This is a genomic window from Oceanobacillus luteolus (genome assembly GCF_042678205.1).
Classification (GTDB): Bacteria; Bacillota; Bacilli; order Bacillales; family Amphibacillaceae; genus Oceanobacillus; species Oceanobacillus luteolus.
On the sequence record NZ_JBHUDE010000036.1, the window covers coordinates 1 to 49,073 of the forward strand.

Annotated in this window: 42 protein-coding genes; 23 read left to right on the forward strand and 19 right to left on the reverse strand. The window is 37.7% G+C overall.

Features of this window, described 5'->3' with window-relative positions; translation table 11 throughout:
• Positions 1-571: 571 nt before the first annotated feature.
• On the forward strand, positions 572-937 hold the full coding sequence (locus ACFSBH_RS07335) for a YybH family protein (protein ID WP_379596845.1): 366 nt from the start codon (positions 572-574) through the stop codon (positions 935-937).
• Positions 938-1,936: 999 nt separating this feature from the next.
• Here ACFSBH_RS07335 and ACFSBH_RS07340 read toward each other — a convergent pair.
• From ACFSBH_RS07340 to ACFSBH_RS07355, 4 genes are all read right to left on the reverse strand, one after another.
• Positions 1,937-2,131 (reverse strand): hypothetical protein, encoded by a 195-nt coding sequence (locus ACFSBH_RS07340; protein ID WP_379596847.1) that lies wholly within the window; start codon positions 2,129-2,131, stop codon positions 1,937-1,939.
• A 509-nt stretch (positions 2,132-2,640) separates the two neighbouring features.
• The gene (locus ACFSBH_RS07345; RefSeq protein ID WP_379596849.1) at positions 2,641-3,789 is read right to left on the reverse strand and encodes a DNA cytosine methyltransferase; all 1,149 of its coding nucleotides are present in this window, start codon (positions 3,787-3,789) and stop codon (positions 2,641-2,643) included.
• Between the two features lie 258 nt (positions 3,790-4,047).
• Positions 4,048-5,406: an IS1182 family transposase gene (locus ACFSBH_RS07350; RefSeq protein ID WP_379596919.1), complete on the reverse strand. Its 1,359-nt coding sequence runs from the start codon at positions 5,404-5,406 to the stop codon at positions 4,048-4,050.
• A gap of 149 nt (positions 5,407-5,555) precedes the next feature.
• Positions 5,556-6,428, reverse strand: coding sequence for a YitT family protein (locus tag ACFSBH_RS07355; protein WP_379596851.1), 873 nt, complete (start codon positions 6,426-6,428; stop codon positions 5,556-5,558).
• 171 nt (positions 6,429-6,599) lie between these two features.
• On the opposite strand from ACFSBH_RS07355, the gene ACFSBH_RS07360 reads away from it, so the two are divergent.
• The 3 genes from ACFSBH_RS07360 to ACFSBH_RS07370 all read left to right on the forward strand — a co-directional run bounded on the left by ACFSBH_RS07360 (position 6,600) and on the right by ACFSBH_RS07370 (position 9,340).
• A complete protein-coding gene (locus ACFSBH_RS07360) occupies positions 6,600-7,607 on the forward strand; it encodes an IS110 family transposase (RefSeq protein WP_379596853.1) in 1,008 nt (335 codons plus the stop codon).
• Positions 7,567-8,010, forward strand: a complete 444-nt coding sequence (locus tag ACFSBH_RS07365) for a transposase (protein WP_379596855.1) — start codon at positions 7,567-7,569, stop codon at positions 8,008-8,010. Before ACFSBH_RS07360 ends, ACFSBH_RS07365 begins: the two co-directional genes overlap by 41 nt.
• Positions 8,011-8,584: 574 nt before the next feature.
• Positions 8,585-9,340, forward strand: coding sequence for an SDR family NAD(P)-dependent oxidoreductase (locus ACFSBH_RS07370; RefSeq protein WP_379596857.1), 756 nt, complete (start codon positions 8,585-8,587; stop codon positions 9,338-9,340).
• 142 nt (positions 9,341-9,482) lie between these two features.
• Here ACFSBH_RS07370 and ACFSBH_RS07375 read toward each other — a convergent pair whose 3' ends face one another.
• A complete protein-coding gene (locus ACFSBH_RS07375; RefSeq protein ID WP_379596859.1) occupies positions 9,483-10,433 on the reverse strand; it encodes a carbon-nitrogen hydrolase family protein in 951 nt (316 codons plus the stop codon).
• Between the two features lie 371 nt (positions 10,434-10,804).
• Here ACFSBH_RS07375 and ACFSBH_RS07380 point away from each other — a divergent pair, with 371 nt between their 5' ends.
• The 17 genes from ACFSBH_RS07380 (at position 10,805) to ACFSBH_RS07460 (ending at position 30,889) form a co-directional block, all read left to right on the forward strand.
• The gene (locus ACFSBH_RS07380; RefSeq protein WP_379596861.1) at positions 10,805-12,166 is read left to right on the forward strand and encodes an FAD-binding oxidoreductase; all 1,362 of its coding nucleotides are present in this window, start codon (positions 10,805-10,807) and stop codon (positions 12,164-12,166) included.
• Positions 12,167-12,241: 75 nt separating this feature from the next.
• Positions 12,242-12,982, forward strand: coding sequence for a glucosamine-6-phosphate deaminase (gene nagB / locus ACFSBH_RS07385; RefSeq protein ID WP_379596863.1), 741 nt, complete (start codon positions 12,242-12,244; stop codon positions 12,980-12,982).
• Positions 12,983-13,293: 311 nt separating this feature from the next.
• The gene (locus ACFSBH_RS07390; protein ID WP_379596865.1) at positions 13,294-15,936 is read left to right on the forward strand and encodes a glycosyl hydrolase family 18 protein; all 2,643 of its coding nucleotides are present in this window, start codon (positions 13,294-13,296) and stop codon (positions 15,934-15,936) included.
• 252 nt (positions 15,937-16,188) lie between these two features.
• Complete coding sequence (locus ACFSBH_RS07395) at positions 16,189-16,902, forward strand: PIG-L deacetylase family protein (RefSeq protein WP_379596867.1); 714 nt, start codon at positions 16,189-16,191, stop codon at positions 16,900-16,902.
• Between the two features lie 98 nt (positions 16,903-17,000).
• Positions 17,001-18,602: a beta-N-acetylhexosaminidase gene (gene nagZ, locus ACFSBH_RS07400; protein WP_379596869.1), complete on the forward strand. Its 1,602-nt coding sequence runs from the start codon at positions 17,001-17,003 to the stop codon at positions 18,600-18,602.
• 29 nt (positions 18,603-18,631) lie between these two features.
• Positions 18,632-19,597, forward strand: a complete 966-nt coding sequence (locus tag ACFSBH_RS07405; RefSeq protein WP_379596871.1) for an ABC transporter permease — start codon at positions 18,632-18,634, stop codon at positions 19,595-19,597.
• Positions 19,598-19,610: 13 nt separating this feature from the next.
• Complete coding sequence (locus ACFSBH_RS07410; protein WP_379596873.1) at positions 19,611-20,507, forward strand: carbohydrate ABC transporter permease; 897 nt, start codon at positions 19,611-19,613, stop codon at positions 20,505-20,507.
• Positions 20,508-20,609: 102 nt separating this feature from the next.
• Positions 20,610-22,190: an extracellular solute-binding protein gene (locus ACFSBH_RS07415; RefSeq protein WP_379596921.1), complete on the forward strand. Its 1,581-nt coding sequence runs from the start codon at positions 20,610-20,612 to the stop codon at positions 22,188-22,190.
• A gap of 70 nt (positions 22,191-22,260) precedes the next feature.
• Positions 22,261-22,884: a YesL family protein gene (locus ACFSBH_RS07420; RefSeq protein WP_379596875.1), complete on the forward strand. Its 624-nt coding sequence runs from the start codon at positions 22,261-22,263 to the stop codon at positions 22,882-22,884.
• Positions 22,884-24,032, forward strand: a complete 1,149-nt coding sequence (locus tag ACFSBH_RS07425; protein WP_379596877.1) for an exo-beta-N-acetylmuramidase NamZ family protein — start codon at positions 22,884-22,886, stop codon at positions 24,030-24,032. The genes ACFSBH_RS07420 and ACFSBH_RS07425 overlap by 1 nt, the downstream gene beginning before the upstream one ends.
• Positions 24,033-24,044: 12 nt before the next feature.
• Entirely contained in the window at positions 24,045-24,962 is a 918-nt protein-coding gene (murQ, locus tag ACFSBH_RS07430; protein WP_379596879.1) for an N-acetylmuramic acid 6-phosphate etherase, read from the forward strand.
• Positions 24,962-25,909, forward strand: a complete 948-nt coding sequence (locus ACFSBH_RS07435; RefSeq protein ID WP_379596881.1) for a GNAT family N-acetyltransferase — start codon at positions 24,962-24,964, stop codon at positions 25,907-25,909. Before murQ ends, ACFSBH_RS07435 begins: the two co-directional genes overlap by 1 nt.
• Before the next feature lie 107 nt (positions 25,910-26,016).
• Positions 26,017-26,871, forward strand: a complete 855-nt coding sequence (locus tag ACFSBH_RS07440; protein ID WP_379596883.1) for a MurR/RpiR family transcriptional regulator — start codon at positions 26,017-26,019, stop codon at positions 26,869-26,871.
• Between the two features lie 65 nt (positions 26,872-26,936).
• Complete coding sequence (locus ACFSBH_RS07445) at positions 26,937-27,896, forward strand: N-acetylglucosamine kinase (protein WP_379596885.1); 960 nt, start codon at positions 26,937-26,939, stop codon at positions 27,894-27,896.
• 134 nt (positions 27,897-28,030) lie between these two features.
• Complete coding sequence (locus ACFSBH_RS07450) at positions 28,031-28,993, forward strand: GNAT family N-acetyltransferase (RefSeq protein ID WP_379596887.1); 963 nt, start codon at positions 28,031-28,033, stop codon at positions 28,991-28,993.
• A 6-nt stretch (positions 28,994-28,999) separates the two neighbouring features.
• Positions 29,000-30,046: a serine hydrolase domain-containing protein gene (locus tag ACFSBH_RS07455; RefSeq protein WP_379596889.1), complete on the forward strand. Its 1,047-nt coding sequence runs from the start codon at positions 29,000-29,002 to the stop codon at positions 30,044-30,046.
• Between the two features lie 111 nt (positions 30,047-30,157).
• Positions 30,158-30,889, forward strand: a complete 732-nt coding sequence (locus tag ACFSBH_RS07460; protein WP_379596923.1) for an SDR family NAD(P)-dependent oxidoreductase — start codon at positions 30,158-30,160, stop codon at positions 30,887-30,889.
• Between the two features lie 169 nt (positions 30,890-31,058).
• Here ACFSBH_RS07460 and ACFSBH_RS07465 read toward each other — a convergent pair whose 3' ends face one another.
• The 12 genes from ACFSBH_RS07465 to ACFSBH_RS07520 all read right to left on the reverse strand — a co-directional run bounded on the left by ACFSBH_RS07465 (position 31,059) and on the right by ACFSBH_RS07520 (position 43,862).
• The gene (locus tag ACFSBH_RS07465; protein WP_379596891.1) at positions 31,059-32,315 is read right to left on the reverse strand and encodes an Nramp family divalent metal transporter; all 1,257 of its coding nucleotides are present in this window, start codon (positions 32,313-32,315) and stop codon (positions 31,059-31,061) included.
• An 84-nt stretch (positions 32,316-32,399) separates the two neighbouring features.
• Positions 32,400-33,341 carry an agmatinase family protein gene (locus tag ACFSBH_RS07470; RefSeq protein ID WP_379596893.1) on the reverse strand — a complete coding sequence of 314 codons (942 nt, stop codon included), beginning with the start codon at positions 33,339-33,341 and terminating at the stop codon, positions 32,400-32,402.
• A gap of 378 nt (positions 33,342-33,719) precedes the next feature.
• A complete protein-coding gene (locus ACFSBH_RS07475) occupies positions 33,720-34,100 on the reverse strand; it encodes a helix-turn-helix transcriptional regulator (RefSeq protein ID WP_379596926.1) in 381 nt (126 codons plus the stop codon).
• Positions 34,088-35,716 carry a restriction endonuclease gene (locus tag ACFSBH_RS07480; protein ID WP_379596895.1) on the reverse strand — a complete coding sequence of 543 codons (1,629 nt, stop codon included), beginning with the start codon at positions 35,714-35,716 and terminating at the stop codon, positions 34,088-34,090. The genes ACFSBH_RS07475 and ACFSBH_RS07480 overlap by 13 nt, the downstream gene beginning before the upstream one ends.
• The gene (locus ACFSBH_RS07485; RefSeq protein WP_379596897.1) at positions 35,709-36,197 is read right to left on the reverse strand and encodes a hypothetical protein; all 489 of its coding nucleotides are present in this window, start codon (positions 36,195-36,197) and stop codon (positions 35,709-35,711) included. The genes ACFSBH_RS07480 and ACFSBH_RS07485 overlap by 8 nt, the downstream gene beginning before the upstream one ends.
• Positions 36,198-36,936: 739 nt before the next feature.
• On the reverse strand, positions 36,937-37,203 hold the full coding sequence (locus ACFSBH_RS07490) for a hypothetical protein (protein ID WP_379596899.1): 267 nt from the start codon (positions 37,201-37,203) through the stop codon (positions 36,937-36,939).
• 560 nt (positions 37,204-37,763) lie between these two features.
• A complete protein-coding gene (locus ACFSBH_RS07495) occupies positions 37,764-38,246 on the reverse strand; it encodes a Mov34/MPN/PAD-1 family protein (RefSeq protein WP_379596901.1) in 483 nt (160 codons plus the stop codon).
• The gene (locus tag ACFSBH_RS07500) at positions 38,236-40,128 is read right to left on the reverse strand and encodes a ThiF family adenylyltransferase (protein ID WP_379596928.1); all 1,893 of its coding nucleotides are present in this window, start codon (positions 40,126-40,128) and stop codon (positions 38,236-38,238) included. The genes ACFSBH_RS07495 and ACFSBH_RS07500 overlap by 11 nt, the downstream gene beginning before the upstream one ends.
• Complete coding sequence (locus tag ACFSBH_RS07505; RefSeq protein WP_379596903.1) at positions 40,067-41,173, reverse strand: SMODS domain-containing nucleotidyltransferase; 1,107 nt, start codon at positions 41,171-41,173, stop codon at positions 40,067-40,069. Before ACFSBH_RS07505 ends, ACFSBH_RS07500 begins: the two co-directional genes overlap by 62 nt.
• A 19-nt stretch (positions 41,174-41,192) precedes the next feature.
• A complete protein-coding gene (locus ACFSBH_RS07510; protein WP_379596905.1) occupies positions 41,193-42,011 on the reverse strand; it encodes an SAVED domain-containing protein in 819 nt (272 codons plus the stop codon).
• Between the two features lie 35 nt (positions 42,012-42,046).
• Positions 42,047-42,715 carry a hypothetical protein gene (locus ACFSBH_RS07515; protein WP_379596907.1) on the reverse strand — a complete coding sequence of 223 codons (669 nt, stop codon included), beginning with the start codon at positions 42,713-42,715 and terminating at the stop codon, positions 42,047-42,049.
• 346 nt (positions 42,716-43,061) lie between these two features.
• Positions 43,062-43,862 (reverse strand): tyrosine-type recombinase/integrase, encoded by an 801-nt coding sequence (locus ACFSBH_RS07520; RefSeq protein WP_379596909.1) that lies wholly within the window; start codon positions 43,860-43,862, stop codon positions 43,062-43,064.
• Between the two features lie 581 nt (positions 43,863-44,443).
• Between ACFSBH_RS07520 and ACFSBH_RS07525 the strand changes: the two genes are divergently transcribed.
• The gene (locus ACFSBH_RS07525) at positions 44,444-45,334 is read left to right on the forward strand and encodes a tyrosine-type recombinase/integrase (RefSeq protein WP_379596911.1); all 891 of its coding nucleotides are present in this window, start codon (positions 44,444-44,446) and stop codon (positions 45,332-45,334) included.
• A 922-nt stretch (positions 45,335-46,256) separates the two neighbouring features.
• On the opposite strand, the gene ACFSBH_RS07530 is transcribed toward ACFSBH_RS07525, so the two are convergent.
• Positions 46,257-46,409 carry a hypothetical protein gene (locus ACFSBH_RS07530; protein ID WP_379596913.1) on the reverse strand — a complete coding sequence of 51 codons (153 nt, stop codon included), beginning with the start codon at positions 46,407-46,409 and terminating at the stop codon, positions 46,257-46,259.
• A gap of 20 nt (positions 46,410-46,429) precedes the next feature.
• Positions 46,430-47,692: a helix-turn-helix domain-containing protein gene (locus ACFSBH_RS07535; protein ID WP_379596915.1), complete on the reverse strand. Its 1,263-nt coding sequence runs from the start codon at positions 47,690-47,692 to the stop codon at positions 46,430-46,432.
• A 558-nt stretch (positions 47,693-48,250) separates the two neighbouring features.
• Here ACFSBH_RS07535 and ACFSBH_RS07540 point away from each other — a divergent pair.
• Entirely contained in the window at positions 48,251-48,973 is a 723-nt protein-coding gene (locus ACFSBH_RS07540; RefSeq protein ID WP_379596917.1) for a hypothetical protein, read from the forward strand.
• Positions 48,974-49,073: the final 100 nt, after the last annotated feature.

The following is a 49,073-nucleotide window of genomic DNA, read 5'->3' on the forward strand; positions in this document are numbered from 1 at the left end:
CACACAGAGGCTCCATGTCAAGCCTTCACATATCTATTCAAATAAGCTTCAAAGCACAACCAAAAAACTAACTTAAATGTGTCCTAAATATTGACGTAGATCCATAACTTGGTTTCTGGATACGAACTGGTAAGAGATAAATTCACAACGCCTTTTGTATATGAAGTGCAAGGATACCTAGACACAAACATTACATCATTTCATCGTAAATCAATCAAATCACTTTTTAGTTATATTGAAGTGCACTTATTAAAAGGGGATTTTATAGAGATATACTCTTGTTGGGATGGACAAGAAGAAAAAGAGAAAGATAACAGTAAGGATGTAGTTATTAACCTCACTACGCTACAATTCGGAAACCATATAAGATTAAATGACATCAATCATCTTTGCGAAACATTCTTTTTAGATGATCAGCAATATGTTTTGGTAAAGAAATAAAGGACAGTGCACTCTTCAAGTAACGGGTGCGATATTCCAAGAAGGATTATCGCTCTTTGTGTTGAAGTTATTGTACTATGGGGCATATAGTTGAAGTGTATGGAGAAAGAAATTGTAAAGGAGAATTCTATTGAATTATGAAGAAGCATTAAAACAATATCTACAAGCTACTAATTCACATGATTTTAGTAATGTTAGAAAAGTTCTTCACAAAGATGCCATTTATTGGTTTAGTGATAAAACTTGTACTACCATGATTGAAATTCAAAATTACTTCGAAACAGCTTGGGACATAATTAAAGAGGAAATTTATACAGCTAAAGATGTCCGGTGGATTGCTACAGATCAAAACACAGCAACTTGTATATATACATACCATTATCAAGGATATCACAATGGAAAGTTTGTGTCTGGAAACGGAAGGGCAACAAATATCTTTATAAGGAGCAACGATAACGAATGGCAGTTAATACATGAACATCTAAGTAGTCTCTAATTTAGCTAACGGGCGCGTTTCTTCAAGAAGGAAATCGCATCCTTTTTGTTGAAGTATCGGGGCAGTTAGTGAAATAATAAATCCAGTTATTTCTTCTGGTTATAAATTACAATAAGTTATGATAAAAATCGAGAAAAGCATAATAAAAATATCCCTTGGGAATTTACAATTTTAGCTACAAAATAAGATGAATAGACGAATTAACAGAAAACCTTTTCTTATTGTGCTAAACCAGCTAATAGTTGTCAATATTTTTCTCTAAAAAAATTAATTCTCTCATGATATACTAAAATTACGTATGCCAAATAACCCTCCACTACATAGTGATTGGAAGGTTTTGTTATATTTAGTTAGATATAGATTTTATGCTATATCTTGGAAAGTGGTTCTGTTTTTTAGTAAGGCGTAAATCCAATGTAAGAGCTNATAGGGGAAAGACTTTTTGTTGGCTTGTGAGCACATAATAATTTTTCCCATCCCTGATCAATAGCTCATTCCTTCCTTGGCTGTCAGCGTAAGCGATAAACATTTTCCTTGGTTTTTTGAAAACCATTTGAATCACTCCTCTTAAAATATTTTTATATGAAAAAGCCGATTAACTCCCGGAGGAATCAATCAGCTTTTTAAACACCATAAAAAAAGTATTGTTAAAGACAATACCTGTTTTTATTACCTATAAAATTGCACACGAATAGCGTGTATCCTTATGAGCCTTACACTCGACCTAACTTTTCCATTGGGCTGGAATACAAAGGTAAAACATTTTATGCCGAGTCTCCTTCTGAAATGAAGGTATAACGACTTTCACCTAAGAGGTGACTGAAAAATAAAAATAATATATTTTTATGATAACAAAATATTGGGTAATGTCAAATAATTAAATGGAAGGGTATTTAACCTAATATCTTACAGGTTACTGTAAATACAATAAACTGTAAATACAGTAATCTGTAACAGACATCTCTAGAAGCCATATTACTAATCTTGGGTTATGTCATTTTAATCATTATTTAAATCTCGAAAAGTATTGAATTTATTTCCGAAATCATATGGTTGGGAATAATAAACTTTACCGCATTCCAAACACTGAACATCACAAACACGTTTGTATGCTAATTTTTCCTGTTCGCTTAATGACCCCGGTGGATTTTCTATTCTTATGATATCTAATATACCGCCACATTTACATTTCATTTTAAACCTCCTTAAATTCCACTTAATATCCTCCATTTTTCTTTATCTAGGGATTGGTTGAACATCTTTTAATTGGTTCATATATTTTCTCTCTCATTTAACTCAATCAAGTTAACGTTTTTTAGTTATTATTAATTTTCCCAGAACAAATGACTTCTTTCTTTTGAATAATCTTAGATTAAAATGCTGCAGATTCGAAAAACGTCTGTTATATTATCGTATAGATAGTGGAATCAAGATTTTTTAGTTTTTTTAAAAGTTCATGAAGGGTTCTACTATATTACTTACAATATGATTATAAGGGGGGAAATACATGAAAAAATTAAACCAAGATATATGGTCAATCATTGTTTTAATTGTAATCTTGTATTTTTTAGGGTAGGGAAAAGAGAATAACAAAATTTTGGTCGATGGAGTTATTCTCATTCCTTCCTATGGATCATTTAAGGTAAAGTATACCAAAAAAAGAGCTTGGCTTATATGCCTTGCTCTTTTTATTTTAAGTAACTTTAAACAAGAGCCGCAAGCTCTTTTGCTGCAATACTTTTCTGTTTAACTAGATTTTCTAGTTGTAATTTTGGTTCAGGCTCTACATAATCATATTCAATCCCAGCAAAGGTTTTGAGGATTGCTTCAAAAATTTGCTTTACTCCTTTTACGGGTACAGCCATTCCAATTTGCTTTCTAACTGATTCTCTACTACCAATGAATTCAAAGTCATCTGGGAAAGTTTGAAGACGAGCACGCTCTCTATTTGTAAGAGCTCTATTTTCTTTCCAATGATACATATGGGTACCGCCACCCCCACTACCAGTAACTGTATAAGCAGGGCGATTTGAATCTAATCTTTTATAGATTGAACTTAACCTAGCTCCTTTGACATTCAATTGAAGCTCTTTCGGTATGTCAGGATGCCATGCATTCTTTCCTTCAGGGATGTGTTCAAGCATTTTTTTAACTTTTTCACCGTGTCTTGGATACTCGTGATTTAAAGCAAATTCTAGAATTGGAGGATCCGTGAGTGCTTGTTTAGAAGTCACATATTGCTCTGGAACAGGTGTTGTAGGTGCTGGCACCCGGAAATGTATTCCTTCCTCGTGTAAATCATTTCGAATACCTACGATTATAATTCTATGTCTTGCTTGAGGAACTCCATATTCTTCAAATTTATATAAATGAGGTGTTAAATGATAACCGGCCTCCTCCAGCTCAGTTAAAATTTGAATAAATGCTTGTCCTTCATTCGCGCTTTTAAGTCCACCAACATTCTCCGCGACAAAAAACTTAGGTTGATATGCACGAATCGCTTTTACTCCATAAGAATATAAAGGGCCATAATCGCCGTCCATTCCCTTTTTCTTTCCAACTTGACTATAATCATTACACGGAAAACCAAAAGCCAGACAATCAATATCTGGAAGAACTTCTCTATCCCCTATTGGTAATTTTTCTACCGGTCCTAAATGTACAGAAGGGTCATTTTCGTCTCCACATATATTCTTTGCAAAAGTTTTGCATGAATCGGCGTCAAAATCGTTTGCCCAAATGTGTTGAATCCTAAATTCTTCCCCAGTTTGAGGATGAATAACTAAAGCATCTTGTGCACCTTTACTCATTCCTCCAGGACCACAGAATAATTCTCCTTTATTAAATATCATAGTAATGTCTCCCTCTCTATCGATGCGAAAATATGTTCTAGCATATATTCATTATAATTATATTCTATACCTTTTTAACAAAAAATGCAGCCCGGAAGATTTACCCAAGAATAGAATATGATGAAAAAATGAAAAAAAGCCTTATAAATAAGGCTCAGCTTGTAGAGAAAGTGGGTGTTTTTTCTCTACAAGCTTTTTATTTTTAATTAAATGTTATATTATAAGTGAGTTTTGTGATGAAAATAAACTCCCATCCACCTATCCTAATCGAGATAGGTGGATGGCAATCTTCTTCATGTTCTGGCACGCTGCAGTGAGTAATACTTGCTCACTTGCATTGTGCAACCCTCTCAACCGACAGTAGCGAAGCCCATGCAGTTCTTTTGAATCTGCGAAGCTTCGCTCAACTTTTTCCTTTCTATACTTATAAAGCATCTTTCCGGATGAAGATAGACGGTTTTCTCGTACGTTTTCTTTATGGTCTTCCCAAACATGGCGTGTTACTACTTTTTGATGATTTTTTGATCTGGTACATTCTTTTAATAGTGGGCAAGTGACACATTGTTTAGGATCGGATTTATATTCTCGATAGCCGTCTCTACTTGTGGTCGAATAGGCTAACCTTTGCCCATTTGGACAAAGGTAATGATCTTGTTCTCTATCATATTTAAACTTCCACTTTGGAAATAACCCTTTCGTCGGTTGATATCTACGGTGGGCGATCACTCCAAATATGTCTCTATCTGATAGTCCTTTGCATATTGGATTAGTCAAGTAACCAGAGTCTAAGGCAACAGCTTCTACTTTGAAATCAAATCTTTCCATTTGTCGATCCAATCGCTCTAAGTAAGGGACGGAATCATGAACGTTTCCTGGAGTGACATAAGCATCTGTAATTATATTAAATTTCATGTCTGTCGTACGATGATCGAGGTAACAGAACATTTCTTGTTTATTGTCCCGAGACATAAAACCACTTTCTGGATCCGTCTTACTCTTACGGATTGTTTTTGTGTCCTTCACTTCCTCCCTGACCTTTAGTGGCTTTTTTCCGTGTTGCTTCCGATCTTCTTCAATAGCTTGATTTAATTCCTCTACATAATCTCGAACTTCTACTTTTATTTCTTCTTTCGTGAATTTATGTTTATTGGCATTTGCTTTTAGATGGGTGGAGTCCGTAAACAAAACCCTCCCACCAACCATTCGGTGGTTGATGGCCTGGAGAACAATTTCATCAAAGATCTCTTGAAAAATGTTCGTGTCTTTAAACCGAGTACGACGATTCCAACTAATCGTGGAGTGGTGTGGAACAGGGTCAGAAATCTTCAATCCAAGAAACCAGCGATACGCTAAATTCATTTGGATTTCCTTCTCTAGTTGGCGTTCAGAACGAATGCCATAGAAATAACCAATAAACATCATTTTGAATAAGACGAGGGGATCTAAAGAGGGCCGACCATTATCCCTACTATAATAAGGTCTTACTTTGTCTATGATGAAAGAGAAATCAATGTATTTATCAATTTTACGTAGTAAATGGTCTTGTGGTACTAAGTCTTCCAGACAGACAAACTCAACTTCATTTTGAGTATTACTTCTAGTATGAAACAACCTAATCACCGCCTCTAATTATTACCAATATTATACCAAATTAGATGATGAGTTGTTTTATTATTTCGATAAAAAAAAGCAAATAAATAGGCTGTCGAGGGTTTCTCGACAGCCTGAGACTGACTTGTTGAAGTCAGTCTTTTTATCATTTCAGCTTATACCGCTTTTTTCTTCTTAAATAGCTGACCTTTTACTTCATTTACTGTACTTACAGAAACAAATGCACCTTCGTCAAAGTCATTAATTAAATCTCGCAGTTGAGATTCTTCCAATATAGATACAATCACATAGATGATTTTCTTCTGATTTCCCGAATATCCGCCTTCCGCATTGATATAAGTTACAGTTTTCCCCATTTCTTCTACAATTGCATTTCCCAATTCATCTGCTTTATCCGTGACGATATGGAAAGAACTGAGCTGATTGAAACCATCTACTACCGTATCCATCAATTTTGCTGCGATGATATAAGCGACAACGGAGTACATGGCAGCCTCTCCTCCAAATACAAAACCACCGCAAGTAAATACAATCACATTGAATGCCATAATGAAATCACTTACGTTAAACGGAAACTTGCTAGCAAGAACAACACCAAGTATTTCCGAACCATCCATGGCCGCTCCATAACGGATGACAATCCCAAGACCAATACCTAGCATTCCTCCACCAAAAATCGTTGCCAAAAGCATTTCGTCAGTGAAAGCCGGAATATCACGGAAAAGTGCAGTTGCAATCGAAAGTATGATGATTCCATATAAACTAAAGATGGTAAACTTTTTCCCCATCAACTTATAAGCGAAAAATAAAAACGGAATATTTAACAGAATCAAGAGGAGCGATAAGTTCACACCAGTTAAGCTCGAAATCATAATGGAAACCCCGGTGATCCCGCCATCCATAAATGAATTCGGAATAAGGAAACCTTCCAGTCCCAGGGCATAAATGCAGGCGCCGAGGGTAATCAAGAAAAGCCGCAGAATAATTCGAGTAAACACTTGTTTTTTTGTTAGTTTTGTTTGTGGCATGGTGAACCTTCCTTTATTTATTTTTTGTACAACTTTGTTATTTTAACATCCTCTGGGTGTGCCTAGTATAGTAAATAGTTCAAAAACATAAAGAGACCACCGTTTTCATTGTAGAATAGAAGTACCTACGACAGAACTTCCAACTACACCCAGTAAAAGGAGATGAAAACGATGGTCCAATCTTTATTGAACCATATTCAAGGAAGAAATGGAAGTCGATGGGCAGAGTTTATTCGGAAAACAGGCGCAGAAAATATTTTATTAGTGGCTGTCGATGCAGCGAAATATATTCATAAGGCGATGATTTGTACGTTTTATGGGGACATTTTGGTTAAGCCTTTTGAGTTTGATGCATCAGAAACTGGTTTTAATAGGTTAAGAGAAGCAGTCCGGCGTGAGAAAGAGAAGCACGATATGAAGAAAGTCGTGTTTGGAATTGAAACCACTGGACATTATTATGAAGATCTTGTCCACCGTAGCTATAAAGAGCATTATTATGTTCGTATTATCAATGCGACTACCACGAAAGAGATGCGGAAAATGCTTTTAAACTGGTCTAAAACGGACAATTTGGATTTAATGGCCATTGTCCATGCCATCATTTATGGACATGGTACATCCAGGAAATTAACGACGAATCGAATCGATGACTTACAAAAATTAACCCGTACGAGGCGTGAGCTCGTCAACGAACAATCTTCGATCAAAAACCAAATTCGTGTTCATGTGGACTTTATTTTTCGAGAGTTTCAAGGGAAAATAATCTTCCGAAATGGAAAGAAAGAAAAAGTGAAGCCTTTTACCGATCTATTTGGGAAGTCTGGGGTCTACATCATGAGGCATTGTCTGCATCCAAGTGATATTTTATTACTTGGGGAAGATGGTTTGCGTGAACTTAGTGTCCGTGAGGACTTAAAATTGAGGGACTCCACCATCAAGTGTTTATTGGATTTCGCTCAATCTTCGATCTCGAAATCAAAAGAACAAGTTAAAGTGGAACAATTCTTATTGAATCTAAGATTAGACCAGTTAGAAGCAGTGAATAAGCAAATTAAAAGGCTAGAAAAAGAGATTGAGGATTTATTTATACAAACAGAGGCTGCCGTTATTTTAAGTGTTCCTGGAATCGGGGTAGCCATTGGGGCTGAGTTTAGCTGCGGAGATGGGGGATATTTCTGATTTCAGTCATGCGGGCCAACTGATAAAAATGGCAGGAACGAACCCGATTGTAAAGCAATCAGGAGATAGAAAACCTTCCTACTACGCCATTTCTAGGCAAGGAAGAAAGCACTTTCGGAATGTTGTATATCAGGTTGGAAAGTCTTTAGCTTTTAACAATCCAGAAATGAACGAGAAATATCAGGCACTGATTGATCGTGGTAAAGTACCCCGACAAGCATATATCGCCTTGGGTAACCGGATGATTCGATTGGCTTTTTCCATGATAAAGCGTCAAACACTATACCGTTCTAATGATGAAAATTATACTTTACTTAACCAGATTGATAAGAAACTAAGAAGTAAAAATAAGAAGTCATTTTTCGAAAAGTTTGCCTTACCTTCAAAAATACATTCTGCCTAATTATACGAAGATAGAAGAACATGAATAACTAATAACAAGCAGATACCTAGTCCATAAACACAAGACAATAAGCATTGAAAGTAGAGTCTCTCTAGGACGTTAGATCACATTGTTGAATGGTGCCTGAGGCTATGAGAGACCTCGTGTGACAGCGTTATGGATCTTGTCCTACAAGTACGAATAATACGTGAAAACGAAGTTTGCATAACTAGGCTGTATCCTCTGTAGGATGAAAAAACAAGGTCCTTTTCACGTCGTAGAGAGACTCTAACATAAAGTTCTGTGGTAGATGAGTCTTTTCAAAAAAATGAAAATGAAGGGCTTTAGTTGAGCTCGGTCTTTTTTAGAGAAAATGTAGACTTGATTTATTTACCATTATACGCTGTCACCACCCGAAACTTGTCGAAGCATCTTTTTGATTCGTGTGGTTTTATATAACTTTGCCAGCCTCATTTTAATAGCGGATTAATTGTAATCATCTTACAACCAGCACATTGTTTTATTTGTCATTCAATTCCATTAAACTTATAATGAAATCAATGAATATTTCGATAATAGAAGGGGATGGCTGAACATGTTTGAACTAACAAATCGAATTGCTTTAGTTACTGGTGGAGCTAATGGGATTGGTAAAGGGATTGTACAAACTCTGGCCAAAGCTGGAGCAAAAGTAATGATTTGTGATATTGATGAAAAGGCAGGTAAAGAAACTGCTGAAGAAGTCGGTGGTGAATATTACAAGCTTGACGTAACTGATCAACGTAATGCAGAACAAGTTGTCCAAGATATCTTAGAGAAACATAAAAGAATCGATATTTTAGCTGCAAATACCGGAATTTATCCTGAAGTATTAATTGAGGATATGACAGAAGAAGATTGGGACAAAGTTCAACGTATTAACTTGAAAGGTATTTTCAACATTATAAAACCAGTGTTAAAAGCGATGAAAAAGCAAAATTATGGACGTGTTATTCTTACATCCTCCATTACTGGAGACATTACCGGGTATCCCGGCGGAGCATTATATGGAGCTACAAAAGCGGGAATTCTTGGATTTATGAGAAGTGCTTCATTAGAATACGCGAAATATGGTGTAACGATCAATTCCGTTCAGCCAGGGATGGTTGCAACAGAAGGATTAAAAAAACAACTGGAGACTCTGAGTGACAAAGGTGCGGAAGTTGTGCCGATGAAGAGATTGGGTGAACCAAAAGACATTGGTGCAGCAGTGTGTTTCTTTGCATCCGAGGAAGCTTCATATATTACTGGACAATCTCTTGTTATAGACGGCGGTCAAGTTTTACCTGAAACACCTGATGTTATTTTGTGAATTTGAGTTTCTATATTAGGTCAGATTGCAATTGTATGGCAACGTAAATGGAATGTTTAATAGGATAGAAATGAGAAAGATGGATTGTCGGGAAGTTGGACAATCCATCTTTCAATTTTATCTGACGAGATACTCTGTTTTTTTACTTCCATATCGTATTTCTCTGTTCCTGCTCATTTACAATAAGTTGAAATACATCCGGCCGGGAATAATGGCCAACAACATCAAAGTCAAATTGGGCTTCCGCAATTTTGTCTAAATTGATGTCTGCGTACAGAATTTCTTCTTTGCCAAAAACAGGCTCAACGATAAAATTTCCGAGTGGATCTACGATGCAGCTACCTCCTCGTGTAAGCTCATGGGGGAGATGTTCAAATTCCTTACGAGAAGTTATTTCTTCCGGATACATATCTTTTGTTGAATACTGATTACATGATAAGACGAAACATCTGCCTTCTACTGCAATATGCTGCATCGTCGCAAACCAAGTATCTCTTGCATCAGCGGTTGGTGCAACATAGATTTGTATCCCTTTCTCGTACATTGCAGCACGAGCAAGCGGCATATAATTTTCCCAACAAATGAGAGAGCCAATTCTTCCGTATGGTGTATCAAAAACTGGTAATGTACTTCCATCGCCCTCGCCCCAAATAAGCCGCTCCGAACCAGTCGGCTTCAGTTTTCTATGTTTACCTAATAGCTCACCATCCGGTCCGAAAAATAATGCGGTACAATAAAGTGTTCCTTGACTGGAGCGGTTGTCTTTTTCAATGACTCCAATAACGACATATGCTTTTGCTTTCTGAGCAGCTTCTCCGATTTCGGCTGTTTCTGGACCTGGTACGGTAATCGAGTTATTCCAATACTGGAAAAAATCTTTTCTGCCCTCGTTGGAGCGGGAACCGACCACTGCCCCAAACGACATTCCTCGTGGGTAGGCAGGGATAAATGCTTCCGGGAACACGATGACTTTTGCATGTTGTTTACCTGCTTCTTCGATGAGTCTTACTGCCTTCTTTACACCTTTTTCCTTATTCATTACTTCAGAACCTGCTTGAACCACTGCAGCCGTAAATGCTTTTTCTTTTTGCATCCTGCTCATCCTTTCTCCTTTATACTATGTTTCTATTTATGGCTTTGGCTTTCATGTACCTCTTTTTCTAGAAGGATATTTTCACTTCTTACCTATCAGCACTAATGTATTGATTAGAGATTAATTCTACTACTCTAATTAAAATATTATTACATAAATGATTAAAAATAACTGAACTTATATTTTAAATTCAATTCTTTTATGTTATATTATATACAAACAAACCAACACACTTTTTTAAGTTACAATACGTACTTTTCTAAACTGCAATGAAAGCGTTGTCAAAATCATTATTACATTACATCTTAGAATGGCCGTTAACAGGGTTTATTTTAATAGTAACTTAGATTTCAAGAGGAGGAAAACGTTACATGAAGCAATTACAAGAGATTATACAGGACAAAGACAGACTTTTCTTCGGTGATGAAGTTCCGGAGATTTATCAAACAGACCACTTTGTCAAACAAGTAGAAAAAGTATATGCAGTTGCACTCCCGCTCACAGCGAAAGAAGTTGTTAAGCTAGTGAACTATGCAATTGAGAAAGATTTAACGATTATTGCTCGTGGGGGAGGGACAGGTGTAGCCGGTGCACAAGTTCCGATTACAGGAAATGAATTGATAATTGATGTTCATCGTATGAACCGCATTCTTGAATTAGACGAGGAAACGATGACTTTAACGGTTGAGCCGGGCGTACAATTGCAAGATATCCAAGCATTTGTAGAAAGTAAAGGTTACTACTATCCACCAGATCCGGGTTCCAAGCATTCAACAATCGGAGGGAATGTTGCTACCAATGCAGGTGGAATGCGTGCAGTGAAATACGGAACGACAAGAGATTATGTTCGTGAACTGGAGATTGTCCTTCCTACCGGAGAGGCAGTCACCTTGGGGAGTCTAAATATAAAAAACAGTACTGGTTATGATTTGAAGAACCTCTTTATTGGTTCGGAAGGAACATTGGGAATTACGACGCGAGTAAAATTGAAGATCCTGCCATTGCCGAAGTACAAGAAATCTGTTTTACTGGCATTTGATTCCTTACGTGCAGCAACAGATGGTGTATTAGCAATTCTAAAGAATGGAATTAACCCGACAGCTTTAGAACTATTTGAACGATCTACGATTGAATTAAGTGAGAAGTATTTAAATGCTAAATTACAAAGCCAAATAGGCAATTCTTATGTATTAATGACAATTGATGACAGTGACGAAGCGACTATGTTGCGTAAAGTCGAATCAGTAGGTGACATGTTAAATCCCGTTGCTTTAGAAATAATCCCTCTAACAGCTGAGGAAGCAGAAGCAGCATGGATGTTGCGTGATCATATATTAATCGCACTCATGCAATTCACGGAATATGAAATGCTCGATGAAGTTGTCCCAATCAATAAATTTGCGGAAATGATCATGTATACGAAAGAGTTGCAGGATAAACACGGACTTTCTGTCATCAATTTTGGACATGCAGGTGATGGTAACATCCATACCGTACTTATGAAGGAAAGTTTAGATGAAGAAACATGGGAAAAGAAGCGGAAAGCCTTGCTAGATGATTTATATAACAAAGTTGCTGAACTTGGCGGACTCCCGTCTGCGGAACATGGAATTGGAATTGTAAAAAAATCATATTTTGAAAGAATGACCAACTCGGTTGAATTATATTTAATGAAGAAAATAAAACATGCAATCGACCCAGACAATCGCTTGAATCCTGGCAAGGTACTATAGTTAAGTGAACTGTGAATTTTTTGATTGGCCGTAATCGTTCATATAAAGCTATGTCTGCTCAAAGGGGGCAAGGTAATGCATATTATCAGGGTAAAAGATTATGATGCATTAAGTGAAAAAGCATGTAACTATGTTGTCAATCAGATTCGAAAGCTTGATAAACCTGTATTGGGATTAGCAACAGGGTCAACTCCAGAAGGGTTATACGAGCGCCTCATTGATGCGTACCGTAAAGAGAAAGTCACATTTAAAAATGTTAAAACCTTTAATCTCGATGAGTATGCTGGATTGGAAAAGAAGAATTCAAATAGCTACTATTTCTATATGAAGGACAAATTGTTTAACCATGTTGATATAGAAATGAATCATGTTCAATTACCGAATGGGGATGTTTCTGATATTGAAATAGAATGTTCCCGCTATGAGAAAAAGATCCGGGAAGCTGGTCATATTGATCTTCAACTCCTGGGATTGGGGTTAAATGGTCATATTGGATTTAATGAGCCTGGATCTTCTTTTTCCAGCAGAACTCATATCGTAGAACTCGATGTCTCGACTAGGGAGGCCAACGCACGTTTCTTCGATTCCATGAAAAATGTGCCGACCCAGGCAATAACGATGGGTATTGGAACGATTATGGAGAGTAAAGAAATTCTTTTATTAGTTTCTGGAAAGAAAAAGGCGGAAGCTGTTAAGCAATTGCTTGAGGGAGAAATTAGTGAAAGTTTTCCAGCAACTGTATTACGAAATCACGAAAAGGTAACGATGATTGCGGACGAAGGAGCTTTGTCATTGGTTGCGAGCTTACCCTTGTAGCCGAAGATCATTTAGAAGCTGAATACTTGCTGCTTGCAAGTATTCAGCTTCTTTTTCATAAGTGGAAAATGTTAGCAGGAAAAAGGACTGAAATAAAATTTTAATATCATTCACAAAAAGTTGTATAATTAATTCAAAAATGATACACTTGTGAAAATAATATGAATCTAGCTTCTTTCTATCTATCGCAGACAACATGATTTGGTAGATTCATCCACTGTAATGGGGGTGAATAATATAAGTTTATCAAAAAAGATCTAGTTGCCGAGGCATGCAGGTTAAAGATAAAAAATACAGGAGCTGAGATATCTATGAGTAGATTTTTCGCAAAATTCTTTTTGTTTATGACCTTAGTCGTTGGTTTGGTATATCTTATCGCAACCCAGTCAATCGGAACAGCCGCAGAATCAACCAATGAATCACCATCTTATATTGATGTTACTACCATAGAAGAAGGTGGAGATACAGTTGAGGGAAGCCCGGTAATCACTGCAGTACCTGATCCTAGTAAATCGGTAGAGCAGGTAATCTTTTACGCAAAAGCTGTAAATGAGCCGGAATCTGCTTACTATCCATATGCCCCGATTCGTGATGCCCCTTATTCTTGGAGCTGGCCAACGGGAAATCCGTGGGTGCCGGACGGTGAATATCGTTTAAGAGTAGATATCACTTATTCGACCGGTGAAGTGGAAACGGTTACAAGGGATGTTATTGTTAACAATTATTCCGAACCAAATGCTCCTGAATCACCAAAAGACTTAACTGTCGTATCACGGACTGACACAAGCGCGTTACTATCTTGGACAGCGTCAACAACAGGTAAATTATATCAATATGAAATTTATCAAGATGGAGAGAAGATAGCGGAGACGACGGAAAGTGAATACCACGTGGAGGGTTTATCAGCAGACACCCTTTATCAATTCCGTGTGAAGGAAATCGACATCTACAATAATACTTCCATCGATGATAACACGATTACGATCTTAACGGATAAACAGATCGATTCACTGCCTGAGACGAGTGAAATTCATGCTCCTGAACCAAATGGAGCGAATCCGAGAGATGGCGGATACGCTGGTACGATTGAATTATCTGTCCACGCAGAAAATGATCAGGTAAACCATGTTGAATTTTATGTTAAATCTTATCGCGATATGAATGCCGATTATTGGGAATTCCCAGAGGTGACATCAAATGAAGGCACCTATACGGTTGCGTGGGATACGACTTCTGCGCCGGAGGGGAATGCGATTATCAAAGTTGTTGCATATGATGCAAATGGACAGTCAACAACCTCTACACGTGTCCTTTTGGTCGACAACATCCTTGACGGGTATATTCCGCCTAATTGGGAGCCGGCAGAAACCCCGCCTGCAAATTATATGATTGCCTATTTAGCTGGCTGGTCTACGTTAGGGAATTTTGATATTTTAAGAGACTTGGATGCAAGTCGCTTAACACATGTGAACTATGCCTTTGGTTTAATCGGGGATGATTTGAAAATTAAAATGAGTGATCCGGTCAATGATCCAGAAAATTTCGCTGCATTGAATGAATTGAAAGAAGTCTATCCGCATTTGCAAACGACGATTGCCATCGGCGGATGGGGTGGTTCGGCAAACTTCTCTGAAGCTGCTGCAACAGAAGAATCACGGGAGATTTTTGCTGATAGTGTTGTAGAGTTTATCGTAGAGTATGGTTTTAATGGGGTGGATTTAGATTGGGAATACCCAGTGACAGGCGGCGGCCCAGGAACGTCTCCTAACCCTGCGGATCGTGAGAATTTCCCATTGCTGCTTGAAACATTACGGGAAAAACTGGACGAGCAGGGTGAAAGGGATAATGTGCATTACACCCTATCTATCGCAGGGGCTGCTAATGCTGGTTTTGTAGAAAATACTCAGCTTGGGTCCAGCCATGAATATTTGGATTATGTTCAAATGATGACTTATGACATCCATGGGACGTGGGAGAGTTTAGCTGATTTTAATGCTCCATTGTATGATGATGATGGACAAACGTGGAGTGTAGACAGAGCAGTTGATGCATATTTGGATGCCGGAGTTCCTGCTGAAAAGGTTGTGATGGGAGTGCCTTTTTACGGGTATTGGTATAATGTGACGTCTGATGAAAACAATGGACTCCGTCAGCCGTTTGAAGGCAGTGGATCCGTAACCTATAATCGGTTTATGCAGAATGATTATTTAAATAATGGCTATACAAGATATTGGGATGAAGGGACACAAGTTCCATATTTATTTAATGAAGAAACATCCACTTTCATCTCTTATGATGATCCCGAATCGCTGACACTAAAAGCAGAATATATCCGTGAAAGAGGACTTGGAGGTGCGATGATCTGGGAGATAAGCCAGGATCATGGCATCGACCTGTTGGATTCACTATATTCTGTTTTAAAAGATCCGATTCAGCCTCATGCAGAAGAAGCTGTGATCACTTTAGATCAGACGACACTTCAGCAAGGGGCAGAAACAGTTGTAGAACTTGAAGTGCTGCTTTCTAACGGGGAATCTGCTGATTTAGCGGAAGCTGAAATAACTTGGATATCCAGTAATGCGCAAGCAGCAACAGTGAATCATGGTGTGCTTACAGCCAGAAATGCGGGAAGTACAGATATCCATGCCGTTGTGACATATAATGACGAAGAAATTTCTACCAATGTAATCCACGTAACGGTTGAGGTAACTACGGCTTCCCTAATAGCTCAAGTCACGAAGCTAAAAGAGGAAGGTGAAATGGATCACCACACATATAAAAAGCTGTCAAACGCACTGAAACAAACGGAACGTCACTACGAGAAAGGCCGTATCAAGCAAGCGATTAAGCATTTGGACAACTTCCGAAAGCATCTTGATCGAAGCAACATAGATGAAACTAGCAAAACAGTGTTACAGAATAATGCAGATGCATTGGAAGAGTCCATTAACTAAAAAACAACAGAGAAAACACTTGGCCGGAGATAATCCTGACCAGGTGTTTTTCTTATTTTGAAATATAAATACAATTTTTTAATAAAATTTATAAATTTTTATTTCATTTCTAGTATTCTTATGTTATATTAACAATACATCACGTTATTTACCTCAGATTGCTAGTTTAAGTGGTACTAGCAATAATTTTTTCACGCTTTATGAAAGCGTTCGCATATAAGGATTTTAATTAATTTACAGAGGGGTGTAAGGATGGATAAAAAGAAACATTTAGTATTGGTTGGTGCCCATTGTGGAGATGTGGAACTGCAAGCAGGTGCAATTGCACATAAATATGCCAAAGCAGGTTGGGATGTAACCTTCTTACATTTAACGGCAGGAGAAAAAGGCAATCCGCCAAATGTATCTGTTGAAGATTATCGGATACAAAAAATGCAGGAAGCTGAAAAGGCTGCAGAAGTCTTAGGCGGAAAGAGTATTACGCTCGACTATAAAGATGCAGAGTTAACATTCAACGATGAAATTATCACTCGGGTTGCAACCTTTATGCGCGAACTGAAACCTACTGTTGTTATCACGCATTGGGAGAATAGTATACACCCGGATCATGCGCTCTGTCCGCGAATCGTACAGGCTGCACAATTGAAGGCTGGTTTGCCAGGATTTGATTTAGATGGCTTAGCTCCCCATTTTTATCCTTTCTACCATAGTGAAAACTGGGAGGATATGGAAGGTTATGAGCCGGATGTATTCATTGATGTATCTGAAGAATTTGATACATACTTAGAAGCAATCTCTAAATATTGGTTCGTAATGAATTCCTCTTCCTTCCGTTATTATGATTACTACCAAGCATTAGGCACAGTAAGGGGATGTGTCAGCCGTGCAACATACGCACAAACGTTAAAGTTCCCGACGGGCGGAAATGTGCGCAGAGGGAATGAAATACCAGGACATGAACTTTAATTTTAGAGTCTAACCTTTATATAAAATTTTTCAGGATGATAATCAAAGAATATGAGCTTTCCATGTTCATCTAATCTCTAAAGAAAGAAGGGGAACGTGTGGCAAGTAACGATCTAAAAAGAAAAGTTGGAAAATTACTAATCATCGGGTTTGACGGAAAAACACTTCCAGACCCTATAAAAGAAATGATTCATGATTATCACATTGGTGGAATCATCTTGTTTGGCAGAAATATCGGTACACCTCAGGAATTATTGACACTCACTTCTGAATTACAGAAAGAGGCGAAGCGAGCAGGGTATGAACATCCGTTATTGATCTGTGTAGATCAGGAAAATGGTGTCGTTCGTCGCTTAGGTGAAGGTACAACGATCTTTCCTGGGGCAATGACTTTAGGGGCGACTGATGATCCCGAGAATGCGTTCCAGGTTGGACTTTCTAGTGGAGCCGAATTAAAAGCTTTAGGCATCAATTGGAATCTGTCTCCAGTTGTAGATGTGAATAATAATCCAGAAAATCCCGTAATTGGGGTACGTTCGTTTGGGGAATCCGCCGAGAAGGTTGCTGCATTCGGAAAAGGGTTGATGAAAGGAATGCAAAAAGCTGGAGTCATAACGACTCTGAAGCATTTTCCAGGTCATGGGGATACAGATGTCGACTCCCATTTGGATTTACCAATCATTTCTCATTCGAAAGAAAGATTGGACGAGATCGAATTGTTACCGTTCAAGGAGAACATTGAAACGGGAGCAGATACGGTAATGACTGCGCATGTCTACTTTCCAGCGATTGAACCAAACTCTGGTGTTCCAGCTACTTTGTCCGAAAAGGTTATTACTGGTTTGCTTCGGAAGGAACTTGGATTTAAAGGAGTAGTTACAACCGATTGTATGGAAATGAATGCGATTGCAGATGGCATCGGCACGTCACGGGGTGCCGTAGAGGCTGTAAAAGCTGGTGTCGACCTTGTAATGGTCTCTCATACGCTGGAAAAACAATTGGGAGTCATCACAGAAATGATTGAAGCCGTTGAAAGTGGAGAATTGGCGGAAGTTAAGCTGGATGAGGCCAATGAAAGAATCGATGTTTTAAAGCGGAAATACTTAAACTGGGATGAAATTCCTCTAAAAGGACATGCAGATGTACCTGATATTGTCGGCAGTGCTCAACATAAAGAAATCGCAGACGAGGTTTATAGGCAAAGTGTCACAATCGTCAAAAACGATCATACCATTCCAGTTCAATTAAATGATAACGAACGGGTTCTAGTTGTTTGTCCAGAAAACGGGACAACGATGCAAGTAGAAGACAAAAGATATGCAACACTTTCACTGGATGAAGCGGTTAAGCATTATCACAAAGAAACCGATGCACATTATTACAATGGTGCAATTTCAGAAGAAGAGATTGACACGATAGTTGAAAAGGCAAAGAACTATGATTTTCTTGTGATTGGAACATTATCGATTCGGCCTGGGAGCAAACAGATCTCACTTGTCGATAAACTGCATCAGACCGGTCAGCCTTATGTAGTAGTTGCGATGCGAAGTCCATATGACCTTCAATATTTACCAAATGTGAAGGCATACATCAATACGTATGAATTCACATATCCCATGCTTGAAATAACAGCTGGTGCCATCTTCGGCAAGGAAGAGGTCAGTGGGAAGTTACCAGTGACTATTCCCTCGAAAGGGTAAATTCGTAAGTGTGCGCCTGAGCTTCCTCGATGAGAAAGGAGTGTTTTAAATTGGCTGACGAAACTGTTCCTGGCAATGTTCCAAAGAATAAAAATAAGGGGTACAAGTGGAGGAAAATTAAAATAAATTGGCAGCTCTATTTGCTTTTAGCGCCAGGATTAATTTACTTCCTTGTATTTAAATATTACCCGATGTATGGTTTGCAAATTGCTTTTAAGGATTTCAGAGCGGTAGATGGTATTTTTGGCAGTGCATGGGTCGGATTTGACCATTTCATTCGTTTTTTTGAGTCTTATTATTTCTGGGATCTAATTAAAAACACACTAGGAATTAATTTGTATGCGCTAGCATTATTCCCGATTTCGATTATTGTTGCCCTGTCACTAAATGAGTTAAGGGACGGGAAATTTAAAAAAATCGCGCAAACAATTACCTACGCACCGCATTTTATATCAATCGTTGTTTTTGTCGGTATGATAATTGCATTTCTGAATCCAGTAACTGGTATCGTCAATAATTTCATTCAGTTTCTAGGCTTTGAACCGATTAAGTTTATGACTGATCCGGCATGGTTTAAAACGATATTCGTCTGGTCTAATGAATGGCAGAACTTAGGATGGGGAGCCATCATTTATTTAGCTGCATTGGCAGGGGTTGATCCTCAGCTCCATGAAGCAGCAAAAATGGATGGTGCCACAAGACTGCAGCGTATCTGGCATGTAAACCTTCCAAGCATTATGCCGACAATTATTATCCTGCTAATTCTTAATATGGGTACGATGATGTCCATTGGATTCGAAAAAATCTTGCTTATGCAGAACGAATTAAACTTATCATCGTCACAAGTCATCCAAACCTATGTCTATGAAGCAGGTTTGTTGCATGGACAATATAGCTATTCAACCGCAGTAGGTATGTTTAATTCAGTTATTAACTTCATCATCCTCATCATATTCAACCGATTAGCGAGAAGAACGGGTACAAGCTTATGGTAAAGGAGTATCCAAAATGGGCATAAAACAAGGAAAGTCTGATAAGATCTTTGACATTTGCAATAAATTATTAGTTTGGTTTTTCATTGTAGTGATTTCCTACCCGCTCATTTACATTATTAGTGCTTCAATCAGTGATCCGCAATATGTAAACTCAGGTGAAATGTGGTTATTTCCAAAAGGAATCACTTTTGAAGGATATGAACGTGTGTTCCAAAATAGTGAAATTTGGTTAGGGTACCGCAATACAATATTTTACACGTTATTAGGTACGTTTATTAACCTGGCCGTAACCTTGCCGATGGCATACGCCTTATCAAGAAGTGACCTTATCGGCAGGAATGTGATTATGGCGATGCTTGTATTCACCATGTTTTTTGAGGGCGGATTAATCCCTACCTATCTATTAGTTCGTGATCTAGGGATGATCAATACCGTTTGGGCGATGGTACTGCCTAGTGCAGCTGCGATGTGGAATATTATCGTCACCATGTCCTTTTTCAAAGTAAGTATACCAAGAGGTTTGGAAGAGGCGGCAGAAATCGACGGTGCGTCGCAAATCAGGATATTTTTCCAGATTGTCATCCCGTTATCCGCACCGATCATTGCTGTTATGGCACTTTTCTATGGGGTCGGACACTGGAATCAGTACTTTGGAGCATTGATTTATCTGCAGGATAGAGAACTCTACCCGCTGCAGTTGTTCTTAAGGGAGATTTTGATTCAACAGCAGCTGACAACGGAATTGATGCAATCAAGCGGAACGGCTGAAGCATTGAGCCAGCATGCTAGAATCGCCGACATTATTAAATACGCAGTCATGATTGTATCGGCAGCACCTCTCTTGATTGTGTACCCATTCTTACAACGATTCTTTATTAAAGGGGTAATGATTGGGTCTATAAAAGAGTAACAGACAAAAATGAAAAATTGAATGAAGGAGGTGAAATTCAGCTAGCAAAACTTTTCGTTTCATCAATTTTATTAATATTAAAGGGGAGAATTAGAGTTGAAAATGAAAAAGAGTTTACTCATGGTGGTCATGTTACTTGTAACGGCTGTTATTATGGCAGCATGTTCAGATGATGGGGAAGGTGATTCAGATGCAACAAGTGAACCGGATGAAAATTTTAATGCGACAGGATATCCGATTGTAGATGAACCGATTACGTTGCAACTCATGGGGAAAAGTTCACCGATCCAGCCCGAATGGGGAGAAATGGGATTTTTCCAGGAGATGGAGGAACTAACGAACATTGCATTTGAATTTAGAACTGCTGCTGCAGATGACTTTACCCAAAGTAAACAACTGGCATTTGCTAGCCTGGATTTACCTGACTTATTTTATGGTGCAGATTTAACAGCTGGTGAAGAGGCGGATTATGGTTCACAAGGTTTATTGATTCCGCTTGAAGATTTAATAGAAGAATATGCGCCAAACTTTAAACGGTTGATGGATGAAAAACCGGACCTTGCTGCTTCAATTACAACACCTGATGGACATATCTATGCGCTGCCAGGGATTGATGAATCTGTAACGTCCAAGACACCGATCATGTGGATGAATGGACCATGGTTAGAAGCCTTAGGTGCTGATAAACCAGAAACAATGGATGATTTTTATGAGTTATTGAAGCGATTTAAAGAAGAAGATCCAGGTAATGTGGGGAATGTTATTCCATTAACCGCAAATTCACCTGCTGATCTGCGTTTAGGCTTGCTGCCAAACTTCGGGATTGTACAAAATGATGGAATCTATGAAGAAGATGGTGAAGTTAAATTTGCTTGGGTTCAAGATGAGTACAAAGAATACTTGAAATTCCTGAATCGTCTCTATGAGGAAGAACTGCTTGATAATGAAATGTTCTCCCATACTTGGGAACAGTTTGTCGCAAAAGGCAGCCAAACTGGAATATTCAGCACGTGGCCAATTGTCCAAGTTGGATTTGAAGATCCTGCGGAAGCACTGAATTATCCTGTATTGCCGCCAATGACCAGTGCGACAAATGATGAGAAATTAACAGTTTTACTAAGTGAAATTCGCAGAGGAAGAGCAGCGATCACAAGTGAAAACGAGCACCCTGAAGCAACAATGCGTTGGATTGACCATGCATATTCCGAAGAAGGAACGATTCTTTCTCGTTTAGGTAAAGAAGGCGTAACATACGAAATCAATGAAGATAACCAATGGGTTTTACTTTCTGAAGATGGTTTAAGTACGACAGAAACGAATGCAAAACACGCACCTGGTGTAGGGACGAACGTGCCGATGAACTTAACGGAAGAATTCTTTGCAAGTGAAGGTGGGAACCCTACAATTCTTGAAATCTATGACTGGGTTGCTGAAGAATTAATACCATATGCAAAATCACCATTCCCGCTTGTTTACTTTACAGATGAAGAGCAAAGAGTAATCAATACGAGAAAACCTGATATTGACAGTTACTTCCAACAGATGGAAGCACAATTCATTACTGGTGCACAAGATATTGATGCTGCTTGGGATGAATATGTAAGTACGTTAGAACAACAAGGGATTGGCGAATTAGTGGAAGCACATCAATCAGCCTATGATCGTTGGAAAGAAGCACAATAATTTAGCTTCATTATGCAGCCTGAGTCTATCAGGCTGCACCCATTCAAAAAAATATAAAGAGGCGGTAAACATGGCAGAAGCAATAGTTTGGAAAGTATATGAATATTCCAGTTGGATCATGAAGATGATTTATCTGAATTTGTTATGGATCATTTTTTCTCTTGCCGGTCTTGTTGTATTTGGTTTTTTCCCTGCGACCCAAGCGATGTTTGCAGTAACACGCAGATGGATTCTTGGTGAGAAGGAAATCCCTGTATTTAAAACATTTTGGCAAGCGTATAAAGCAGGATTTGTTCAGGTGAACATCATTGGGTATGTGTTGACGATATTAGGGGTTATCCTATATATCGACTTAAAATTCTTCCAACAATCCGAACATCTATTATTCTCAGTGTTAGCTTTCTTTATCATCTTTGCTATGTTTATCTTTTTCGCAATGATATTATACATTTTCCCAATGTATGTACATTACAAATTTAAAACATTGGAATATCTCAGAAAAGCATTCGTCATCGTATTAGGCAAACCATTGAATACCATCATGATGATCGTTGGCAGCTACTTATTGTATGTATTTATTAGTATGATGCCTGTTCTCTTATTGTTTGCCAGTGGAAGTTTGGTTAGCTTAGTGCTCATGTGGATTGCCATGCGATCATTCCCGAAATATGACGTTAAAGTGAGTGGTGTGTAATGAAATTAGGATTAGATGTCTTTCTGGAACAAGATTATAAACAATTTAAAGGAAAGCGAATTGGATTAGTAACTAATATTACAGGGGTGAATGACCGTTTAATCCCTTCCATTGATCTATTTCACGAGCATCCAGATATCAAGTTAACTGCACTGTATGCACCTGAACACGGAATCCGCGGGGATGTGAAAGAAGGGGAACAAGTCGAATCGACCATCGACCCTTATACGAGTTTGCCAGTCTTTAGCCTTTATGGTTCAACAAGAAAACCTACAAAAGAAATGCTTGCCCCAGTAGATGTTCTCGTGTTTGATTTACAAGATTTGGGATCGAGATACTATACCTTCATTTATACGATGGCATATGTCATGGAAGCTTGTAAGGAACATGGTAAACAGTTTGTCGTTTTAGACCGCCCCAATCCTATTTCAGGTGAGAAGATGGAAGGTAACCTGGTGGAAGACGATGTCCGTTCATTTGTTGGACTTCTTCCGATTCCTAATCGACATGGAATGACGGTTGGTGAACTTGCCTTATTATACAAAAATGAATTTGGTTATGATTGTGATTTAACAGTTATTCCGATGCAAGGCTGGAAACGGAAGTTGTACTTTGATGAAACAGGATTATTTTGGGTTCCGCCATCTCCGAATACAACAAATATGGACATGAGCATCTTATATCCAGGTACGTGTTTGGTGGAAGGTACTAATCTATCTGAAGGAAGAGGAACAACAAGACCCTTTGAATTAATAGGTGCACCATTCATTGATGGGCAGCAATTAGCGAAGGAATTCAACCAAAGAAAAGTTTCAGGTGTTTTGGCCCGGCCAACTTCGTTCATTCCATTTTATCAAAAGCATAAGGAACAGATTTGTGGCGGGATTCAATTACATGTCGAGAATCGGCATCAACTGAATTCTTTAGAAGCCGGTATTACGTTACTGGAAACCATTGCAGAAATGTACCCATCAGATTTTCACTTTATCAGCAATGAAAATGACAAGTATTTCTTTGACTTACTAGCAGGTACAAAACGCTTGAAATCTTTAGTTTCAGAAGGAAAGTCTCGGGATTTTCTGGAATCTTGCCATGAAAAGCTGGAATCCTTTCAACAATTAAAAGAACCATATCTCATATACAAATAGGATGGATAAAAGATGAAAAATTTATCGATGTTAACAACTGAAATGAGAAACCCAAATTCAATGACGATTGATAATATGTCAACCATTGATATTTTAAATACGATTAATAAGGAAGATATGACTGTTGCTCAAGCAGTACAAAAGGTTCTTCCAGAAATTAAAAGAACGGTGGATATTGTACATGAGAGATTAAAGCGCGGCGGCAGATTATTTTATGTAGGTGCTGGTACGAGTGGACGGATTGGCATTTTGGATGCAGTGGAATGTCCGCCGACTTTCAGTACAACTCCTCACGTGGTGCAGGCAGTGATGGCTGGTGGAATAAGAGCGGTTGAAAAAGCTGTGGAGGGCGCGGAAGACAGTGAAGAGTTGGGGGCAAATGATTTAAGGGAGCGCAATTTGACAGAGTTGGATGTTGTAATCGGTATTGCGGCGAGTGGCAGAACTCCCTTTGTTACAGGTGCCTTGAAATATGCTGAAGAAATCGGCGCAACGACGGTGAGTCTAACAAGTAATAAAGGATCTGTTATTAGTAAGTATGCGGAAATCAAAATTGAGGTAGAGACAGGGCCGGAAGTATTAACCGGGTCTACCCGTATGAAAGCGGCCACTGCCCATAAAATGATTTTAAATATGATTACAACGGTATCCATGATAAAAATTGGGAAAGTCTATGAAAATCTTATGGTTGATTTGAAAGTGAGCAATCGTAAATTAGAAGAACGTGCAAAAAATATAGTATCCACGATCACGCAAGTACCTTATAAAAAAGCAGAAGAAGTACTAGTCATGACAAATTATGAAGTCAAGCCTGCAATTGTGATGATTAAAGCTGGTGTTTCACTGGAAGAAGCTAAAAAGTATATTGATGAAGCTGATGGATTTGTTCGTCAAGCAATCGAATTAGCGATCGAAGGAGGAAATGAATGATGGTTACATATCGACATTATCAATCTGGAGACGAAGTGAATATCGTTAAGTTATGGAATGAGGCATTGTGGAAGGATCCGATTACTCCAAAGCGCTTTCGAAATTTAGTATTACTGGATGCTAACTTTGATCCGGAAGGTCTTCGTGTAGCTTACAATGATGACAAATTAATCGGAGTTGTTTATGCTGTACGTAGGCTGTTACCAATGTTTGGCACTGATTTAGAGCCTGACAACGGCTGGATACCATTCTTTTTCGTCGATGAAAAGTATAGAAAATCAGGTGTTGCTGCACAATTGATGACAGATGCAGTAAATTTCCTTAAAGGAAAAGGCAGGAAACATGTATTCTTTTCCTCTTATGCACCGAACTATATTATGCCTGGTATTGATGAAGAAGCTTACCCTGAAGCATATCAATTCCTTTTAAACCAAGGATTCATTAAATTATATTCACCAATTGCGATGGATCGTAACCTTGTTGACTTCAAACTTACTGATGAAATAAAGGAAATAGTGAAGCAACGGGAAGAAGAAGGGTATACATTCACATTGGCTGAAGATAAAGATTTATATGAAGTCATTCAATTTGCTAATCTTACATTCAATCCAGATTGGGGCAGAGCAATAAGAGAAGGTGTTCTTCAAGGATTGCCATTGGAAAGAATACTTGTTGCCCGACAAGAAGATAAAGTTGTTGGTTTCTGTATCTATGGCGGCTATGAAGGAGTACCAGACCGGTTTGGTCCATTCGGGGTTGATCCTGAGCAACAAGGGAAAAAACTAGGAAAAATTGTATTGAACTTATGTTTACAACAAATGAAAGCAGAAAGCTTACATGGTGCCTGGTTCCTATGGACAGGCGAAAAAACTTCTGCTGGATATTTATATAAGAAGACGGGATTTGAAATCACCCGCACGTTCCATGTGATGAAGAAAGATTTATAGAGTGTGTTTAAAAGAGACGAGGAAATTCTTGGTATAAGTATTCCTTTCAAGATATCCGGATCTTTTGAACCCCCTCTTATAGTACCTATATAGAAAGAGATGATGTCATGTCGACAAATGGAGGATTTGTAATACTCACAGAAATGTTACCTTTTCTTCCACCTTCCGAGAAAAAAATAGCTGCATATATCATGGAGCATCCGCAAGAAGCAATCTCGTTAACTGCAACAGAACTGGGGAAAAGAAGTTCCACTAGTGGAGCAGCAGTTATTCGGTTATGTAAATCTTTGAATCTAAAAGGGTTTCAAGATCTTAAACTGCGAATTGCCGGAGATTTGCAAAAAGAAAATATATCCGGATACCGTGATATTGAACCGAATGAAGACAGCCAAACGATTATTAAGAAAATGACGAATAATAGTATTGCTACCATTAAGGAAACAGCCGAACTATTAAGTGTGGAAGAATTAGATAAAGCTGTCGAAGCAATAAGGGGAGCCAGGAGAATTCATTTTATTGGAGTAGGGGCTTCCAGTATTATCGCACTGGATGCACAGCAAAAATTTCTGCGGATTAACAAGTCGGCTTATGCCTTTACAGATATGCACTTAGCAGCAACTCAAGTAGCGAATGCAGATGAACACGACGTGGTGGTAGGGATATCCTTTTCGGGTGAAACCATTGAAGTTGCTAAGATTCTAGAGTTAGCGAACAAGCAAAACGCAAAAACGATTAGTCTGACGAAATATGGGAATTACAAGGTTACCGAACAAGCAGATATCAATTTATATACTTCTGCAACAAGGGAACCAACCTTCCGAAGTGGTGCAACTTCATCCCGTATCGCACAACTGCAAGTGATTGACATTCTGTTTATGTGTGTGGCATCGCTTCAATATGAAGAAACATTGAAATATGTAGATGCGACAAAGGATGCAGTAGATTTTTTAACGAGTAAGTAGAATAGAATTAATGTTGAGCTAACCTTTTTTAGGTTGGCTCCTTTCATATATGTTGGAGGCGAACAATGATGTATGTTCTAGGTATTGATGGCGGTGGAACAAAAACGAAAGGCGTACTTGTAAAATCGACGGGAGAAATTATTGCTGAAGCAACAGTGGGTGCAACGAACCCGAACAGTGTCGGAAAAGATGATTTAGTCACGGAGTTCACACGACTTTTCAGTCAGCTCCGTTTAAAAAGTGGAAGCTATTTTACAAAAGTGAAACAGATTTATGCTGGGATGTCAGGAGTTGACCACCCGGAAGTAAGGGGGGAAATGGAGCGTCTGATAAGTGAGTCGGTTCATTCGCCAATCCCCATCACGGTGAATAACGATGCAATCACTGCTTTATATTCCGGGACACTGGGGAAGCCGGGAATCGTTCAGATCGGCGGAACCGGATCCATTACATTTGGATTAAATCAACAAGGTGAATTGGATAGAGTTGGCGGATGGGGATATTTACTTGGAGAAAAAGGCAGCGGATATGCTCTAGGCAGTCAAGCGCTGGAGAGTGCATTTAGAGCATATGACGGGATTGGTGAGAAGACCACTCTGCATGACCTGATTCTTAGACACTTTGAATTAGAACATCTGCCGGATGTTATACAGAAGATTTACCAAGCGAAGAATTCAAAGGAAGTCATTGCTTCTTTAAGCAGGGAAGTTGTAATGGCAAGTGAACAGGGAGATGTTATTGCGCAGCAGATCATTGATGAAAATGCAACGTATATTGCAGAAGCGATTACATGCTTAATCCATAAAAGGTTTCAAGGATACAATGAAAAGATCCCGATTGTATTTACTGGCGGCTTATTTACCCGACTGGATATGTTCCAAGATAAGATGGAAGATTATTTTAATAATGCTGGCTTAAATGTATCATTCATTAAGCCTGAAATGGAGCCGGTTGGCGGAGCGGTTGTAGCCGCTTTATTGCAAGCAGGTGTACAAATTAGTAAAGGTTTTAGTTTGAAAAGGTAATAGAGTTGAGCTTCCTCGGTTAAAGAGACTTCTGTATCGTACTTAAATGGATGGTCCTTGCAGGAGAAATTATCCTTCAATGATCGTTCCTCACTCTCTGATTCATTGACAATGATAAATAGGAGGTACATATGATGCAATTTTTCGCTTGGGATGTCAAGTGGCTGAAAGACTTAGTTAGACTTTGGAATCAGGAATTAGGAAAACAATTTCCAATGAGAGAGGAATTATTTAATCAAAATAGTTTCCAAGATATCAATATATTCGCTGATGGGTCCCGAATTGCAGTAGATGAAAATGGTAGAGTTGCAGGTTTTATTGTAACGAAGAAATGGAATGACGTGATCGATGTCGGAATAAGTGAATCTACTGGTTGGGTCCAAGTATTACTTGTTGATTATGCATACCGAAACCAGGGTATTGGGACAGAACTATTAAAGTTCGCTGAGACAAAGTTGATTGAAAGCGGTGTCAATCAACTTTGGCTAGGGAAAGATACATGGCATTACTTCCCGGGGATCCCGATTGAGTATGAGGAAACTGCTAGTTGGTTTGAGAAAAAGGGGTACGTGAAATCGGGTGAAGAATTCGATTTAGATTGTAAATATGAAGAGGAAAGTGACCTTGCTATTCTGACCAAAGAAAGCGTGGAAGCAGCAATTCTCCAACCGGATGAAAAGGATGATTTACTGGAGTTTTTGCATGCAAGTTTTCCTGGCCGCTGGGAATATGAAGCAATCCAATACTTTCAATTAGGTGGAACTGGAAGAGAGTTCGTTGTCTTGAAAAAAGAGGGGAGAATTATTGGCTTTTGCCGTATAAATGATTCCAAATCTCCTGTTATTGCACAAAATGTCTACTGGTCTCCGCTTTATGATGGAGAATTAGGCGGGATTGGTCCACTCGGTATCAGTAAGGATGAAAGAAAGCATGGATACGGATTATTCATAGTAGAAGCGGCAATCGTATACTTGAGAAAAAGAGGGATCGAGTCTATCGTTATTGATTGGACTGGGCTCGTTGATTTCTATCGGAAATTAGGATATGAAGTTTGCAAGAGTTACTATTCTTATCAGAAAAATATGCAGAAGGGGTGAATAACGATGAGGGAAAAGGTAATCGATTTTCTTCAGAAAGAAATTAATTTAGAACATATCCCTGGTGCAGTACTAAGTGTCACCTTTGAGGGCGAAACATTAGTAGAAGAAGCGATAGGATTCCGCACGGTCTTTCCGGAAAGAACACCAATGAAGATCGATACGGTGTTTGATCTTGCTTCGTTAACAAAAGTAGTAGCCACACTACCATCTATGTTGAAACTATTAGATGAAGGACATATCTATTTAGATGATCCAGTTACCCACTTTCTTCCAGACTTTAAACAAAACGGAAAAGAGTCGATCACTCTACGACATTTATTAACGCATACTTCCGGCTTACCTGCCCATAAACAGTATTATAAGGATAACTTATCAACAGAAGAGATTTTGACAAGCATCTATGAGCAGGAACTCGCCTATGAAGTTGGAACAAAAGTAGTCTATAGTGACCTTGGATTAATTACGCTGTACAAAATAATTGAAGTCGTGACAGAGCAAAAGTACACGGAATTCCTGAAAAAAGAATTCTTCGAGCCAATGGAAATGTTTGAAACAGGCTTTAATCCGACGTTTGAGAAAGCTAGATACGCTGCCACAGAATTCGATGAAAGAATGAACATGCATAAACTAGGAATTGTTCATGATGATAACACAGTAGCCATGGCCGGCATTAGTGGACATGCGGGTCTGTTTTCTACGCTTCGTGATTTACAGAACTATGCACGTATGATTGAACATAACGGTATATATAAAGGGAAAAGAATTCTGTCTGAAAGAGCATTAGAAATTTCCAGAAAAAACTATACCGTTTTTGACCAGGAATATAGAGGATTGGGTTGGATTTTAAAAAGCCCAAGCTCATCATCATGCGGAGATCTCTTCTCTGACCTGTCATATGGGCACACAGGTTATACGGGGACAAGCATTTGGTTTGATTCTGAAATCAAACTGCATGTCATTCTTTTGACGAACCGCGTTCACTTTGGCAGAAATTCATATATTTTACGGTTAAGGCCAAGATTGCATAATTTGATTCGGTCACAACTTTAAGTCGGTTCCTGGCAGCACTCGAAATAAACGATTACCTCCTGCAAAAGTAGGGAACAGGTATTTGAGATAGGCACGTGATTCCATATTTTAGGAGGTAATCAATTGGCAAACGTGAAAGAAAAGGTTGTAATTGTAACTGGAGCAGGCTCAGGAATAGGGAAAGTAGTTGCAAAGCAATTTGGAGTTAGTGGAGCGAAGGTTGTATGTACCGATATAAAGGGTGCAGAGGAAACAGCAACTGAGATTAATAATGAAGGTGGAAATGCAATTGGATTGTATCTTGATGTAAGCAGTCTTGATGATTGGAAGTCCGTTAAGGATAAGGCAATTCAAGAATTTGGAGAGATAAATGCATTAGCTAATATTGCTGGTATTTCAGAAGCTGTCGATATTGTTGATTTAGAGGAAGATGACTTTGATAAAATGATAAATATTAACCTCAAAGGTACATTTTTCGGCATGAAAGTTGTATTACCGGAATTCCTTCGCACTGGTGCTGGAAAGATTGTTAATATAGCGTCCTTAGCTGCCCATGTTGGCTTAACTGGTTTACCGAGCTATTCAGCTTCAAAAGGCGGTGTCATCGCCATGTCACGCCAAGTCGCAGTGGAGTACGCTCCAAAAAACATTCAAGTGAATGTGGTATCCCCGGGAATTATTGAGACGCCTATTCTGGCAAACAACCCCCCGGAAGTTACACAAGCCTTTACAGATGCTACTCCTGCAGGACGCTTAGGAAAACCGGAAGAAATCGCAAATATGGTTGTCTATTTAGCATCAGAAGAAGCGAACTTTGTAACCGGACAAGTCATTAAAGTTGATGGTGGCTGGGGATCGAAGTAAACAAGGGGCATCATTCCATAAACGGGATGGGATGGTGCTTTTTTATCAGCAGAAATTAAAAATCGAGCTAGAACGAAAGGATAATTGTTTTCCCTTCGTCCTAGCTCGTTTCCCTTTTTTAGAATCTCTCCATTTGAAAAGAGATAGGCACTTTTCATCAACTAGCTTCTTAACTAAGAAAAGTTTGAATTGCATCGACCAAACTATAAATTCCAAGTCCTGTACAAATTAATGCTACGACTCCGCCTAATATATTGGCCATAAGCGAATTGGTATAGTCACCGAGCCGTTTTTTGTTATTCATAAAAATCAGGAGCATAATCGCAATGACTGGAAGGAGAATTCCGTTTAACGCTTGGGCGAAAAGCAGGACACTCAGTGGATTCAGATCAAGGGCTGAACCAATGATCCCGATTGAAATGATGATGACAAATACGATTTTGAAACGTCTGTCCTTCATATTGTTTCCCCATTTTAAGACACTGCTTACGGTCATCGCAGCTCCAAGCGGGGCGGCTAGTGCAGAGGAGAATCCTGCTGCAAATAAGCCGATACTCATGAAGACGAGCGCCCATTCTCCAAGGATTGGTTCGAGTTGAAGCGACAAGTCAGCAGCACTTTGCACTTCCAATCCTCGAATGGTCGCACCTGCTGTAATTAGTACGGATGCGGTAATGAGTCCTCCGACAGTGATCGAGATAATCGTGTCCCAACGGGAGTCTCTTAAATCCGTAGGCTGGTTCCAGCGTTCCTGAACATTGGACGAATGTAAGAATAGATTATAAGGAACAACGGTTGTACCAATGACTGCAATGATCATGATAATCGAGCCAGGGGGGATGCTAGGGACGAAAGCTCCTTTAAATAATTCCCCTATCGGTGGCTGTGTTACAAACATGGTTGTAATAAAAGTAAAGGACATGATGACAATCAGAACGATCATCAACTTTTCAATCAGTTTATAACTGCCTGAAAGACCAAGGATTAAAATAATGATTCCTACAATCGGTCCAAGAACATTCGGCGAAATACCTGTTATGGTAGAAATGCCAAGCGAAGTTCCTAGCAGGTCACCGGCCATGTACGCTGCACATCCGACACTGATAGCAATAATGACAAGCCACATGGAACCATACTTTAAGATCGGATTGACGAATTGTTCACGGACTGCATCACCGAGACCTTTACGTGTAATGATGCCAAGCCGACCAGTCATTTCCTGTAGGACAATCGTTGCGATGATAGAAAATACAACCGCCCATAATAAAGCAAATCCGAATGATGCACCAGCGCGTGTTGCTGTTGTAACTGTACCTGGACCAATAAAAGAGGCGGTGACGATTGCACCGGGTCCAATGACTTTCAGTCTGTCTTTCCACGTTCTTTTCTGTGGTTCGGGATTGCTCTCCCTTTTTGTTGTTTCCATATTTTTACCCTCCACTTTTATAGCTTTATTACCATTAAATAAAAATAGCGCAAGCATTTGATTCATACTTGCGCTGACTCTGTCTTATCCTTGCTGTCCAACAATCCTGCCTGCAAGCGCATATAGAATGACTGTAGAAACAAAGTGGGCAGAATTCTGATTGTTATCCTGCTGTGGATACACCTCAACAAAGTCCATGCCGATCACACCTTGCTTACAGATTTCGTGAACGAGTGTAACGAGTTCGAATGAGGTAAGTCCATTTCCGTCGACGGGACCGCCGGGATTAAAAGCAAAGTCCAGCACATCACTGCAAATGCTTAAGTATACTGCGTCTACATCCTTACTTGCCATCTCGTGAAGTTCCTTGGCAAGCTGCGGTAAATCCTCATGATTGCGGATATCGTTGATAGTTACCGTGACAGCCCCTGCATCACGGGCATTGCGGCCTGCTTCCGGAAGATTTCTCGGTCCATGAATGCCGGTATGGATGATACTTTCATTGCGAACACCTTCCTGTTCATACAGCCGCGCGAATGGACTGCAGCGTGCGTACTGATCACCATTATGAGAAGGGAGGTTGTCGTAGTGTGCATCCAAATGAATGATTCCCACTTTCTTCCCTTGTTCGGCAAGTGCTCTTACAATCGGGAAGGTAATGCCATGGTCGCCGCCAAGCCCTATTAGGAACTTTCCACTTTGCCAAAGCTTGCTGGAGAAATTTGTAATTCGTTCCATCGTTTCTTCCACATCTGCAGGGACAACATCCACATCACCGACATCACCAAGCTTTACATGTTCGAAAACATCTATATGATCAAGCTCCGGCAGATAGCCGCTGTACCTTCCAGATGTCAGCCGCATAACTTTCGGTCCAAGCTCACATCCTGTGTAATCGCCCCATGTCACTGCACCTTCCCAGGGAACGCCGTACACTACTGCGTCTACATCGTCTAATGAATCTTGATTGGAGAGGTTTTTTGCTCCAAGAAAAGTAGGTGTGTTACCGTAGAGATAATTTGTCAATGTGTATCAATTCCTTTCTTGTATTGATTTGATGGCTGGTATGCATGACAAACTGCAGGAAGATTTTCACGTTGTTTTAATTTAACTTCTAGTAGATTACTATGTAATTGCTTACCCTACTATTCGGAGATTAAAACGGGCTTTTTGATGGGACAAGGGGTTGATGGGACAAGGGGTCAGACCCCTTGTCCCAAAACGAAACGCATTTTCAGTATGGTGATGGGTTATCAATCTATAAAAAAGCGGAGGAAAAGGAGATTTTATAATGGTTAGCAACTCGTTGGAGTACGAAGTAGCGTAAAGAAAAAAAGTCGTGAGGATAGCCCTCACAACTTTTTAAATGGGACAGAGGGTCTGACCCCATGTCCCAGCCAAAGTCTAAACTCTCAATCCTGCTGTTCCGACCTTTTGCCGGTATTCCCTTGGTGTACAGCCGTATGTCCGTTTAAATACTTTCATAAAATGTTTTGGATCTGTATAACCGACCATTTCGCTTATCTCGTATACCTTTAGAACTGGATTGACCAGAAATCTTATGGCATTTTCCATTCTCACTTGTGTTAAATACTTTAAAAAGGATTTTCCAGTGATACTTTTAAAAAGCTGTCCCAAATAATGATCACTTAAATGGACCCTGTCAGCTAACTCTTTAAGTGTTAAAGGTTCCATATAGTTGGAGTGAATATGATTAAGAGTAGCGGTTATAATTCTTTCCTGCTCGGTCTGAGCCTTATAAATAAGGCTTTTTACGGTTTTGATTTTAACATTTGGAAAACGCTAGTATATCCTTTATTTGCAAATAGAGCCATAAACCATTGCTTTCTTTCTTCTATCGGCAGTTCATTGTCAAGGCAATAATCTAGGAAACCTAATAGTGCGTTGGCTGAAATTAAAGCACCCTGAATATTAGTATTCTCAAACGTAGTCTGTTTTTTTACTTTCTCTGTAATTTTATTCAAGTTACCTTCACCGGACCATTTATCTGTAGCTGTTACATAGCCAAATGAATGTACCTTCTTGCCTTGATATCCGTAATAAATAGGAATATATTCGGAAGCCATATGTGAAGCTAAATTTGCTGATAAGGGGAACTTCGGTCGATAATTTTTGGCATCCAATATACATACATTGTCATCATCAAGGTGAACAAGGAGTTCAATTTCTGTTCTTTCTCCTATAGCTACAGGTTTTGGTCTTAAATCTACATCAAATCCAATTGCTCTCAATACTTCTGCGCACTTCTCTTCAAATAAGTAATCATCTTGTTGATTCAAAAATCCTTCAACAAAATCCTCATTTAGCGAAGAAAAGTCCTCTTCAGTCAATAATTCAGCGTATTTCTCAGATTCCCTCGCTGAGAAGTAATCCATAAGAATGGTTTTAATTTTTTCTTTTGACATACTTCCTGGGGCAGGATACTCAGCCAATAGTTTACGCACTCTCATTTCAGCCTTAGCTTGATTTGTAGCTGGTGAAATTTTACCAAATGGACTTGATTTATAACGAGATATATCTAGTCCAGCATGTTCTGAAAAACGTTCCAATGATATTAGATAGCGTTGACTAAAAGGATAACGTTGATTATACTCGTTGATTTCCTTCGTAGTATTTTCTCTCATTTCGGAAGGAACACGAATATACTTTCCGCGTATATATTCAACGAGTTCAGTATACTCACATAGCAACATAAATGTATGTGCAACATCGTTATGGGCAGATTCGAAGTCCCTAGCCCCTTTATCAGATCGTTCACGGTGATCGTATTCAGCAGCAATATCCTTTTTCATGTCTTGTTGTTCTTCAGGGGAGGCATTACGAAATTCAATTATCTCTCTTGTAACAGCATCTAAGTCCGAATTTTTCTTTGCTTTCATAGCAAAGAAGGTAATCTCTTCCTTGGTAATATAAAAATCCAAAGATGATTGATTGGCCAATCGGATCAAGAACCTTGCTGGGTGGATTTCAAATCCTTCTTCAAATTTTGGTCGAAATCCACTACTTAAAAAGTAACCATTAGGGATTTGGAGGGTTAATATTTGTTTTGAAGTGTTTTTTCTAAGGTTGTCTTCTCTAAGAAGTGCTTCACCCACTCTGGTCACTTGTAAATATCCATCTTCATCTGTATAGACATAAGAGAATGTTTTTAACATAGCTACCCATGTTCTTCCGCCAGAACCATCTCTGCTTACATTATTTCTTTTTATTCCTTCATCAATTAAAGCACGTTCATATGCAAGGTGCATTACTCGGTTCCCTTCCCACTTTTTAGTAAATCCATTTGTAGCTTTCTCCAATGCCACGAGAGCATCATAATGATACTTTGGATCTCTCTCTGGGCGTGTAATGAACCAAACTTTTCTTTCTTTTTTAGCCATCCTGTCCACTCTCCATTTCCTGTAGCAACGTTGTTAGTTCCTCATATCCCTGGTTTAATGCATGATCACCTAATCGACCTTCTCTATATAAAGGGGTAAGATTCCTCCTAATATCCTGGAAAATTTCCTCATATTGTTTGATGATTTCGGGTAAGTATGAATCCTCTTCTTTCGAAGAAATTAAATAACTTAGCAACTTACCCTTGCGAAGCGTCTTTTCAGAAAAAATATTTTCAAATGGGATTTTTTCTTCTTGATTGTTTTCTTGGGATAATTGCCCAAATATCCTTACTAGAGATGATAATTGTATATCTTCTCCTTGATTTGATGCTCCTGAATACCAACTGTGATTTCCGCTGATTTTCTGGCCGAATTGAGTGCGGTTTGAATCGGGGAGTTTTGAAACTAGCTTATCAATTTCTAGCCAAATACTGTGTAATAGTTCTTTCTTGACCAGCCTTTTCAGTATTATTAGGTCCATTTAATTCCTCCTTGAATGTGTTGCAACTTAACGATGATTTCATGATAATCTATTAACTGCACTTGTTTGGTATCTAATTAGATGAAAAAAATTGCAAAGACCAAAAGAATATACCATTTAATGAAATCTGCAAAAAGAAAAAATACATCCAGGTTAAGAATATAAATCAAAATGGATGTATTTTTTATATGAAGTTATGGACTTTTCTTTATATAATTCGAGATTTCATTATAAAACGGGTAGTATTTCTGCACTTATAGTTATTCCATGTATCCGTCATTACTTTTTCTTCTGACGTAACAATAGATGTATATACAATAATATGTATACCTGTATTTATGGGTTTCTGTTAAGTGATTATTGATGATTATATGATTGGACAATATTTTTCATAGAAAACTAGAAGGAAATTTGTTTTTGATGATGTGGTTAAATTGCTCAATTTTTTAACTGTATTTACACTTAACTGTATTTACATAAATACATATCTAAAAAACAACTAGAACGCGAATTAAAAAGGTAAATAAATAAGTTTATACCTTGGGTAACAAAGATAACTGTATAAAATCATCTCCCTTTGTCCATGCTGATACTAGCAATCTAATAAAGGGGAAATCACTATGAAAAAATGCAATTGGTGCGGGAAGAAAACAACAAATGATAGTAATAAGCGTGATGGCATGTGTGCGAGCTGCTGGAAAAGCTACAAACGTATCGGCAAAAATCTCAATAAGTACGCTTAATAGAATGTTTTGCCGTCTTGTCTGATTGGTACGACTCTATATTGTTCGTCATGATTATATCTGGCTTGTAAAAATTCTATAATATCTGTATGGTTGACTGCTATTTTAATAATTTCATAGGCTAGCATGGTTTTAGTCATGTCACAAGAGATGGCCAACTTTTTTAATTTGTTATGGGTGTCCTGATCGAGTGATGCATTGACACGTATTTTTTTATTTCCATGTGGTTCATTTTTTTTATTTCTCATATCGATTTTAATCATTACTACCCTCTCCCTTTTTGTTTTTATGGCTGTTTTTACAAGTAAATCTCACTAACAGTGTTACAGTGTGCTTTGTTGTATTTGTACATATGTATTCTGTAACACTATGAAATATTCTTTATTATTAGGGGGTTATCCTCCCTTAACTGCTATTTTTGTATCGTAACAGTGTAACGGTGTGGGTGGGGCGAAAAATCACTTTTTTTTAGTTGTTCATGCATCCATTCACGTTAACGTGTATCTAATTCTTAAATTTGCAGTTGGTTGGTGTCCTAATAATATGGAGGATTCAAAACACTTCAAGAAAAGGTGAAAACTTTAGAAGAATATATTGGCGTATACAACACGATTAAGAGGCACTAATAGAAGAAGACCCGGATGATCCAGTACCAGATTTGATGGAGATTGAACTCTATGGAGATAGTGGAAAGAGACTAGATGAACTCATTGTACGTTTGAATGAAGAGTTGAGGCAAAAATCGTTTAAATTTAAAAATAAGCATTCATATAGATAGGCCAACTACGGATTTGTAGTTGGCTTTCGTTTGTTTACAATATGATTAGAATTCTTCTAATGAAATGTAGCTTTTATCTGAAGGAAAAACATAGGCACAAAGAGTTTTGTTTGTGTCACCATTTACAATAATTAAAATGGGTTCTGGGCAATGATACTTAGGATTTTTTGAGATAAGCTCCATTTGGTTAATATCAATAGAGCTTGGGCTGGGAAAGTCTTTTGGGTGATAATGCCACTCACCCAAATAGTATACCTGTTCTTTTTCCCAAGCGTTATCTAATATGTTTTGAAGACCTTCCGTACCCCTTTCAAACCAAGCAAGACCGTGTTTCGAATCTCCCGGAGGCCCAGTAATCTTTGTGATAATCGCAGTATGTTGATCCTCTGAATAATAACCTATTAGGATTCCACCCGTTTCTTTTGGATGCAATTTTCCACATAACTCTCTCATCATTTCGCAAACCTGCCGGTGTAGCGTTACTTCAAACAGTCGATCTTTTGATGTGTATGTATAGCTATCTCTCATCATATTCCTCCTGAGAAACCAATTTCGTACCAAGAAAGACCTCTTCATTCCATTCCTGCTCATAGACTAATAATTTTGGTTTGATTATTGGTTGTTGTAAAGCCATTTCAATATTCTTTATTGCAATTGTTGCCATTTGCCATACATCATCTGACCTTGCTGGAAAAACTGGATGCCAACAGCCAATACCTTCCCTTGGAAACTCGATACCAATAAGGCTTTGTGCTTCCTTTTCCTGCCACGGTCCAATTAGTTTGAAAAAAGATTTGGCAGAGAAACTTTGTCCTTTAGACATATAAACAAAGAGACGTTTAGAACCATACCCTAAGGATATGGATATAAATGTCTTATCCGGTGAACGGGGTAAATTTTCAAGTTGGTAAATTACTTCATCTTCAGCTGTGCAATCCAGAATAACGTCGTATTGATTAATCATTTCCAGATGTTCTTCGTTATTCAAAGGAAAATGTTTGTTAATTCCTTTGATCTGGTTGTGAGGTGAACAATCGATGAGTCTATTTACAAGTGAATCTACTTTATATTTGTTAATGTCGTTTAACGTTAGGGTGTGGCGAACCAAATTACCTGCCTGTAATAAATCTCCATCCATAATTGCCAATTGTGTCTGGCCAGATCGAACTAATAATTCAGAAACAACGGAACCGACTGCTCCTGCGCCAATAATTAAAGCACTTTTAGAGGTTACATCGTTTGGAAAGCTTCCTCGACTAGTTAGTTCACTTTTATCCCAATTCTCAGTGAATAACCAGTCGATTTCTGCCGACTTCTTGAATAGCTTTTGTTGGTCATGCCACCAATAAGCTTTTTCCCGATCCCTAAACCCATGTGTCAACGACAATTGATGGGTTAGTTCGGGAAGAGCTAATCCAATCCAGTGAATCTGTACACTTTTTTCACCTATCCTATCTGGAATGGGAAATCCTAGCATAAGAATATGTCTTCCACTATAACGAAACGTAGGTGCAAATTGTTTAATTATGCTTAATAAATCAATGTTTTGCATATGACAAACAGATATCAGTTCTCCCCAATTTGATGGTATATGCCACGGACGTAAAACAGGAATTTTATTTAATAATACCCAGGCACCTTTAATATGCCCTTTTTCGTGATTGCTGACATAATCCCCCCAATGGCATTTATAAATCAGAATATCTTGTGGTGTAAAAAATTTATTTATCATCAAGGTTTGATTGCTAGTGTCCAACTTGATTAAATCGAGATATCCGTATTTAAAATGGGTGTTTTTCCAAAACTGAAAAGTTCGGTCATTCTCACTGAAAACCACTGTTATCGGCATTCTTATTGCCAATGGGGGCAATTCAAAATGATCACTTGTTTGTAACAATTCTTCTTTACTAGCATATTCCAACCAAGATATAAATCTTTCGAAATGCCAATGTAGCCTATGCTCTGCATCTTGAGGTTCTATATCCACGCCAAGTCGTTTAAATAAACTCATATTTGTATTTAAACACAAATCGCCATCTCTCCAAGGAAGGTCTTCATTACCCTCACTATTATAGTTTTGATGTGGAAAGGTTAGGGTTATTCCATTTTGTTTCGCAGGATAAAATTTTATCTTCCCTAAAGGATACGAATCATCGATAAAGACAAACCACTGTGTTTTTTTATCAATCAATTGAAGGTCGGCGCTTTCAATCTCGATTAAACAGTGAATAGTCCACTTATTAACTAAAGAATTCCATCTTAAATCATCAAGCAAGGTAATGCAATCAAACTCCTCCAACATCCTTCTAGCAGTTAACAGATCTTCTTTAGGGGTTTTCTGAAAAGGTTTAAGCAAACCTGGTTCCTCCACCGCTGATATCTGTTTTTTCTTCTCTGCTTGAAAATCCATTTTGGTTTTTTGTGCTTTTAGGAGGTGCAGGGAATTTTGAACCAAAAAGTTTTCTCCATTTTTCAACGCTAGTAGAAATATCCGTCGCATCTAGTGCTTCCCTTGCAATTCCAGCGGCTTCTTTCACCTCTTCATAAAAGGCCTCATATTCTTCGTCCGTTAAGCGCCCAAAAACATCATGTTCAGGAACACCATGGTCCGGCATGAACGGTTTGCTTAAATACTCATTAACAATCGTCTCTAATGTTAATGTGACTCCTTCACCTACTGACGTAATCCCATCTGGACATGCTTGTCCAATTAAATGTTCTAAAGGATAGCTTTTTGGATGTTTTGATTCAGGATTATTTTCTTTTCGCCACCATTTTAGTGATTTGACAACATTTACATAATGTTTGTTAGTATTTTTATTTTTATCCCATGTCCATTTAATCTGAGCCAAAGGATCCGTCGGCTTCCAATCTTTAGCTTCCCGGTCTGGAATGTAAAGTGGCTCTGTTTTCCATTCTGCTTCTTCTTTTGAGCCAAAGAACAGTTGGTTTTCTATACGATCTTCTGGCGAAACCCAAGATTTTTTTAAAACCCAATCCTCTAGTTCTTCAACGGCAAAAACAGTCTTAACACTATCGGATTTTAAGATTTCTTCCTGAACTTCAGATGGCGCAGCCGTGATAACTACATCCAAATCCACGTAACTTAATTCAATTCCAATGGAACGGCCTTGTATCCGATATTTTCCCTTATAATGTTTTTCCATAAACGGAATAAATTTGTCATGTGCTTCTTCAGGAGTGTATTCATCCTTGTCCAACCTTGTTACTACAATCACATCCACGTCCGAGCGCTTTTGGTTTTTGGGACGAGTAGCTGTCGCACGACGATAGCTTCCCTGTAGAAATGTACTGACAATAATATCTGATAAGTCTTCGTCTTCATTTAATCGTTTTCTTAAAGTGGAATGCCCAGTGATAAGATCATCTACTTGGTTCTCTGTTAATCGAATATTTCTTAAAAAATCATTGAAGTAAGTTGGTACGGATGTCATTAAAGTATCTCCCCTTTATCTATTTAAATGTTATAGAAGCTCGATAATCTCCAGGTTTCCTTTGTTCAAGATCATATTCATACAGAGTAAATTCACCAAATGCTTTGGAAAGTTGTCCTATAAAAAAGGTAAGTCCGTTTGGTCCAGACATAAAGATGTGCATGTGACCTTTCCTGTCATCAAGATTTCGATTATTTATTTGGGTTGCCAGTTTATCAGCCAGTAACCAAGCGTGCGTTCCGTTTTTAATTACATCAGCTCCCGGACTGTCGTCAGGCGTCAAAATAATCAACTTTTTAATAGGTAATCCATTTTGTTCAACGAAATATTGTACATCCTCTAATATTTTATGCCTTACAGCTATGACTACAGCAATATCATCTCCAGCGTTACTTAATTCTACCTCCTGTACAATCCAATCCGGATAACTTTCTTCTAAAACTTCACTTTTTCCCCAAACAACTCTACCATCCTGATTGCTTTGTACAGGGTAAACTTTGACCCCAGATTTAGGCTCTAAAAAACGTCCAGCTAAAAAGGCAATTGAAGCGTGTGTTTCAAGATGCAAATGATACTCCTTCTTATCTATTGTTGACTCCTTTAAAAAGGCTTCAACTTTCGGAAGAACAACACCATTCCAGTCGGCATTGTTTTTAATTGTTCTATCATCAAAATTCTCAAGCAAACAAATCATTTGATCCATTTCTTCATCAAGATATTCGGAATACCTTGAGAAGCTTCTGATTCCAATTTTTGATGCTCCTAAATTGATGATAGATTTTCCTGTTAATAGTTTTTCTTTTCTACAAATCTCGATAATCGACTCTCGATCAAACACACTAACTCCAGCTTTTAAGCATGATTGTATAATATTTATATATGGATTAGTGATAGCGTATTGCTGATTGGTTTGAACCCATTAATTAACAAGGACTCATTAAGCTGTGCTTGTAATTCAGTTATTGTCCTTGTACCCAGATTAAAACGAACAGGTTTCAAAGCTGTCATTAGTTCATCATCAGTTGCTACTCCTAGGTGATCTTTCCAAGCCTCCCGGACTTTCCCGAACTTGCTCCTTGGCCCTCCTTGTGAAAGTTTGTCTAATCGAATTTGTCCATCCTCGTTACTGATTAGCTCTTTTAAAGCATCATCAGGATGAGGATGCCACGGTGTTACAATGTAAAAACGGATATGTTCTCCGGTAGGAGTAAATTCTTTCTGAGCGTTATGGATTCTCTGTAAAATGGAAACTGAGGTAGCATTTATCGCTTTCGGATCCATTAAATTTTCATATGTAAAATATTCAGAATTTGTCACATGAAACTTAAGCTGGAAATAATCCGCCACAATCGGTGTCATGCTTTTATCCGGGACTTTTTCGTTATAGAAAACCACGACATCATCAAAGGCTTTAATTTGATCATATTCGTAACCAACTTTTTCTATATTGTTATGAGGCTGGAACATTTCGCACACTTTTAACCAGAAATACAAAGCTTGATAATCATCTCCCAACATTCTGGCAGCAATTTGTTTACTCATTTTAATTCACCCTCTTTCTTAAAAGTAGAAAAAATATTTTTAGGACTCTATTATATGTAAAACTGTAGATACAGTTTTACATATAAAAACTTCTGTTTAATTATTTATACAGCTTCAATTTACAATTTTCACTCTTCTATAATAGTCTATCATGTTTATTTATTATTGTTAATAAAGTGTTTTTTAAAGTGAGTATAAAATAATAAGTAGATGCTCAAATAAAAATTTATAGCGAAAACCTCTAAAATACATAAAGTGTCAGGGAATTGTTATTCCTTGACATTTTTATGCTGAATTAGATAAAGAAAGATTAACAAATAAAACACAGCCAACGTTTGACTGTGTTTTATTTTTCGTCCTGTAGATTATCTTTGTAATACTTATACCGATGCAACGAATACGGATGCGTTAAATGAAAATAGTGCAGTACTTCCTTTTCGTCCTGGCCACTTCGTACGTGATCCAGGATGCAGCTGTTCCGTAAATGCTTTGCGGAGAGTTTCCGAAGTCCTGCCAGCTTTACTTCATCTTTAATCATTTCCTGTATGCTTCGTGTCGATAACCGTTTTGGTTCTTCTCTATCATAATCGTATTGATAATCCTGACTGCGATTATTATAGGAAACAAATAACGGATCTTGGGAATGCAATCGGGGCTGTTTAAGCGGTTCGATGGTCTGCAAGTACGCACGGATGTGCTCGATGGGTTTTCCCGATAACTTATAGAGGGTTTGGTTGAATTCCATAGTAGACTGGGCGAGATTTATCATTCCCATATTAATAGAAGCGATTTCTTTCGGTCGCAGTCCTTTGTACCGAATCAAATGCACGATGGCTAGATTTCTATCAATCAGGAAATCCCGTGCTGCCGAATCGATGGGTCGCTCCATGGATTCCAGTAACCGGTGCATTTCTTGTTCCGATATAAAGTCGTTTGAACGTAAGGTTGTAACTTGGTAGGTTTCTGCGGGTTCGGTCGGATATTCCACATCGATTTCGTAAAACGCCAGGAATTGATTCAAAGCAGACAGGTGACGCTGCATGGTGGCGTTGCTGAGTTTCTTTTCCGTTAGGTGTTCAATGTAAGAAGTTACATGAGCAGGTTCGATGTTTAACAGGTCTTTTTTGACAGAGTCGTCCAGCCACAAAATGAACTGATTGAGGTCGGAACGATATTGGTTCAACGTCCCCGGTTTTTCCCTTCATTTTTCAATGCTTCGAGATAGCGATCCAGATGAAAACCATTTTCCATTTTACAAACCCCTTCCAAGCAAATTTTACGCATCCAATTTATTTTATATTGTACTATAGCGCTCGTCCCTATGAAAGTTTAGATATGTTTAGTTGGAGCTCGTTTCGAAGTCGCCAGGATACACATCCTACGGACGCGTAAAATTTTAACGTAAAACAGAAGGTATTACATATTATGTAATATAGTGATGTAACAGAAAGATTGAAACATAAGAAACAAAAACAAGGTGTTTTCTATTCACTTATGATTAGTTTGTAAACAAATTTTATTTAAAATTGTGTAATAATATTTTCAATTCCCCGCACGAAATATATGAATTAAAAGTTTTTCATAAGATGTAAACATAATTTGTAATATTGTTCCTATTTCAAGTAAATGAACATAGAGAGAAAAATTCGATTAAAATATTAGTTGTGATAATGCTATCTTATCACAACTTGAAATGATATAATAAAATTAGTTGGAGAGGTGATAGAATTGGCAGAAATTTTACCAGTGGATAATTTTCAAAATAGAAAAAGATATGTAGAAAGAAAAAAATTCGTTGAGGAACAATCCAAAGAAATTAAGGATGGTTACAAATATGATATTAGGCAATATAAAAAATATTGCGTCTCTACAAATCAATCTGAGGGTTTGGAATCAATGCTTGATTATCTTTATGTCTCCATTGTTGATCAGCGCGTGAAAAAGAATACTTGGGAAAAACGAGTCATTGCCATCAAACGATATTTGACCGTAACCTATGATATTGACTTCGAAAGAGAGCCGGAAGCATTAAAAGAAATTTCTATTCTTCGTGGTCGTTACGATGAGGAGGAAAACAAAGAATTAATCCGGGTGAAGGGAAAACAACGGGTTAGTAACGTAGACGGACTGATGGATTTGATTAATTCGTTACCTATCCGGGAAAAAGCGATTTGTCTCGTCAATCTGGTCACAGCAAGCAGACCGAGTGAAATGGTTGCAATGAAAATAGGAGATTTCGATTTTGAGGACAGTTCGGTTTCTATTTATATTAAGAAACAGAAAAGATGGTTCGAGAAACGACTTACTCCGATTGCCGTAAAAGCCGTGAAAGACTACAAAGCTAAATACAATCTGAAAGAGGACGATTACCTGGTCGGCAGGGTCAACAAAAGCGGCAAGTATTCAAGTGCCAAAATCTCAACCGAAGCGTATCGGAAGTTTTTGCATCGCACAATTGGACTTACCGCCTATAATCTAAGAAAGACGCAAGTTTCACAGATGCATGAAAAAGGGGCGGATCTCGTCACGATCACCAAACAGACCGGACATACTTCCACCCAGACACTTTCGGAGCATTACTTGAATGTTTCCGACAAGACGGTGGATAAATTCCTGTAAATAAGGTAGATTCTTTTAACCCTCGACTAGTTTCTTCCTATTATATATACTAGAAATAAAGCAATAACACTGGGAGACGTATTCGGGTCACTTATAACAATAGCCCTTTTACTTTAAAAAGGCGTTCCCTTTTCATTGGGAAAGCGCCTTTTTTGGTGCAAATCCATCAAAACTCCTCACTAAAAACCGCTCTCAGACAAAATTACTTGACCCATTACCCATGAAACACCTTTTTATTTCGTCTGAGGCGCCTCTAAAAACACCGATTTTCTTAATTTTTACGATTTTGCTTCCCTTGTTAACTAATTTTATGTTTTGGCGAAGGATTCTATTAAAAATAGCAGCAGAAATGTGGCGGAGGTATATGACTAGTCTATAGGTTATTTTGGGTGCGTAAAATTTGAATATAGTCAAACACATCCTGGACAAGTAAATTAAAAGTAAGAAGTAAAGGGAATAAAATCAGATACCTTCAAAGGGGCAAAAGTAAAAAACTGCTGTATTTGACGGGTACGTGAAATGTTATTGAAGTCGAAAAAGGAGAATCTTTCAGCTGTGTTTTGCAATTTTGAGAGATTCAATACCAAAGCTCATGAGTGAGGTGTATGGTATGCATACATTGAAGAGCTATCTGATCTTCTAGAATAGAGTTATAGCTTTATATTTAGTTTTTGTATTTACTTTACCAAAGTAATAACCAGCCTAATGGTAAAACCATTTCAACGACTGGTCATTTCTCCTTTTTATAGTTGGCTTAACAACCTATAGAAGTACTTTGTATGTGGGGAGGAAGTTGTGTCCTATTATTAAAAACATAATTCTAAGTTAACACCTCAGAGAAATGAGCTGTACAGAAAAAAGTCTATCCCCCATACGCCCTTCCTCTGTATATGTATTAGTTAATGCTAACTTCATTATTATATTAATCGCCATACCTATCGGGTTGTTCGTCATTCCATGGAGAAACCACTTCTTCACTTTCAGTTTCATTAGCAAATACCTCTGAATCTTGAAAAACTGAACCACCAAATAATAATCCAAGCGACAGGAATAGTATTCTTAATAATTTCTTCAAATTTCTCTCCTCTATTCTTTTTATATTTTTGTTAGTGTTTCATTAGCTGAGACGTAATAATCGGCAGCTATTTTATATTTCTTTTGTTTATAAAAGTAATCACCCAGCATTCGTAAATAGTCAGCCTTTTCATAATACAATTCTTTATCATCAAGAAAGTCTAAAATGTTATTTACAATTAATTCTTCAAATGAACTTTCAATACCATAGATTAGTTGGAGGTATACTTTAAATTCTAATACGTAGACTGAATCTGATGAGTTCATATCTTTGGTTATTTTCAAGCCTTGATTAAGCCAAATCTTTGCTTCTTCTAAATTTCCCATTTTATAATACTGTTTCATTAAACTCGATATAGTTACTATTTTCGTTTCTTTGTTTTCATTACTCTTTAATTCATAACTTTTCAAGTAATATTCAATAGCTTTATCATTTTGATCAATCATTGAATAAAGCATTCCCAAATTTTGCATGCACAAAGAGTAAATTTTATCATTTTTTATTGTCTCACTAATATACAATGCAAAATCATACTGCTCTTTAGCTTTATCCCATTCCCCTATTCGTCGATAAGAAATCCCAAGCAAGATATGATTTTTAGCGGATTTCTTTAATTCATAATTGTCTCGATAATACCCCAAAGCCTTTTCTCCGTAATAAATGGAAAGATAGTTCTTTCTTAACTTACTTGCTGTAAGAGATATTAAGTAGTACAGATCGTTTTCTTCTTCTGTTTTATTAAATAAATCATGATATAAATTTTTCTCTGATTGTTGGTAAAAGTCTAGAGCTTTATTATAGGATAATTTCGAATAAAAATAGTCCCCACTAAACTTCATCCAATAATAACATTCCTTACCATTAAGATTTCTTAAATTAGACTTTAAGTTATGGTAATGTATCTCTGCCTCTTTATCCTTACGACAAAGCAAGAAATAACTAATCTTATGTATTTCAAAGAGATTTATTAAATGAGTATTGGTTAGAGTGTTTATTATCCTATCTAATTCATCATATAACTTAATTGATTGTTCTAAATCACCAATCAGTAAACAGGTAAACCACTTTTCTAATATAGGTAAATATTTTTCATTATTATCGACACTAAGGTCTATGTCTAATCGCTTACTTAACAAGTTTACTATTTCATTTGATGGTCTTTCAGAACCTTTTTCAATTTTAGATAAATAAGATACAGATATAATGCCTTCGGACAGTTCAGATTGTGTCATTTTCAATTTTAATCTATGATATCTAATCTTATCTCCTATATTTCTGACCATTTATGCATTAACCTCCTATGTACCCATTATAATCGACCTCTGTTTTTTTTACTATATTGTTTCCATTTTCCCAACTTCATTCAAAAATCAGTACTTAAAGTTAAAATTAACAATAAATCATGAAAATATTTCCTATTACTCTAGGAATATATAATTCCTCCTGACTAAATTTAGTGATTTAACTATAAGTTCTATACGCCCATGGCTCCCTAGCTTTAATATCTCTTATAACTGTACGTCATTTTCTATAACGGATCTTGCAAAACGAATACAATAATTAATACTACCTAATAAAATATTTTCATAAATTTCCCTTCTAACATCAGTTTAAATTTATAAAATACATTTTTTTAGGAAAATATGGAATTTCTCTGAAAAATCAACAAATTAATATTAAAGGATGTTACAATTCTATTAAATTTAGCAGAGAGAACATATTGAAACTGATATTTATATCTATAAAGTCCAGCTGGCTTTATATAATTTTTACACTAAATGAAAGGAGAAGGGGTTAAAGTTAGATTTAAAAATCACAAAAAATAGGGGGAGGAATTTTAAGTGATGAAACGGATTGGGGTATTAAGTTTGTCAATGATTTTTATTTTCACTTCAGCAATTACTTCTGTATCAGCCAACGATGAAACGGCTAATCATTTGGAAGGTGTGCAAATTAATTACGAAACGCAATTAGGACATGAAAACAGAACAAAAGAGGATATTGTTGAAGAATTAGTTAAAAATGGACTCTCAATAGAAGAAGCAGAATATTACGCGAAGATAGATATCCTTACCAATCAGTTAGAAAAGAATGATATTACTGTAGATTTTAGTGATGTAGAAGATTATTCTAATGCATATGTTAAAGCTAACCATGAAGAACTTGCCAATGAAGCTCTTGATAACTTAGATAAAAAAGCCTTGAAAGCTATCTTGAGTAAAAATGAATCTTTAAACGCAGGTATTGACGATTTACAACAAGTTCAAGAATTCATTAACCAGCAAAATAAAAGAGAACAAAATACTAATGCAAATCATATTATCAAACTAAAATATGATGATGGAAGTGAATTAATTTTTGAAGGATCGACTACCAAAGATAATGAAATAAGTGATTCTGTTATTCCACAAACAGAATTATCTGGCCCGTGGAGTAGGAGTGTAAACTTTGGTAACACTATTAATGACAGAGATGATAATGGTGGTTCGTATACTTCCAGGGCGACATGGCGGTATAAATCAGGATCTAGCTATGCATCAGTTAGCGATGTTCTAAAATGGTAAGCGTCAAACAATGAACACCTTCTATTAAATATCCGTTCTTGAGATAATCTCTTTAGAAAAAAATCTGGAGGTTATGCCAATGAACGATGCTAACAAAAGA

What these genes read in the sequence shown, in the direction of transcription:
- ACFSBH_RS07340 (WP_379596847.1), bottom strand. Translation starts at nt 2,131, where the DNA reads ATGAAATGTAAATGTGGCGGTATATTAGATATCATAAGAATAGAAAAT.
- ACFSBH_RS07345 (WP_379596849.1), bottom strand. Translation starts at nt 3,789, where the DNA reads ATGATATTTAATAAAGGAGAATTATTCTGTGGTCCTGGAGGAATGAGT.
- ACFSBH_RS07355 (WP_379596851.1), bottom strand. Translation starts at nt 6,428, where the DNA reads ATGCCACAAACAAAACTAACAAAAAAACAAGTGTTTACTCGAATTATT.
- ACFSBH_RS07360 (WP_379596853.1), top strand. Translation starts at nt 6,600, where the DNA reads ATGGTCCAATCTTTATTGAACCATATTCAAGGAAGAAATGGAAGTCGA.
- ACFSBH_RS07370 (WP_379596857.1), top strand. Translation starts at nt 8,585, where the DNA reads ATGTTTGAACTAACAAATCGAATTGCTTTAGTTACTGGTGGAGCTAAT.
- ACFSBH_RS07375 (WP_379596859.1), bottom strand. Translation starts at nt 10,433, where the DNA reads ATGCAAAAAGAAAAAGCATTTACGGCTGCAGTGGTTCAAGCAGGTTCT.
- ACFSBH_RS07380 (WP_379596861.1), top strand. Translation starts at nt 10,805, where the DNA reads ATGAAGCAATTACAAGAGATTATACAGGACAAAGACAGACTTTTCTTC.
- nagB (WP_379596863.1), top strand. Translation starts at nt 12,242, where the DNA reads ATGCATATTATCAGGGTAAAAGATTATGATGCATTAAGTGAAAAAGCA.
- ACFSBH_RS07390 (WP_379596865.1), top strand. Translation starts at nt 13,294, where the DNA reads ATGAGTAGATTTTTCGCAAAATTCTTTTTGTTTATGACCTTAGTCGTT.
- ACFSBH_RS07395 (WP_379596867.1), top strand. Translation starts at nt 16,189, where the DNA reads ATGGATAAAAAGAAACATTTAGTATTGGTTGGTGCCCATTGTGGAGAT.
- ACFSBH_RS07405 (WP_379596871.1), top strand. Translation starts at nt 18,632, where the DNA reads ATGAGAAAGGAGTGTTTTAAATTGGCTGACGAAACTGTTCCTGGCAAT.
- ACFSBH_RS07410 (WP_379596873.1), top strand. Translation starts at nt 19,611, where the DNA reads ATGGGCATAAAACAAGGAAAGTCTGATAAGATCTTTGACATTTGCAAT.
- ACFSBH_RS07415 (WP_379596921.1), top strand. Translation starts at nt 20,610, where the DNA reads ATGAAAAAGAGTTTACTCATGGTGGTCATGTTACTTGTAACGGCTGTT.
- ACFSBH_RS07420 (WP_379596875.1), top strand. Translation starts at nt 22,261, where the DNA reads ATGGCAGAAGCAATAGTTTGGAAAGTATATGAATATTCCAGTTGGATC.
- ACFSBH_RS07425 (WP_379596877.1), top strand. Translation starts at nt 22,884, where the DNA reads ATGAAATTAGGATTAGATGTCTTTCTGGAACAAGATTATAAACAATTT.
- murQ (WP_379596879.1), top strand. Translation starts at nt 24,045, where the DNA reads ATGAAAAATTTATCGATGTTAACAACTGAAATGAGAAACCCAAATTCA.
- ACFSBH_RS07435 (WP_379596881.1), top strand. Translation starts at nt 24,962, where the DNA reads ATGGTTACATATCGACATTATCAATCTGGAGACGAAGTGAATATCGTT.
- ACFSBH_RS07440 (WP_379596883.1), top strand. Translation starts at nt 26,017, where the DNA reads ATGTCGACAAATGGAGGATTTGTAATACTCACAGAAATGTTACCTTTT.
- ACFSBH_RS07445 (WP_379596885.1), top strand. Translation starts at nt 26,937, where the DNA reads ATGATGTATGTTCTAGGTATTGATGGCGGTGGAACAAAAACGAAAGGC.
- ACFSBH_RS07450 (WP_379596887.1), top strand. Translation starts at nt 28,031, where the DNA reads ATGCAATTTTTCGCTTGGGATGTCAAGTGGCTGAAAGACTTAGTTAGA.
- ACFSBH_RS07455 (WP_379596889.1), top strand. Translation starts at nt 29,000, where the DNA reads ATGAGGGAAAAGGTAATCGATTTTCTTCAGAAAGAAATTAATTTAGAA.
- ACFSBH_RS07465 (WP_379596891.1), bottom strand. Translation starts at nt 32,315, where the DNA reads ATGGAAACAACAAAAAGGGAGAGCAATCCCGAACCACAGAAAAGAACG.
- ACFSBH_RS07480 (WP_379596895.1), bottom strand. Translation starts at nt 35,716, where the DNA reads ATGGCTAAAAAAGAAAGAAAAGTTTGGTTCATTACACGCCCAGAGAGA.
- ACFSBH_RS07485 (WP_379596897.1), bottom strand. Translation starts at nt 36,197, where the DNA reads ATGGACCTAATAATACTGAAAAGGCTGGTCAAGAAAGAACTATTACAC.
- ACFSBH_RS07490 (WP_379596899.1), bottom strand. Translation starts at nt 37,203, where the DNA reads ATGATTAAAATCGATATGAGAAATAAAAAAAATGAACCACATGGAAAT.
- ACFSBH_RS07495 (WP_379596901.1), bottom strand. Translation starts at nt 38,246, where the DNA reads ATGAGAGATAGCTATACATACACATCAAAAGATCGACTGTTTGAAGTA.
- ACFSBH_RS07500 (WP_379596928.1), bottom strand. Translation starts at nt 40,128, where the DNA reads ATGGATTTTCAAGCAGAGAAGAAAAAACAGATATCAGCGGTGGAGGAA.
- ACFSBH_RS07505 (WP_379596903.1), bottom strand. Translation starts at nt 41,173, where the DNA reads ATGACATCCGTACCAACTTACTTCAATGATTTTTTAAGAAATATTCGA.
- ACFSBH_RS07515 (WP_379596907.1), bottom strand. Translation starts at nt 42,715, where the DNA reads ATGAGTAAACAAATTGCTGCCAGAATGTTGGGAGATGATTATCAAGCT.
- ACFSBH_RS07535 (WP_379596915.1), bottom strand. Translation starts at nt 47,692, where the DNA reads ATGGTCAGAAATATAGGAGATAAGATTAGATATCATAGATTAAAATTG.